We start from the raw sequence: 47,529 nt of genomic DNA on the forward strand, positions 1-47,529 counted from the left end.
CCGACTCCCTGATCAGCGTCCTCGCGCACCGCTCGCAGGACATCCTCACCGACCTCATGGCGCGCCGCGCCGTCACCGAGGGGAGCAGCGCATGACGGCCGGGCCGGGCGCGCTGCTGGTCATCGGCAGCGGTCTGAAGGTCTACCGCGAGTACCTCGTGGCGCCGATCCGGCGCCGTGCCCGCGAAGCCGGGCTGGACATGGTGCTGTTGAACAACCTCAAGCCCACGTGGCAGCGCGAGTACTTCGACGAGATCATCGTCGCCAACGTCTTCGACTCCGAGGCGATGGGTGCGGCCGCCCGCGAGGTGGCGGGCCGCCGGCGCATCGTGGGACTGATGTGCTGGGACGAGCCGCTGGTCCTGGACGCCGGCCTGCTCGCCGCCGAGTTCGGTGTGCCGGGGCTGTCGGTGCCCGGCGTACGGGGCTGCCGGGACAAGGAGCTCACCCGGGCCCAGCTGACGGCGGCGGGCCTCTACCAGCCCGGGTTCGAGCTGACCACCACGGCCGCCGGGGCCAGGGCGGCGGCCGAGCGGATCGGCTATCCCGTGGTGATCAAGCCCCGGGCGATGGGGGCCAGCATCGGCGTCGTGTTCGCCGCCGACGAGGCCGAAGTGGACGCGGCATTCCGGATCGCCCTGGCGGCGAGCGAGGTCGACCCGGGGCCCTACCGTGCGAGCGCGCTCGTCGAGGGGTACGCCCCGGGGCCGGAGATCAGCGTCGACGGCGCCGTGCACAAGGGCGAGTACCTGCCGATGTTCGTGGCCCGCAAGCACAGCAGCGACCAGCCGTACTTCGAGGAGGTCGGGCACCTCGTCGACGCGGCCGACCCGCTGCTGGAGGACCGCGAACTGATGCGCACCCTGGCCCGCGCCCACCAGGCGCTCGGCATCGAGGACGGCATCACCCACAGCGAGGTCAGGCTGACCGACCGCGGGCCGCTGATCATCGAGATCAACGGCCGGCTCGGCGGGGACCTGATCCCCTTCCTCGGCCGGACCGCCACCGGAATCGAGCCCGGTGAGGTGCTCTTCGACGTGGCCACCGGCCGGTGGCCGGACACCGGCCACACCCGCAGGGCGGTCGCCGGCATCCGCTTCGGCTATCCCGCGCAGGACTGCGTCCTGCGCTCGGTGACGGTGCCGACCCGGGCACCGGGACTCGTCGCCGCGGCCCCGATGGCCGAGCCCGGCACCACGCTGCGGCTGCCGCCCGGCGGCTACCTGGCACGCCACTCCTTCGTGGTGTGCGAGGCCGACGACACCCGGACCTGCCTCGACCGCCTGGCCACGGCGGCGGCGCTGGTGCAGCTCGACACCGAGCCGGCCGGCCCGCCGGAACCGAACGCACCGTTCGCGATGCCGGCCGGTCTGCTCGACGTCGACGAATGACCGCGAAGACCGCAAGGACCACACCGGCCCGTCACTTGAGGGGGACCACCACATGACCACGACGACCCGGAACCCGGGCACCGGGGCGCCCGGAACCGCGGCGGAGATCCTGGCCCGCGCGAAGGCGCTGGCCCCGCTGCTGCGGGCGCGGTCGCAGGAGATCGAGGAGGCACGGCAACTGCCGCCGGACGTCGTACGGCAGCTGCGCGAGACGGGTGTGTTCCGGATGTGCTTCGGCAGGGAGTGGGGCGGCCCCGAGCTGACCTCCATGGAACAGGTCGAGGTCGTCGAGACGCTCGCCTACGGGGACGCCTCCGCGGGCTGGTGCGCCGCCATCGGCGCGATGACCGGGGCGATCAGCAACTTCCTGGAACCGGCCACCGTCAAGGAGATGTTCCCCGGCCTGGACGTGATCACCGCCGGGCTGATCGCGCCGGCCGGCCGGGCCGAGCGGGTGCCCGGTGGTTTCCGGCTCAGTGGCCGCTGGTCGTTCGGCAGCGGGATCACCCACGCGGACTGGGTGACCTCGGGGGCGTTCATCTACGAGGACGGCAAGCCGTACGCCAGCCCGGACGGCAGCAACGCGCACGCCTCCCGCCAGTTCCTGGTACCCGGCCACCAGGTCGAGGTCGTGGGCAACTGGGACACCACCGGCCTGTGCGGCAGCGGCAGCAGCGACTACACGATCACCGACGTGTTCGTACCGGAGGAGCACACCTACACCTTCTACAAGCCCAAGGGGCGCCCCAGCCCGCTCGCCCAGCCCGATTCCTTCATGCGCAGCCTGTGCGCCGTACCGCTCGGGGTGGCCCGCGCCGCGCTGGACCACACCCGGGAGACGGTGCTGGGCCGCACGGACCGGATGACCGACACCGCCTGGGCGGACATGTTCCGGGTGCAGGTCGCCCTCGCGGAGTGCGAGGCGGACTTCAACGCCACCCGCAGCGGCGTCTACGCCAGCTCGCAGCGGCACTGGGAGGTCCTGGCCTCCGGCGGCACCCTGGACGACCTCACTCCCGTCGAGCGGGCCGCCTCCTCCCTGGCGTGGGTCCACGCCTTCCGGACCTCGCGCGCCATCGTCAACCGGCTCTACGACCTGCTCCAGACCTGGTCGATCAACCGGTCCTCGCCGATGGACCGCTGGATGCGCGACACCACGGTCATGTGCCAGCACGTCGCCGCCTCGGACCTGATCCTCGAATCGGCCGGCGCCTACCTGCTGGGCCGGCCGCCCAAATTCCGCATGAGCCTCGGCCTCGTCAGGTAGCAGCACACCACCCGTACCCGAACGACCCGTGAGACCAATCAGCTGGGGGGAAGCACACATGAACACGGTCCGGACTCCGGTCGCCCAGGTACCGGAAACCGCCGCGGAGCTCCTCGCACGCGCGAGGGAACTGGCGCCGCTGCTGCGGGAGCGGTCCGACGAGATCGAACGGGCACGGCGACTGCCCGCGGACGTCGTGGACCTGCTGCGCGGGGCCGGGGTGTTCCGGATGGCCTTCGGACGGGAGTGGGGCGGCCTGGAGCTGACCTCCGTGGAGCAGACCGAGGTCGTGGAGGCGCTCGCCCACGGGGACGCCTCCGCCGCCTGGTGCGCGGTGATGGGGGCGAGCACCGGTGTCTACAGCGCGTTCCTGGAGCCGGCGGTCGCCAAGGAGATGTTCCCCGGCCCGGACCTGGTCACCGCCGGACTGCTCCAGCCCACCGGCCGTGCCGAGCGGGTGCCCGGCGGTTTCCGGCTCAGCGGCCGCTGGTCGTTCGGCAGCGGGATCACCCACGCGGACTGGGTGACCTCGGGGGCGTTCATCTACGAGGACGGCAAGCCGTACGCCAGCCCGGACGGCAGCAACGCGCACGCCTCCCGCCAGTTCCTCGTGCCCCGCGAGCAGGTCGAGATCATCGACAACTGGTACACCACCGGCATGTGCGGCACGGGCAGCTGCGACTACACGATCAGCGACGTCTTCGTGCCGGAAGAGCACACCTTCACCTTCGGCAAGGTCAAGGGCCGCCCGAGCCCGCTCGCCCAGCCCGATTCCTTCACCCGCAGCATGTGCGGGGTGGCACTCGGGGTGGCCCGCGCGGCGCTGGACCACACCCGGGAGACGGCGCTGGGCCGCACCGACCGGATGACCGACACCGCCTGGGCGGACACGTTCCGGGTGCAGGTCGCCCTCGCGGAGTGCGAGGCGGACTTCAACGCCACGCGCAGCGGGGTCTACTCCAGCATGGGGCGGCAATGGGAGGTCCTGGCCGCGGGCGGCACCCCCGACGACCTCACCCCCGTGGAGCGGGCGGCATCACCGCTGGCCTGGGTGCACGCCTTCCGCACCTCGCGCGCGATCGTGAACCGGCTCTACGACCTGCTCCAGACCTGGTCGATCAACCGGTCCTCGCCGATGGACCGCTGGATGCGCGACACCACGGTCATGTGCCAGCACGCCACGGCCCAGGACCGCATCCTCCAGTCGGCCGGCGCCTACCTGCTGGACTCCAAGCCCGAGTTCGGGATCTGCCTCGGCATCGTCAAGTAAGGCACGAGCAACAGGACAAGTACCGGCCACGGGGGAGGAGATCCGATGGGCAGAGGACTCGTACTACTGGTCAATCCCAACAAGGTGCACCCGCCGATCGCGCCCTATGCGCTCGACGTGCTCACCACCTCGTTGGAGGCTGCCGATTTCGAGGTCGAGGTCGTCGACCTCACCTTTCACCGGGAGGACTGGAAGTCGTACCTCTGCGAGTACTTCGCGGGACGCAGCCCCCTGCTCGTCGGGGTCACCATCCGCAACACCGACACCGTCTACGCCTTCGAGCAGCGCCCCTTCGTCGGGGAGCACAAGGAGATCATCACCGAGATCAGGCGGCTCACGGACGCGCCCGTCGTCGGCGGCGGCATCGGCTTCTCCTCGATGCCCTTCGCCCTGGTCGACTACTTCGGCATCGACTACGGCGTCAAGGGCCCCGGTGAGCAGATCCTCTGCGACCTCGCCGACGCCCTGGCCACGGGCCGCGACCCGGGCACGGTCTCCGGCCTCCTGCGCAACACCCCCGAAGGCGTCGTCCGGGTGCCGCCCCCGGCGCTGACCGCCTCCGCGCGGCGTACCCCGTCGGCGCTTCCGGCCGGACAGTTCGAGGACCGGGTCTGGCAGGTGGACCGCTCCGGCACCTATGTGCGCCGCTCCGGCACCCCCCACAAGGTGGACAACCTCCTCTACTACCAGCGCGGCGGGCTCGCCGGCATCCTGACCAAGAACGGCTGCACCTACCGCTGTTCCCACTGCGTGGAGCCCGACGCCAAGGGGACGCGTTTCGGCCGTCGCGACGTCCGCGCCGTGGTCGACGAGATGCAGTCCCTCGCGGCCCAGGGAATCCTCGACCAGCACACCACCGACAGCGAGTTCAACCTGTCCATATCGCACGCGAAGGAGCTGCTGCGCGAGATCGTCCGGCGCAGGCACACCGACCCGGGCAACCCGCTGAACTCCCTGCGCCTGTGGGTCTACTGCCAGCCCTCCCCGTTCGACGAGGAGTTCGCCGAGCTGCTCGCCGCGGCGGGCTGCCGCGGGGTGAACGTCGGATCGGACCACGTGCGCGCCGACATGCTGCGCGACTGGAAGATCACGGAGAGGGGCACCCCGTACTACACCTTCGCCGACACCGAGAAGCTGGTCCGGCTCTGCCACGCCCACGGCATGCTGACCATGGTCGAGGCCCTGTTCGGGATGCCCGGCGAGACACCGCAGACCATGCGGGAGTGCGTCGAGGCGTTCATGGCGCTGGACGCCACCGTGACCGGGTTCTCGCTGGGGCTGAGGCTCTTCCCGTACACCCCGCTCGGCATGTCGCTCGCCCGGCAGTGCGACGGGGTGCGCACCGTGCCGGGGCTGCAGTCCAACACCGCGACCGGGCCGATCGTGCTGAAGCCGCCGGCCAAGTGCTCCGGCCCGGTCGAGTACGAACGGCAGTTCATGTTCGACGAGGCGGGCAACTTCCGCCTGGTCTGCTACTTCTCCCCGGACCTGCTGGAGGACGCGGGCACGCTCGCCGATCCGTCCGGGCGCTGGAGCCGGTCGGTGGAGCTGCTCTGGGACCTGGTCGACCCGGCAGACCACCACCGGGTGATGCTGCCGACGCTGGCAGGCTCCAGCGAGCACGACAACAACTATGCGGACAATCCCTTCCTCACCAGCCTGAGCGGACTGGGGTATACCGGAGCTTTCTGGGCGCATTGGCGTGAGCGGGAAGCCATCCTGCGCCAGGCGAAGGACCTCGGCGCGGTCGGAACGGTCGGAGCGTGATCTGACCTGAATTCAATTCTTGACACGCCCCCGCGGCCTGTCGAAAATGCCTCGAATGCCGATGCCTCCGCGGACGTGATAATCGGAGCGCACGGTGCCTTCCTGCCCGTTGCGGTTCCCCTGATCCCTGCACCATTCTGTTACAGGTCGGTCTGACCACGGTGAATGGCCGAGTTGGGGGGAAGGTATGAATCAGAAAACGGACATCAAGGGGTTACTCTGGCCACTCTCGTCACATTTCGATGTGCGAAGAGACAACACGAGCCGCTGGATCGACGCCGAACTGCCGGGACTGCGCAGACCCCGCACCACGGTAACCGTCGTACTCGCCGACGCCCAGCCCGCGATTCGGCACGGTGTCCGTTCCGTCCTGGAACGGACGGGGGGCATATCGGTCGTCGGCGAAGCCGGCACGGCGGACGAGGTGATCGCGCAGACGTCCCGCTGCGGACCGCACGTGCTGGTCGTCGACCCGCTGATGGACGAATGCTCCGGAACGCGGGTCATCAGCCAGGTCCTGCGGCTCAGACCCGAGACCGGTGTCCTCGTCTTCAGCGCGGCCGACGACGACGAAGCCGTCACCTCCGCCCTCCAGGCCGGCGCACGCGGCTATCTGTTCAAACGGGCCGACGCGGAACAGATCCTGCGCGGCATCCAGGCCGTCGCGGCCGGAGAGGCCATCGTCGACAAGTCGATCGCCAGCCGGCTCGGCACGCTCATGTCCCGGACGGCCGGACGGTACGGCTACCCGTTCCCGCAGCTCACCGACCGGGAACGGGAAGTCCTGGAACGCATCGCCGCCGGAAAGTCGAATGCGGCCATCGCCCGGGAGCTCGTCCTCGCGTCCAAGACCATCAGCAACCGGGTGTCCGTGATATTCGGGAAACTCGGCGTGGCGGACCGGGCGCAGGCCATCGTCATGGCCCGCGACGCGGGTCTCGGGCACGGCTGACCGCCGATTCGTCCCGCACACGGATCGGCGGCAGATTCCCTTTCGGCAGGGAATAGTTCCCCTGTCGAAAGGGAGCCGTCTGCTCCTAGCCTGATCGTCGTCGTCCGTACGGGAATTGCATGACGCCGATCGGAGGGGAACGTTGACGGACCTGGAACAGCCCGACGTGGACATTCGCAAGGCGGAGCCGGAGAATGCGGTCCGGGAACACGGCCTGGATCTCGCGCTCCTCCAGCCGTGGCCGGGCCTGAACGCCCCTTTTCGAGGTGCCTGGTGCATTCTGCGTCCCGGTGACGTGTCCGACACGCACTCCCACCACGAACGCGAGATGTTCATCGCCCTGTCCGGCCGGGGTGAGGTCGTCTGCAACGGACGCCGGCACGCCCTCGCGGCCGGGGACATCGCGCTCATGAAGGCCGGAACGGAGCACCACGTCGTCAACGAGCACGGCGAGGACTTCTCCTACTACGCCATCTGGTGGGGCCGGAGCATGTCGGCCGACTTCCTCGCCGAGGAACTGCGCCGTGACGGCGGGGAACCGACCGGAGCGGAACCGGCCGCGTGATCAACTACGACGGGCGCACCTTCCGCAAGCCCCAGGGCGACGTCCGCACCGTCGCCGTCTACCACCAGCAGGACGACCTCGTCTGGGGCGAGGTCGCCGGCGGCGACGTGCGCCGCGGGTGGACCGTCGGCACCTGCGAGCCGGACGGCACCCTGCGGATGGGCTACACCCTCGTGTTCTCGACCGGTGAGGTGGTCTGCGGACGCACGGTCAACACGCCCGAGCTCGCCGAGGACGGCCGCCTGCGGCTGCGCGAGGTCTGGGAGCGCTACGGCCCGCACGCCGCGACCGGGATCTCCTACATAGAAGAGGTGCAGTGAACCGCGCATCCGAGTCCGACTGGCAGCGCCTGGAGAAGACCGTGACGGGCCGGCTGCTGCGGCCCGGCGCCCCGGATTTCCACGCCTCCAGCGCCCCGTTCAACAAGCGCTTCACCACCACCCCGAGCGGCGTGCTCCGGGCGGCGGACACCTCCGACGTACGCCACGCCCTCGCCTGGGCCCACGACACCGGCACCGGCCTCGTCGTACGCAGCGGCGGGCACAGCTACGCGGGCTACTCCGCCGGCACCGGGCTGGTCCTCGACCTGAGCGCGCTGAACTCCGTGACCGCAGACGGCTCCACCGGCCTCGTCACCGCCGCGGGCGGCGCCCGGATGGCCGACCTCTACGCCGCCCTCCAGCCCCACGAGATGGCCTTCGCCCTGGGGAACGGAGCCTCGGTCGGCATCGCCGGCCTCACCCTCGGCGGAGGCTCCTCCTCCACCTCCCGCAAGCTCGGTCTGACCGCCGACGCCCTCGTCCGCACCACCCTCATGACGGCCGACGGGCAGCTGCTGACCTGCGACGCCGAGGAGAACCCGGACCTGTACTGGGCCTGCCGCGGCGGCGGCGGCGGGAACTTCGGCATCAACCTGTCCTTCACCTTCCAGGCGACCCCGGTGGCGGACGTGTCCACCTGCCTGCTGCTGTGGGACGGCGCGGACGCCCCCGAGGTGTTCTCCCTGATGCAGGAGATCACCCGGGACGCCCCGGACGAGCTGTCAGTCCGGCTCGGAGTCAGCGCCGCCGGGACCGATCCGGTGGTCTCGGCCGTCGGACTGCACCTCGGCCCCGCGAGCGAACTGCGCGAACTCCTCGCCCCGCTCCTCGCGGCGACCCGCCCGGTCCGCCAGGACATCGCCGACCGCACGTTCTGGGAGGCCAAGGACTACCTCCTGCACGAGACCTCGGCCGGCGCGTTCGCCGTGCGCACCGGCTTCGCCGGCCGGCCCCTGCCCGCCGAGGCGGTCGCCACCGTCCTTGCCTGGCTGGAGCGCCGGCCGGGCAGCGGCAACCCGGACGGCTGCGGCCTGGCCCTGTACACCTGGGGCGGCGCCATCAACCGCGTCGCCCCCGAGGCCACCGCCTTCGTCCACCGGGACGCCCTCGGCCTGGTCAGCCTGGACACCTCCTGGGCCGAGGACGACAGCCCCGCCACCGTGGAGGCCAACCTCGGCTGGCTGGCGGGCCTGCGCGAGGCGATGGCCCCGTACACGGGCGACGGGGCGTACCAGAACTTCATCGACCCGGACCTGCCCGACTGGCGCACCGCGTACTACGGCACCAACTACCCGAGGCTGGTCGAGATCAAGAAACGGTTCGACCCCGACGGCTTCTTCAGCTTCGGTCAGTCCATCGGGTCGTGACGCACCGCCTGCCGGAGAAGCAGCGCGTGCGGAGAACACCGCCTGCGGAGAAACAGCGGATCGGGGGGATTGCACCCCTTCGGGGTGGGCAGACGGCGCTGTGGAGGTTGATAGCCATGGTTCCCCTGCTACTTGTTCTCCTTCTGGTACTGATCCTTTTCGGTGCAGGCTTCGCGGTCAAGATCCTGTGGTGGATCGCTCTCGCCGTCCTGGTCTTGTGGCTCATCGGCTTCATTGCCCGCCCGTCGGGCGGCGGCGGCCGCTGGTACCGCTGGTAGTCCGCCCTCAGGGCCTGCGTGCGACCGGCCCCCGTCCCATCCGGGTGCGGGGGCCCGTTGCATGCCGCCGGCACGCCCCGGCCGGTGAATTGCCGCCCCCTGACGGGGTAGGCGACGTGTGGATGCCGGGGCAGGCAGGAGACGCGACGATGACGACGGTGCAACGTCTCCCGGTTCGGGCGGGCGGTGAGCCATGAGCCAGGAGATCCGCAGACTGCTCCTCGACGCCGGGAGCCCGGGCGTCGTCACCCGCTGTCGCGACTTCACCCGCCAGGCCCTCGCGGACTGGCACTGGCTCCCCGCGAGCGCCGGTGAGTCCCGGGCCGCAGCGCCCGGCGCCGGAAGCCCCGAGGCCGGGGGCGAGGGCGCCGGGAGCGAGGACGCCGGGAGCGACGACGCGGGGCGCGAAGAAGGCGCCGAGGCCGCCGAGGACGTCCTGCTCATGGTCTCCGAGCTCGTCAGCAACGCCTGTCTGCACGCGGGCGGCCCCCGCGAACTGGTCCTGGACCACGACTCCGGCCGCCTGCGCATGGAGGTCGGGGACGCCAGCCCCGTCGGCCCCCGGCTCAAGTCGGCCGCCGACCCGGCCCTGCCGGGAGGGCACGGCCTGGTGGTCCTGGCGCGGCTCTCCCGCACCTGGGGGTGGGAGCCCTACACCGACGGCCGGGCGGGCAAGAAGGTGTGGGCCGAAGTACCCGCACCGCCAACCCGCCGGCCGCGCCCCCCGCAGCCGCCTCCGGTCAGCGGTCTTCGAGAAGGCTCGTCCGCAGGCCGGCGAGCGTCCGGCTGAGCAGCCGCGAGACGTGCATCTGGGACAGCCCCAGCCGGTCGCCGATCTCGGACTGGGTCAGCTCCTGGCCGAAGCGCAGGGACAGCAGGGTCCGCTCGCGCTCGGGCAGCCCCGCCAGGATCGGCTTGAGGGACTCCAGGCACTCGATCCGGTCGTAGGCGGTCTCCTCCTCGCCGAGCGAGGGCCGGTCGGCGTACGCGCCGCGGTCGCCCTCCTCCTGCGCCGGGGCGTCCAGGGAGCGCGCCGAGTACGCGTGCGCGGCCTTCTGCCCCTCAGCGAGCTCCTCGGCCGTGACCTGGAGGTGCCCGGCGAGCTCGGCGTCCGTGGGCTCGCGGCCCAGGTCCTGCTCCAGGGCGTCGTGGGCCTTCGCCGCGTCGATCCGGAGCTCCTGGAGCCTGCGCGGCACCTTCACGGCCCAGCTGGTGTCACGGAAGAACCGCTTGATCTCGCCCACGATCGTGGGCATGGCGAAGGTCGTGAACTCGACCCCGCGCCCCGGGTCGAACCGGTTGATGGCCTTGATCAGGCCGATCGTCCCGACCTGGACGATGTCCTCCATGGGCTCGCTGCGGCCGCGGAAGCGGCGGGCGGCATACTTCACCAGGCTGAGATTGAGCTCGACGAGGGTGTTGCGGACGTACGAGTACTCGGCGCTGCCCTCGTCCAGGGCCCGCAGCCGGCGGAACAGCGCCCCCGACAGCGACCGGGCCTCGTCCGTGCTCACGCTGAGCGTGTCCTGCGGAATGCCCTCGGTGACCTCTGTGTGCAGCATGTCGGCTCCTCCGACGGATGGTCGCGCCGCAGGTGTGCGGGCACGGCCGTCTCGTGAGCTGTCCTGAGGGATATACCCGCCCGGACCGGATACGAAGCGGACCGGTGTGCGCCGAGCGCAGCGCGGCAGGTCAGAGCGGCAGCTCAGGGCGGCGGCGAAGAGCGCAGCGCCTGCCGGACCGACCAGAGCACCGACACCAGCGGCACCGCCACCACCGCGCCCAGCACGCCCGCGGAGATCGCCCCCGCCACCACCGACAGCGCGACCACCACCGGATGCAGCCGCACCGCCCAGCTCATCAGCAGAGGGTGCAGCAGATGGCCCTCGATCTGGCCGATCACCACGATCAGCACCACCACGAGCCCGGCGATCAGCGGCCCCTTGGCCGCCAGGGCGACCAGCACGGCCACGGCGAGGGCCACCGGGGAGCCGATGAGCGGCACGAACGCGGCGAAGAACTCCAGCAGCGCGAGCGGCACCGCCAGCGGCACGCCCAGGGCGAAGAGGGCGATCCCCACGAGGATCGCGTTGGTCCCCGCGACGAGCACGATGCCGTGCGTGTACCCCGTGAAGGTCCGCCAGGCCGCCCGCCCGGCGACCGAAAGGCGGCCCTGCAGGCTCCGGGGGAACTGGGAGCAGACCCAGCCCCACTGCCGCTCACCCGAATGGATGAAGAAGACGGAGCAGAACAGGGCCAGTACCGCGACCGTGAGCGCCTGCACCAGCCGCCCGGCTCCGCTGACCGCGGTGCTGAGCAGCGCCGCGCGGTGGCTGGAGAGGTAGTCCCCGATCCGGGCCTGCAGGTCGTGGAGCGCGTTCGGGCTCAGCCGCAGGGGCGGCCGCTCCAGCAGTGGCTCCAGGCGCTCCAGCCCCGCCCGGAACTCCGCGACCAGCGAATTCCACTCCGCGGCCACCGTCTCGCCGACGAAGGCCAGCGCGCCCAGCAGCACCACGATGCTGCCGAGCAGCGAGCAGGCCACGGCGAGCCCCCGCGGGATCCACCGCGCCAGCAGACCGGTCAGCGGCCGCAGCAGGGCCGTGAAGACGAGACCGAGGAAGACCGCCACCCCGACCTCGTGGAACCGGCCGAGGACCATGAACACCGTGTAGACGACGGCGCCGACCACCAGCAGCCGCCACGCGTAGTCCGAGACCGTGCGCAGCAGCGGCGACACGGACGGCAGGTACGGCCGCAGCACCGGCCGTCCGGGGGTGCGGCGCACCCCGCGGGCAGGGCGGGTCCCCGCCCGGCGCGCCGGGCGCCCCGCGGATCGCCTGGTCATGTGGTGCCGCCTCTGCCGATGGCCACCTGCCCGGTGGACGGGAGTCCCGATGGAGGGAGGGAGTACTTCCCTACGAGGTCCCACGCGGGGCCGCCCGCACCACGCCTCCGGCGCCGGATTCGCCCGAAGGTGTCCTGTTCCGCGGCCCGTGCCAGAGTGGTGCCAGAGTGGACACGGAGGCTCCATGGACGAAGCGCGACAGGGCCCCGGACTCAGCGAGGAGGGGCTGAGGCGGCTCCTGGACGGTCTGACGGCGGTCCGCGACGGCGACTTCACCACCCGCCTGCCGGAGGGCCCCGAAGGCCTGCTCGGCGAGATCGCCGCGGTCTACAACGGCATGGTCGACCAGCTGTCACTGGTGACCTCCGAGGTCACCCGGGTCGCCCGCGAGGTCGGCGGCCAGGGCCTGCTCGGCGGACACGCCCGCGTGCACCGGGTGAGCGGCATCTGGCAGGAGCTCGCCACCGGCGTCAACACCATGGCCGACAACCTCACCTCGCAGGTCCGCTCGATCGCCCAGGTCGCCACGGCCGTCGCCAACGGCGACCTCACCCGCAAGATCCGGGTCGACGCCCGCGGCGAAATCCTCGAACTGAGCGAGACGATCAACACCATGGTCGACCGCCTGTCCTCCTTCGCCGAGGAGGTGACCCGGGTCGCGCGCGAGGTCGGCACGGAAGGGAAGCTCGGCGGCCAGGCCACCGTCCAGGGCGTCTCCGGCACCTGGAAGGACCTCACCGACAACGTCAACTCCATGGCCGACAACCTGACCAACCAGGTGCGCAACATCGCGCAGGTCACCACGGCCGTGGCCGGCGGCGACCTGACCCGCAAGATCGACGTCTCGGCCCGCGGGGAGATCCTGGAGCTGAAGACCACCATCAACACGATGGTCGACCAGCTCTCCTCCTTCGCCGCCGAGGTAACCCGGGTAGCGCGCGAAGTCGGCAGCGAGGGCCGGCTCGGCGGCCAGGCCGAGGTCGAGGGCGTGTCCGGCACCTGGAAGCGGCTCACCGAGAACGTCAACGAGCTCGCCGGAAACCTGACCCGCCAGGTACGGGCCATCGCAGAGGTCACGAGCGCGGTCGCCGAGGGCGACCTCACCCGCTCCATCACCGTGGAGGCGCCGGGTGAGGTCGGCGACCTCAAGGACAACATCAACGCGATGGTGGAGTCCCTGCGCGTGACCACCCGCGCCAACCAGGAGCAGGACTGGCTCAAGACCAACCTCGCCCGGGTCTCGGGCCTGCTGCAGAGCACCCGCGACCTGACCACCCTCACCCGGCTGGTCATGACCGAGGTGCCGCCGCTGGTGGCCGCCCAGTACGGCGCGTTCTTCCTCGCCGAGCACGACGAGGCGGGCGGCCACCTGGTGATGACGGCCTCGTACGGAACGCCCGACGATCCGTCCTCACCGCCCCGCCGGTTCCGCTTCGGCCAGTCCCTGGTCGGCCAGGCGGCCGGCAGCCGGCGCGCCCTGCAGGTCGACCGGCTGCCGCCCGGATACGCCACGATCGCCTCCGGCGCCGGAGCCGCCGAGCCGGCCGTGCTCCTCGTGCTGCCGATCGTGGTCGAGGACCAGGTGCTGGGCGCCGTCGAACTGGCCGCGCTCACCCCCTTCACGGCGATCCACCGCGACTTCCTCGACCAGTTCACCGAGGCCGTCGGCGTCAGCGTGAGCGCCCTGATCGCCAACGCCCGTACCGACGAGCTGCTGGAGCGCTCGCAGAGCCTGACCGCCGAGCTGCGCACCCGCTCCCAAGAACTCCAGGCCCGTCAGGAGGCAGCGCTCCAACGCAGAACTGGAGGAGAAGGCCGCCCAGCTGGCCGACCGCAACCAGGACATCGAGCGCAAGAACCTGGAGATCGAGCAGGCCCGGCAGGAGCTGGAGGTCAGGGCCCAGCAGCTGTCCCGTACGTCCATGTACAAGTCCGAGTTCCTGGCGAACATGAGCCACGAGCTGCGCACCCCCCTCAACAGCCTGCTGATCCTGGCCCAGTTGCTCGCCCGCAACCCCGACGGGAACCTCACCGACAAGCAGGTGGACTACGCCGAGGTGATCCACTCCGCCGGCTCCGACCTGCTCCAGCTGATCAACGACATCCTCGACCTGTCCAAGGTCGAGGCGGGCAAGATGGACCTGCACCCCGAGTCCTTCACGCTGCGCCGGCTGCTGGAGTCCCTCGAATCGACCTTCCAGCCGGTCGCGGCCGCCCGGGGGCTGGAGTTCCGGGTCCTGACCGGGAGCGGCCTGCCGGAGGCGCTCTTCACCGACCAGGCGCGGCTGCGCCAGGTGCTGCGCAACCTGATCGCCAACGCCCTGAAGTTCACCGAAGAAGGCCACGTCGAGCTGCGCGTGGACGCGGCGGCGGAGCAGGAGATCCCGGCCGCCGTGCGGTCCGGCGGGGAGGGTGTCCTCGCCTTCCGGGTGGCCGACACCGGCATCGGGATCCCCGAGGACCGCCTGGAGATCGTCTTCGGCGCCTTCCAGCAGGGCGACGGCACCACCAGCCGCCGCTACGGGGGCACCGGGCTGGGCCTGTCGATCAGCCGCGAGGTGGCCCTGCTCCTGGGCGGCGCGATCGACGTCCGCTCGACTCCGGGCGAAGGCAGCGTGTTCACCCTCTTCCTGCCGCTGGGGGCCGCCGAGCGGACGGCGGCGGCCACCGGGCCGGAGCCGTCCGCACCGTCGCCGTCCGAAGCCGCGGACCTGCCCGCCCCGGCTGCCGGGACCCCGGCGCAGTCGCCGCCGACCGGGCCCACCGTGCTCATCGTGGACGACGACGCCCGCAACGTCTTCGCCCTCACCGAGATCCTGGAGCGGGAGGGGATGCACGTCCTGCGGGCCGAGGACGGCCGGTCCGGCCTGGAACTGCTGTCCGAACACGACGAGGTGGACCTGGTCCTGATGGACGTGATGATGGCGGGCATGGACGGCTACGCCGCCACCGCGGCCATCCGCGCCCTGCCCGGCTACACGCGTGTCCCCATCGTCGCCGTCACCGCCCAGGCCATGCCGGGCGACCGGGAGAAGGCCCTCGCGGCCGGAGCGGACGACTACGTCACCAAGCCGGTCGACGCCGACGACCTCGCCGCCCGCATCCACACCTGGCTGGGGTGAGCCCGCCGCGCGGACGGGGCCCCTCGCCGGGCGTCACTCCACCACCCGTACCAGCACGAGGCTCGTGTCGTCGTCGGTGTTCTGCCGGGTCCCGGTGAGCAGCCGGTCGGCCTGCTCCTCGATCCCGGCGTCCGCGAGCTGCTCCACCGCCGCCATCAGCAGCGCCACGCCCTCGTCCAGCGGGCTGTGCCGGCGCTCGACGAGCCCGTCCGTGTACAGCACCAGCAGGTCCCCGGGGCGCAGCGCGGTCGCCGTCTCCGTGTACGAAACCGAAGGCACCGCCCCGAGCAGGACGTCGTGCGGCGGTTCCAGCCGGGACGCCCGGCCCTCCCGCAGCAGGACCAGCGGCGGGTGTCCGGCGCTGGCCCAGCGCAGCACCCGTTCGCGCGGCTCGTACAGGGCACAGACGGCGGTCGCCGTCGGATGGCCGGGCGCGGCCAGTGCGACGTCGTTGAGCCAGCTCATCAGCTGCGCCGCCCCGGCGCCGGTGAACGCCAGCCCGCGCAGCGCGTTGCGCAGCGCCACCATGGCCGTCGCCGACTCGATGCCGTGTCCCGCGATGTCGCCGACCGCCAGCAGCACCCGGCCGCCGCCCAGGTGCAGTACGTCGTACCAGTCGCCCCCCACCATGTAGTCCTGTGCCGCGGGCCGGTAGCGGGCGCCGGCCAGCAGCCCGGGCAGGCTGAGCGAGTCCGGCACCTCGGGCACGATGGCCTGCTGGAGCTGGCGGACGAACTGCCGGCGCGCCGCCGCCTGCGCCTCCATGGCCGTCAGCTGGTCGAAGCTGGCCCCGAGGGCCAGCTCGGTGCGGTACCGGTCGGAGACGTCCTGGAAGACGCCGGTCACCGCGACCGTGACGGCCCCCTTGAGCAGCGGCTCGGCGCTGATCCGCACATGGCGCAGCCCGCCGTCCCCGCGTACGACCCGGACCAGGGCCTGCGCCCCCTCCTGATGCACGGTCAGCCGCTCCAGGAGCCGGGACATGCCGTCCTTGTCGTCGGGGTGGATACGGGGCATCAGGTCCCACAGCGGGACGGGCGGTGCGTCCCGCTCCACGCCGAAGACCTCGTACGCCCGCTCGGTCCACCGCGAGACCCCGGAGACGAGGTCCTCCTCGAACAGCGCCAGCAGGTCGAGCCGGTCGAGGGCGCGGGGCAGCAGCCGGGAGGGGTCGTCGGAGGGATGCCACAGGACCACGCACCGCCCCGGCCCCAGCGGCAGCGCCCGTACGTCGACCAGCGCGGCCCCGTCCCGGCCGGACAGCCGGTCCGCCCGGCGCGGAGCGGCGGCCGCCCGGGCCTGCTCCACGAGCCGGGCCAGCTCCGCGCAGTGCGCGGGCAGCACCTCGGCCAGCACCCGTCCGACGGGCCGCGGCACCTCGGCGAGCTGCCGCGCGGCCACCGGATTGGCATGGCCGACGGACCAGTCGGGTGCCCCCTCGGGGCGCAGCAGGACGAGCGCCGCTTCGCCCAGGCAGTCCAGCAGGGCGCCCAGCGCGCTCGCGCCGCCGGGGCCCTCCGGATCCGGGTCCGCGTCCAGCACCACGGCCGCCGTGTCGGCGACGGCCTCCACCGTGCGCACCACCGGCGGATCGAACACCGCCGGTCCGGGCCAGCACACCAGCAGCACCCCGGCGACCGATCCCTTGCGGCGCAGCGGCAGGACGGCCCGCCCGGCGTCGGGGGCAGGGCCGGGCAGGGGGTGGTCGGGCGGCGGCCCGTCGGGCAGCCAGCGGGCCTCCCCGTGGTCGAGGGCGGCCCGCAGGGGCCCGCCCAGCTGCGGCAGCAGCCACTGCCAGTGCGTGGACGCGAGGACGCTGCCGCCGGCCTGGGCGGCGAGCTGGAGGCAGTCGGTGGCGGTCCGCCGCCACAGCCACACCTCCCGTACGCCGAGGTGGCCGAGCCCGGCGTCCAGCAGGGCCGCGGCGGCCTGCCCGGCGGTCGTGGCCGCGGCCACGGCGGCGTCGGTCCGCCGCAAGCGGCGCGGTGCGGCCGGATCCGCCCCGGCGACGGAGGGGGTTCCGGCGGCGGCGTTCACGACGTCCGCGGCCACGTCGGGAGTTCCCAGCCCCGTCTGCGCGACGAGGCGGCGCAGGTGGTCGGCGGCGTCGGCCGGCGGCACGGAGAGCTGGGCGACCAGGACCCCCGTCGCGAGATCCAGCAGATGGCGGTCGGCGCAGTCGGCCTGGAGTTCCGCGAGCTCCGCGGTCAGGGCGCGCACCGCACGCAGGAGGGCTCCGGGATCGGTGCCGGACGCAGGGTCCGGCTCGCCGACGGGCTCGTCCATGTCGCCTCCGGGAGGGAGGCCGGGAGCCCTGAACGGCCCCGACTCAAGGCATAAAGAGATTATAAAAACGGTCAAAGGCTTTGAAAGTGATTCTACTCGGGCATTTCTCCCTCGTGCAGTACGTGCGCTGCCCCCGGCCTGCTTGAGGCGAACCCCTCCGGGCAGGCGCAGGGCCTACGGAAACCCGTACGTGACACGTCCCCATCCGGAAGGAAGTGACCCTGGTGCGCATCGCGTTCCTGACGGCGCCGGAAGGCGTCGAGGAGATCGAACTCACCGAACCCTGGAAGGCCGCCACGGAAGCCGGGTGGAACCCGCAGCTGGTCTCGACCCGCGCGGGTCAGGTGCAGGCCTTCCACCACCTCGACAAGGCGGGGCGCTTCACCGTCGACCACGTCCTGGGCGGGGACACGGCCGACGCCTTCGACGCCCTCGTTTTGCCCGGCGGCGTCGCGAACCCGGACGCCCTGCGGATGGACGAACAGGCCGTGGGTTTCGTCCGCTCCTTCTTCGAGGCGGGCAAACCCGTCGCGGCGATCTGCCACGCCCCGTGGACGCTGGTCGAGGCCGACGTCGTACGCGGCCGGACGCTGACCTCGTGGCCCAGCCTGCGGACCGACATCCGCAACGCGGGCGGCACCTGGGTGGACGAACAGGTCCACGTGAGCCACGAAGGACCCTCCACCCTGGTCACCAGCCGCAAGCCGGACGACCTGGACGCTTTCTGCACGGCGTTCGTCAAGGAGTTCGGCGGCTGACCGGGCTGCGGCACGGTACACGCCCAGCGGCATAAGGAGCCGTCGGACATGATCACTGTCGGGGTTGAGGAAGAGTACGTGCTGGTGGATCCCACCACTTTCCTGCCCCTCCCGCGGGCGGAGGAGGTGCGTGCCGCGGCCGGCCTCGGCTCGTGGGCGGACGAGGGGGAGGTGCAGAACGAACTCCTGCAGGCCCAGGTCGAGGTCGCGACCCCCATCTGCACCGACCTGGAGGAGGTCGGCGGCCACCTGCTGCGGCTGCGGCACGCGGTCGGAGCAGCCGCCGAGGACAGCGGATGCCGGATCGCGGCCTCCGCCACGGCCCCGCTGAAAGACGTGGAGCCGGTCCCGGTCACGCAGAAGCTGCGCTACCTGAAGATGCGCGAGGAGGCCCGCCGGCTGGTCGACGAACAACTGATCAACGGCATGCACGTGCACGTGGCCGTGCCCGACCGGGAGATGGGCGTGGCGGTCCTGAACCGGCTGCGTGTCTGGCTCCCGACGCTGCTGGCCATGTCGGCGAACTCGCCGCTGTGGGACGGGCACGACACCGGATTCGCGAGCTGGCGCACCATCGTCTTCGGACGCTGGCCGGTCAGCGGTCCGCCGCCGTGCTTCACCGGCCTCGCCGACTACGAGCAGCGCGCCGACGCGCTGCTGGAGTCCGGCGTGATCGCCGACCGGGGCCAGCTGTACTGGCAGGCACGGCTGTCCGAGCGGTATCCCACGGTGGAGGTGCGCTGCCTCGACGTGCAGCTGGAGGCGACCGACGCGGTCCTGCTCGCCGGGATCGCCCGCGCCCTGGTCAGCACGGCGATCGCCGAGGAGAAGGCCGGGGCCCCGCCGGTCGTGTGCAGCCCCGAACTGCTGCAGGCGGCGAACTGGCACGCGGCCCGGCACGGCCTGAACAGCACCCTCGTCGACCCCGACGGGCGCAGCCGCAGCGCCGGAGACGTGCTGTGCATGCTGATGCGGCACATCGGCCCCGCCCTGGAGGAGGCGGGGGACCAGCGCGAGGTGGGCGCCCTGCTCCACCGGCTCCTCCAGCAGGGCACCCCGGCGGACCGCCAGCGCCGCGCCCTCGCGGACGGGGGCATGCCGGGGCTGTGCAGTCTGATCACGGCGGAGGCGGCCACGCGCTGAGGCCTGCTCCCCGCGCTCTTGGCACACGTCAACCCCGGGACGACAATCGAAACGTCGCCTCGGGGGTGACCCGGAGCCGGAGGACCTCATGCCACAGGACCAGGCGAAGAACCAGGACCAGGACCAGGACCCGCCGGCAGGCGCCCGCCGGGCGCCCCGCGCCCCGGCCTTCCCGCCCGCGGAGGCCTTCCCGCCCGCTGAGTCCTTCCCGCCCGCGGAGGCCGCCTCCGCGCCTCCCGGCCCCGCCTCCCCGCTCGCCGCCGCGGCCGCCCTCGCCGTCATCGAACAGGCGGTCCGGACGGCGCAGGGTCCCGTCCCGACCGCGCCCGGCGGCTCGGCCGCAGCATCCGCGGCGGCCCGGCCGGCGGCCGGTGCCGGGGGCGCTCCCGCCGGCGGTACGACCGGCTCCGGCCCGGAGCAGGCCCTCGCCTCGCTCCTGCTGCTGCGGCAGCTCCGCGAGCAGCTCGCCGGCTGGGAGAGCGGCCTGATCGAGGCGGCCCGCGAGGAGGGGGCCAGCTGGGCCCAGCTCGCGGCGCCGCTCGGCGTCGCCAGCCGGCAGGCCGCCGAACGGCGCTATCTGCGGCTGCGCCCCGGCGCGGCCGACACCACCGGCGAGCAGCGCATCCAGGCCGTCCGCGACCGGCGCGCAGCCGACCGCTCGGTCACCGCATGGGCCCGCGCCAACGCCGCCGGGCTGCGCCGGCTGGCCGGTCAGATCACCGCGCTCACCGACCTCCCCGCCACCGCCGAACGGCAGCTGAGCGACCTCAACCGGGCGCTGGCGGAGGACGACGCCGCACGCCTCGTCGAACCGCTCGCCGACACCCGCCCCCATCTGCGGGCCGAGCACGCGGAACTCGCCGACCGCATCGACGCCATGAGCCGCCATACCCGCCGGCTCCGTCACGACAGCGACGAGCGGCGCCGCGACGTCTGAACCGCCCGGGCCCGACCGCCGTCGCACCCTCTTCCGGCAGGTCCCGGGTTCCGGCGTACGGGCCGGGCCGCAGCCCTCAGCGGCGCGCCGCCCGGTGGCGAGCCGCCCCAGCCTGTAGGGCAGGGGGTACAGGCGAGGTTCTGGAGGACGGATGACGTCAGTGGACCGCTCACCGCAGCAGGCGCCGGCCGCCGATCACGCCGAACGGCGCAGCGAGCGGCGGGTCGGCCAGGGCGCTACGGTACTGCGCTGGCTCTCGACCACCGACCACAAGGTGATCGGCAACCTCTACCTCGTGACGGCGTTCGCCTTCTTCCTCTTCGGCGGGCTGCTGGCCCTGCTCATGCGGGCCGAACTGGCCCGCCCGGGAACGCAGCTGGTGTCCCACCAGCAGTACAACGAGCTGTTCACCCTCCACGGGACGATCATGATGCTGCTGTTCGCCACCCCGACCTTCACGGGCTTCGCCAACGCGATCATGCCCTTGCAGATCGGCTCGCCCGACGTGGCCTTCCCCCGGCTCAACGCCTTCACCTACTGGGTCTACCTCTTCGGCGGACTCCTGGTGGTCTCGGGGTTCCTCACCCCCGACGGGGCTGCGCCCTTCGGCTGGTTCGCGTACGCCCCGCTGAACGACGCCGTGCACTCCCCGAATCCGGGATCCGACCTGTGGGTCATGGGACTGGCGGTGTCAGGCCTGAGCACCATCCTCGGCGCGGTCAACTTCATCACGACCATCGTCTGCTTGCGCGCACCGGGCATGACCCTCTTCCGCATGCCCATCTTCACCTGGAACGTCCTCTTCACGTCCATCCTGGCGCTCCTGGCCTTCCCCGTGCTCACGGCCGCCCTGCTCGCCCTGGAGGCGGACCGCAAGCTCGGCGCCCACGTCTTCGACCCCGCCAACGGAGGCGCCCTGCTGTGGCAGCACCTGTTCTGGTTCTTCGGGCATCCGGAGGTCTACATCGTGGCGCTGCCGTTCTTCGGGATCGTCAGCGAGATCCTCCCCGTCTTCAGCCGCAAGCCCCTGTTCGGCTACGCCGCCCTGATCGGCGCCACGATCGCCATCACCGGCCTGTCCGCGACGGTGTGGGCCCACCACATGTTCGCGACGGGAGCCGTGCTGCTGCCGTTCTTCTCGCTCCTCTCCTTTCTGATCGCCGTCCCGACGGGCGTGAAGTTCTTCAACTGGATCGGCACGATGTGGAACGGGTCGATCTCCTTCGAGACGCCGATGCTGTGGTCCATCGGCTTCCTCGTCACCTTCCTCCTCGGCGGTCTGACGGGCGTCGTCGTGGCCTCCCCGCCGATGGACTTCCATCTGACGGACAGCTATTTCGTCGTCGCCCACCTGCACTACGTCCTCTTCGGCACGATCGTCTTCGCCACCTTCGCCGGCTTCTACTTCTGGTGGCCCAAGCTCACCGGCCGGATGCTGGACGAACGCCTGGGGAAGATCCACTTCTGGACGCTGTTCACCGGATTCCAGACCACCTTCCTCGTCCAGCACTGGCTCGGCGAGGCGGGCATGCCCCGCCGGTACGCCGACTACCTGGCCGCGGACGGCTTCACCACCCTCAACACCGTCTCCAGCATCGGGGCGTTCCTGCTGGGCCTGTCGACGCTGCCCTTCCTCTACAACGTCTGGAAGACCGCGCGGTACGGCGAGCGCGCCACCGCCGACGACCCGTGGGGCTGGGGCCGCTCGCTGGAATGGGCGACCGGCTGCCCGCCGCCCCGGCACAACTTCCACGCCCTGCCCCGCATCCGCTCCGAGTCCCCGGCCTTCGACCTGCACCACCCGGAGGTGACCCGTGAAGGGTGAAGCCTGGCTCTTCACCGGTACGGCCCTGTTCTTCGCGGCCACCACGCTCGTCTACGCCGCGTTCTCCCTGGAGCCCGCCGGGACCGCGGCCCTGGGCGTCTCCTTCCTCATGTCGAGCCTGGTCGCCGCCTTCTTCTGGCGGCAGTACGGACGCGGCGGGCAGCGGCCGGAGGACCGCAAGGCCGCGGAGGTGCGGGACGCGGGCGGGCGGCGGGGCTTCTTCCCCGCCCGCAGCTACTTCCCGGTGATGGCGGCCGCGGGGAGCGCGCTCATCGGCCTGGGCGTGGTGCAGGGGTTGTGGATCTGCCTCATCGGAGCCGGTGTCCTGCTGCCCGCCGTCCTCGGCTTCTCCTTCCAGAACCTCGACCACCCGGAGTAGTCGTGGGCAGCCGCCCGGCATCCGCCCCGCTCAGTCGTCCTGACCGGGCGGCCCGGGCTGCGCGGGCGGCGCGGGCCGGTCCGGGCCTGCGAGGAGGGCCGCGATCCGCTGCTGCTGCTCGGCGGTCGCGGGAGAAGGGACCCGGTCGCGGTAGTACCAGGAGCTGATCGCCGCCCGCACCCGGCCGGCCGGCCCCCGCAGCCGCCCCCCACCCGCCGCGGCGGGCGGCTCCAGGGGCCGCGGCCGCTCCCGTACGAGCAGGGCGTAGGCCTCCTCGGCGGGCAACGCCAGGTGCTCCGGGTGGAAACCGCCCTCGACGCCCTGGCGCACCAGCCCCGACTCGTCCCCCTCGGCCAGCCGCTCCCGCTCCTGCGCCTGCAGTGCCAGGCACAGCCGCCTCGTCAGCCAGAACACCAGCACCGGCACGGCGAAGAACGCCACGCGCAGCACCCAGGTCACCGCGCCCACCGGCACGTCGAAGACGAACGCGACGATGTCCTGCCCGCCGGCGACGAGCAGCACGCCGTACGCGGAGAGCGCCGCGACCCCCAGGCCCGTGCGCACCGGCCGGTCGCGCGGCCGGTCGCACACGTGCCGCTCGCCCGCGCCGCGCGTGATCCACCGCTCGAAGAAGGGATAGGCGTACAACGCCGTGAACAGCAGGCCGGGCAGCAGCACACCCGTCACCAGCGGGTTCCAGCTCACCGTGTGGCCCGCCGCGCGGGTCTCCACGCCGGGCATGAGCCGCAGCGCCCCCTCCAGGAAGCCGATGTACCAGTCCGGCTGGGACCCGGTGGAGACCAGGTCGGGCCGGTAGGGGCCGTACACCCAGATGGGATTGACCTGCGCCACGCCCCCCAGCACGGCCAGCACGGCGAAGACGCTGAAGAACAGCCCGCCCGACTTGGCCACGTACTGGGGGAAGAACGGCAGCCCCACGACATTGCGGCCGGTCCTGCCGCGCCCCGGCCACTGGGTGTGCTTCAGCACGAACACCAGCAGGACGTGCACGGTGATCAGCGCCAGCAGCAGGCCCGGGACGAGCAGGATGTGCACCGGATACAGCCGGGACACGATGTCCTGCCCGGGGAACTCGCCGCCGAAGGCGAACATGCTCACGTACGTCCCGGCCACCGGCACCGAGAGCATGATCCCCTGGGCGATCCGCAGGCCCGTCCCGGACAGCAGGTCGTCGGGGAGCGAGTAGCCGGCGAACCCCTCCAGCAGGGCCAGCATGAACAGCGTGACCCCGATCGTCCAGTTGGCCTCACGCGGGCGCCGGAAGGCACCGGTGAAGAACACGCGCAGCATGTGCGCCCCGATGGCCGCGACGAACAGGATCGCCGCCCAGTGGTGGATCTGCCGGACCAGCAGCCCGCCGCGCACGTCGAAGCTGATCCTCAGCGTGGAGAGGTACGCCTGGGACATCCGTACCCCGCGCAGCTCCCCGTACGAGCCGCGGTACACCGACTCCGCCATCGAGGGCTCGAAGAAGAAGGTCAGGAACACGCCGGTCAGCAGCAGAACGACGAAGCTGTAGAGCGCCAGCTCGCCGAGCAGGAAGGACCAGTGGTCCGGGAACACCTTGCGCAGCACGCCCCGGGTCGTCTCCACGAGCGGCAGGCGGTCGTCGAGCCACGCCCCGCTCCGCAGGGCCGCATGCCGCGCCCCGGCCTTCGGCTCCCTCTTCCGTTCCGGCCCCAGCACCCGCGTGCACCTCCTGTCTGCGCCCTCGCCACAGGTGGCGGGAGGTCGAGCGAGTCGCCCGGAGTGTGGGTCACGCTACCTAAAGTGATAATTGCGGATCAATGCAGACACGGTGCACATCGCCTGAGGGGCATGATGGAACTGCACCCCCCGCGGGAACCGGGGCACGGGCTGGTCGATGGACGGAGCGTGAGTGGTGGAGATTTCTACGAGGGAGGTCTTCGGCGCCCCGTGCTGGGTCAGCCTGATGGCGCGCGACCTCCTGGGAGCGCAGCAGTTCTACGGAGCGGTCCTCGGCTGGAAGTTCCGGCCGGCCCGCCTGGGGGAGAACTTCACGGTCGCCGTGGTCGAGGGGGTGCCCGTCGCCGGCATCGGGGAACTGGCCGAGGACCTGGCGGTGGCGGCCGCCTGGACCCCGTACTTCGCCGTCGACGACGCCGACGTCGCGGTGGACCGGATCCGCGAGCGCAGCGGCACCATCGCCGTCGGCCCGGTCTCCTTCCCCACCGGCGGCCGGGGCGCGCTGGTGGCCGACCGGGACGGCGCGGCCTTCGGGATCTGGGAGGGCGGGGTATCGGCGGACTGGAGGGTGGGGGTCGGGCCCTCGCCGGCCTGGCTGGAACTGCGGACAAGGGACGCCTTCGAGGCCGCGATCTTCTACGGCGAGGTGCTCGAATGGGCCACCGGCCGCCCCGGCTGCTGCGAGGTCTCCTACGAGGACGCCCAGGTCGTCCTGCGGCAGGCGGGCGAACCCGTCGCCCGCCTGAACGGCGCGGGCGACGACAGCCCGGTCTGCGGCCAGGAGACCACCCGCCCCCGCTGGCACGTGCACTTCCGCGTCGCCGACCTCGACGAGGCGATCGCCGCGGCCGTCGCAGCGGGCGGAACCACCCTCTCCACCATCATCCCGAGCCCCACCGAGCGCTGCGTCACCCTGCGCGACCCCGAAGGGGCCATGTTCATCATCACGGCCGCCCGCACGGACTGAAACCCTGGCCCGGGTGGACCACCGCGCTCGCGGGCCGGGCCGGGGCGGTGTCCGCTCGAAGGGTGACCCCCGCGACCCCGCGCCCCGCCCGCTGCCGGTGGACAGGACTTCCGCCGGCAGCGGGCGCCGCGGTCATGGCCGCGGGCATCCTCTCCGTCGGACTGCACCTGACCGGCCGCGAGGTGCTGTCGCTGACCGCCCTGGTCATCTCCGCCCTGCTGTGGCTCCTCCTCGCCGGCGCCCTCGCCGCCCGCCTCGTGGGCGACCGGGGCCGCTTCCGCGCCGAGGCCGACACCCCGGCCGCCCTCACCGCCGTCGCCGCCACCACGGTGCTCGGAGTCCGGATCTCCCTGCTGGGCTCGCAGACGGCAGCCGCCGTACTGCTGGCGCTGGCCGCGGCCCTGTGGCCCGGGCTGCTGCTCAACGTCGTACGCCGGTGGAAGCGGCGGATGCCCGGAGCGGTGTTCCTCGTCTGCGTGGCCACCCAGGGCCTCGCCGTCCTGGCGGCGGTCCTGGCCGCCGCCCTCCACCAGGACTGGCTCGCCCGGGCCGCCCTGGCCGCCTTCTGCCTCGGCCTGGTGCTCTACGCCGCGGCCCTCGCCCGCTTCGACGTCCGCGAGGTGGTCCGCGGCGCGGGCGACCAGTGGGTGGCGGGCGGGGCGCTGGCCATCTGCGCCCTGGCGGCATCCAAGCTCATCGCGTCCCCGGTGTGGACCGGTGCGGTCCACACGGCCCTGCGCACCGCCACGCTGGTGACGCTGGCCCTGTCCCTCGCCTGGTACGTGCTCCTCCTCGCCGCCGAACTGCGCCTGTGGCGCCCGCACTACGACATCCGGCGGTGGGCGACCGTCTTCCCCCTCGGCATGACGGCCACGGCCTGCCTCTCGGCAGCCGGACCGACCGGCGTGGCCTGGCTCGGCCGACTGGGCGAGGTGCTGCTCTGGATCGCGGTGGCAGCCTGGCTGCTGACCTGCACGGCTTTCCTCGGCACCCGCCGGCCGGCACACCGGCACGGCTAGCCCGTGCCTTCCGGATCAGGCCGCACCGCCTCGCGGCCGGCGGTGCCGGTGCGCCGCGGCGGCCACGCCGAGCAGCAGGACCACCGCCACCGAGAGCGTCCACCGGGGGCCGTGATGCAGGGTCAGCAGGCCACCCGTCAGGGCACCGAGGAAGAGGGCGGCCACCGAGACGAGCCGCCGGAGCGAGGCCCGCCCCCACGGGGCCACCGCCAGGCCCGTGAGGGTCCGGGTGACGACCGTGGTGGTCAGGTCCGGCACCGCGTTGCGGTACGCGACCGCGTTCTGCAGCCCCATGCCGAGCGCGAGCAGCAGCACCACCGCGAGCCGCCCCGCCCCGCCCGTCGTCACGGCGAGGGCCGCGGCCACCAGCCCCGCCTGGGCCGCCACCAGCGGGCCGAACATCCGGGGCGCCGCACGGCCGCCCCGCAGTCGCCGCGCCGCGGCCGCCCCGGCCAGGAAGGCGAGGAACGCCAGCAGCGAGGCGCCCACCGACAGTTCACGGTCCCCGGCGAGCGCGAAGCCCAGGAACGCCACGTTTCCGGTCATATTGGCGACGAACACGTGGTCCATGGCCAGATAGCTCACGGCGTCGACCAGCCCGCTCACGAAGGTGAGCACGACCAGCAGGGGCGGCAGCACCCCGTGCGGCCCGTCCGCGCCCTCCGGCTCCGGCGGGAACAACAGCGCGGCCAGCGGCCGCAGGACCCCGCGCCGGGTGGATCGCATCTCAACGCCTCCTCGGAGCGCGCACGCGCCGGACCCGGAGCAGGGTCCCGCCGCGGCCCCACGTTCCAGGTGACCACCGACTGCGCCGGCCCGCACCCCCTCGCGGTCTGATCGCCGCAGGCACACGCCGACCCCGTCCCGCCATCTGCCGTCCGCCCCTCCGTATCCGCCCGGACCAGGCGTAATTCGGTACCGTGCCGGTCCTCCCACACGTGAGAATGGGGCATCTCGAACCGGGAGGAACCCATGGGCCACCAGGCCTACCTGACGCTGCACGACCTCATACCGCCGCAGGACCTGGCGGCCGCCATCGAGGCCGGGCACGTGGTCCGCAAGCCGCACCCCGAACTGCCGCTGTCCCTCTACTCGTACACGCGGACGGCCCAGTACGAGCACGCCTGGAACCCGGCGACCATGCGCTGCCGCGGACTGGTCGCCGAGGACACCACCGGCGCCGTCGTCGCCCTGCCGCTGCCGAAGTTCTTCAACGTCGGCGAGCACGAGTCCGGCCGGCCCTACGCCCCCGCCCTGCCCGACGAGCCCTTCGAGGTGTACGACAAGGTCGACGGCAGCCTCGCGGTGGTCTTCCACTACGCGGGCCGCTGGCGGGCCGCCACCCGGGGGTCCTTCACCAGCACGCAGGCGGTCTGGGCGCAGCGCCGGCTCGACGGCCGGGACACCTCGGCCCTCCTCCCCGGAGTGACCTACCTCGCGGAGATCCTGTACCCGCAGAACCGCATCGTCGTCGACTACGGCGACCGCCGCGACCTGGTGCTCCTCGCCGCCTTCGGGCCGGACGGCACCGAGGTGGCGCTCACCGCGGCCGCCTCCCACTGGAAGGGCATCGGATCCGTCGTCACCGTCTGGCCGGCCATGCCGCTCGACGAGCTGCTCGCACTGACCGAGTCCAACACCCTGCCCGGCGGCCGCGCCGCCACCGGCACCGACGCCGAGGGCTTCGTCCTGCGGTTCGCCTCCGGAGTGCGCGCCAAGGCCAAGCTGTCCGAGTACGTACGCCTGCACAAGGTGCTCACCGGCGTGACCGAGCGGGACATCTGGCGCACCCACGGCATCCAGCGCTTCACCGGCCTGCCCGCCAAGTCACTGCGGCAGGCCCTCGGCTGCTCGCCCGAGGAGGTCGAAGCGGGCGGAGGCAAGCCGCTCGACGCCCTGCTGGAGCAGGTCCCGGACGAGTTCGACACCTGGGTGCGCGAGGTCATCGCCCGACTGGAGGACGCGGCGGCCCGCCGAGAGCGCGCCATCGACACGGCCTTCGGGGAACTGGCGCACCTGGCCGGCGACCGCGCCGCGTTCGCGCGCGCCGTGCAGGCCGTGCCCGACCGGAACATCCGCGCCGCGATGTTCCTGCGCCTGGACGACCGGCCGACCGGGCTCCTCGTATGGAGGCAGCTGCGGCCGGAGGCGTCCGACCCGTTCACGATCGACGAGGAGAACTGACCCGTGTCCGAAGAGCCCGCCCGCCCCGTCGTCCACGTGATGACGGGGCTGCCCGCCTCCGGCAAGACGACCGCGGCGCGCGCCCTGCAGGCCGAGGCCGGCGGCCGGATGCGCCGCGTCAACCTCGACGACCTCAGGGCCATGCTCGACGCCCCCGACCCGGAGCGGGGCCGTTCCTACCGGCACGAGCAGACCGTGCTGACCGTCCAGGACGCGGCGGTGCGCGCGGCCGTCGAGGACGGCTTCGACGTGGTCGTGGACAACACCCACCTGACCTCGCGGATCCCCAAGCGGCTCAAGGCCGCGGTCGGCGGACTGGCCACCTTCGTCGTGCACGACTTCACGGACGTTCCGGTGGAGGAGTGCCTGCGCCGGGACGCCGCCCGCGAGCGGCCGGTCGGTGAGGAGGTCATCCGCGCCCTGGCCCTGAAGCACGCCAGCGCCAAGAAGGGCGGCTGGCGGCTCACCGCGGAGTGGTTCAACGACCAGCCGGCCGTCGAACCGTACGTGTCCGACCCGGCACTGCCGCCGGCGGTGATGTGCGACATCGACGGCACGCTGGCGCTCACCGGCGACCGCAGCCCGTACGACTTCTCGCGCTGCGAGATCGACGCGCTGAACGAACCGGTGCGCTACGCGCTGGAGGCCTTCCGGCGCGCCGACGGCGACACGATCGTGCTGCTGTCCGGGCGCGGGGAGGAGCACCGTCCGCAGACGGAGGCGTGGCTGCGGCGGCACGCGGTGCCGTACGACGAGCTGTGGATGCGTCCGCTCGGTGACACGCGGCGCGACGACGTGGTCAAGGCCGAACTGTTCGACGCGCACGTGCGCCACCGGTACGCGGTGCGGGTGTCGCTGGACGACCGTGACCGGGTGGTCGCGGTGTGGCGCCGCATGGGACTGCCCACCTGGCAGGTCAACTACGGGGCCTTCTAGCCGAGGGGCCGCCGGGAGCGCAGCCGCGGCCGCCGCCGGGCGTGCCGCCCATACTGGGGGCATGAAGGTGTTGATCGTGGACGGCGCCAATGTCGTCGGATCCGTGCCGGACGGCTGGTGGCGGGACCGGCGCGGTGCGGCCGAGCGGCTGCGCGACCGGCTGGCGCAGCGGGCGGCGTCCCGGGGCTCCCGCCCCGGCGAGGGCGGGAGCGAGGAGATCGTGCTCGTCGTCGAGGGCGCAGCCCGGGGCGTCGAGTCCGTCCCCGGCGTACGGGTGGACCCGGCGCCCGGCAGCGGCGACGACCGGATCGTGGAACTGGCCGCGTCCTTCGCGGACCGCGGCTGCGTGGTGGTCACGGCCGACCGGGAACTGCGCGAGCGCGTTCGGGCGTACGGTGTGGAATGCGTGGGTCCGCGTACCGTACGCCCGGTGGACTGAAGGCTTCAGGCGGTCAGTCGCACCATTCCACGCTCTCCAGGTTCTTGACGTAACGCGCGGAGACCCAGGCCTTCTTGTGCTCGCTGAGGGCGCGGTCCTCCCGGCCCTCCTGCTCGGAGCCGTCCGCGTTCTCGTCCTCGCGGCCGCCCTCCTGCGCCCCGTCCTCCTCGGCCTCGTCCTCCCTGGACTCGTCCTGCTTGCCGCCCTCGTGCTTGCCCCCGTTGGGCTTGCCGCCCTCGTGCTTGCCCTCGTTGTGCTTGCCCCCGCCCTCGTCGTGCTTGCCGCCGTTGTGCTTGCCCTCGTCCTGCTTGGACCCGTCCTCCTCCGACCCGTCTTCCTCTGAGGGGTCTTCCTCGGACGAGTCTTCCTTGGACCCCTTGTCCTTGGAGCCCTTGTCCTTGGACCCCTTGTCCTTGGACTGGTCCTCCTTCGACTCGTCGTCCCGGCCCTCGTCCTCCCGGCCCTCGTCGTCACCGGGCCTGCCTTCGTCGTCGTGCTGCAGGTAGAGGCGGTACCACAGGGTGTTGCCGTCGACCTCTTCGCCGTGCTGCTTGCACACGATGCCGACCTTGTCCTGCGGCTTCAGGTGGCCGACGGCGGACGAGCGGGTGGTCGGCTTGCTGCGGACCGTCAGCGGGCTGCGCGAGACGACCCTGCCGACGGCGTACTCCCGGCCGGAATGGTTGCCGGATGTGTCGTCCGGCTTGAAGAGAACGATCTCCTGGGAATCCGAGCCGCCCCTCGTGTCGTGGTCGTCAGCGACAGCGGCGCCCGCGCCGATCAAGCCGAGCACCAGGCTTCCGGCGGTGAGAGCGAGGATGTTCCTGGTGGGCTTCTGCATGTGCAGGCTCCTCTACGAAGACATCCGCCCGGCCGCGGTCCGTCCGCGGCGCGGGGCGGCAGCCGGCGGCTGCCAGGGACGACTATGGCGAGGACGGGGGCGTGCCGGCCGGGTGACGCACCGCCGTTTAGCCCGAAATGCCTAATATATACATCACGGTGATTCGGGATCGGATCATATGAAGAACGGGCGGTCGGTGCACCCCATCGGGGGACTCCCGCATCCCCCGAGGCTGGCTAGCATTTCTATGAGCGCTTTTTCAGGCAATCCCACATGGGATTTCCTGATCATGCACGTCCGGCGAGGAGGGGTCGAATCATGCAGGTGGGCAACGGCGTGGTGGCGAGCGGCATTCCCGGCGCGGTCTGGGTGAAGAGCAGCGCCAGTGTGGGCAACGGCAACTGCGTGGAACTCGCCGCGCTGGGCGGGGGCGCCGTGGCGGTGCGGAATTCGCGTTTCCCCGACGGTCCGGCGCTGGTCTTCACGGCCGCCGAGATCGAGGCCTTCATCGAGGGCGCAAAGCGCTCGGAATTCGACCGGCTGACCTGAACGAGCCGAAGGCTTGGGCCAAGGCTTGGAGCGGCAGGCGGGCGCGCCTCATTCTGGGACGGACACCCACCCCGGTCATATGGGAGTACTGATGCCTGCCCTCCCCGATCCGCTGCCCGACCCGGTCGCCCCCGTCGTGCCGCTGGGCCAGGATCCGGGACGGGCGGCGGCCGACCGCCTGCTCGGGCAGGAGCTCAGAAGGTGCCGTGAGGCCCGGGGCCTCACCCTGCGCCAGGTCGCCCCGGTCATCCGGGGGTCGGTCTCGAAGATCAGCCGCCTGGAGCGGGGCGAGAGCCCGCCCCGGCCGCGCGACGTGCGCGCCCTCGCCGCGTTCTACGAGGTCGACGCGCAGCAGATGCGGGTGATCGAGCGGCTCCTGGAACACGCGCAGGACGCGGAATGGTACGAGCAGTTCAGCGATGTCACCCCCGGCTTCCTCAAGCGCCTCATCCAGCTGGAGGGCGACGCCGAGGAGATCTGCGTCTACGAGAACCTGGTCGTCCCCGGCATCCTCCAGACCCGCGCCTACGCCCGCCACATGGTCCGCGCCGTCATGCCCAGCGCCGAGCCGGAGGAGGTCGACCGGGTGGTCGAGCTGCGGGCCGAGCGGCAACTGCGCCTGATGGACGGCCCCCTGCCACGGGTGGTCGCCCTCCTGGAGGAGAGCATCCTGCACCGCCGCTGCGGTGACGCGCAGGTGATGCACGAGCAGCTGAAGCACCTGCTGCACGCCGGCGACACCGACAAGGTGAGCATCCGCATCCTGAAGATGAGCCGGGAGTGGGGCGTCACACCCCCGTATCCGATCACGCATCTCAAGTTCAGCAACGGCGAGCAGTCGGAGCTCGCCTACGTGGAGCACATCAACGGGGCGAACTACGTCACGAAGCCCCGGGCCCTCGACGACTACCGCAACGCCCTGAGCAACCTCCGCAACGCGGCGGCGTCCAAGGACGAGAGCATCGACCTGATCCTCAAGGCCCAGCACCGGTTCGGCGACCGGACCGCATCCTAGACGGCCCGGAGCCGGCCGACCCCGCCCCACTCGACCCAGTCCCGGGGACGGTGTGACGCGGGCGGGGGAGTGCTGTCGGGGCGCCAGTCGACCACGTCCACCAGGCCCGGAGCGAGGACGTCCAGTCCGTCGAAGTAGCGGCGGACCTCGTGCGGTTCGCGGACGCGGCCCCAGGTGCCGTGCGTGGTGACGTCCATCAGGCGGGTCACCTCGTCGCGGACGACGGCGTCCTCGCTGACGAGCTGGCAGATCACCATGAAGCTGCCCGGCGGCAGCAGGGCCGCCGTGTTGCGGACCACCGCGGCCGGGTCGTTCTCGTCGTCCGTGTCCTTCAGGCAGTGCAGCACGGAGACGAACAGGGCGGCGATCGGCCGGTCCCAGTCGAGGAACCCGTCCGTCTCCCGCCGGATCTCCGCGGTCCGCCGCATGTCCTTCGACAGGACCAGGGTGCGGCCGTCCTCGTGCAGCGTGGTCTGGGCGTGCGCGAGGACCATGGGATCGTTGTCGATGTACGCCACCCGGCACCGGGGGTCGGCCCGCTGGGCCACCTCGTGCACGTTGTCCTGCGTGGGCAGACCGGAACCGTGGTCGAGGAACTGCCGGATCCCGTACTCCTCGACGAGGATGCGGACGACGCGCTGCAGGAACGCCCGGTTGTTGCGGGCCAGCAGCTGGGTGCTGGGGGCGATCTCCAGGAGCCGGGCACAGGCCTCGCGGTCGCTGGCGTAGTTCTCCACCCCGCCCAGCAGCCAGTCGTACATCCGAGCGACACTCGGGGTGTGCATGTCGATGAGCGGCGACGGTGTCCCGGGGGTCTGCCCTGACTCCATGTGCCCTCCTGGTGGCCCTCGTCAAAGGCCCTGCGGCCGGGGTGGCGGCCCATCGTAGGGAGTGTGGCGGGGGCGTGCCAATCACTCGTACAGGAGTTTCGGCCAAGGCCGGCGCGGGCCGCACCACCCGGGCCACGAAGCCGTGCCCGCCCCCGAACGGGCACGGCCTCGCAGGGGCCCGGCGGGGGCAGGACCGTCGCCGACTCCCGGTCGGCTGAGGAAAATCCAAGCAGGCGGGCGCCGGGGAAGTCGCCCGTCCACGGAGTGAAATCGGCCTCCCCACCGAGGAGGTGTCCCTGTACAACCAGGGTTGTACGCAAGGGCGTTGACGTGCAGCGGTCCGCACCTGCGGCCGTGATGAGGATCCGCGCCGTGCTTCCGGCCGTCGCCCAGACCGTGTACGCCCTCGACTTCCTCTGGATCTCGGCCACCGTGCTGCGAACTGGCCTGATCGGCACGGTTACTGACGGGTCACCGACGGGCTCGCCCACCTCCTGCCGGCCGCCGTGTACCTTCCGCTCGTCCTGCGCCGGCGCTTCCCCGTCGCCGTCCTGATCAGCACGGAGCTCCCTGCGCTCCCGGCGCGTGTCGGCCAGGTGCGATGCCGTCACCTTGGCCGTGCTGCTGTGGGGCACCCGGCTCGCCGAACCGGGCATCGGCCCGCCCGGCGTCGGCTTCGTGACCGTCACCACCGTCGTCTGCCGGGTGACCGCGCTGTCCAGCCGCGCCCAGGCCGTGGTCCTAGCCCACGAGTCCGGTCTCGCCGCCCGCCGGGCCTGACGTCCCCGCCGGCCTGGTGCCCGATCGGCCCTGACAGCGCCTCCACCGGATGCGCGGGTCCTCGTACGCGGCCACAGTGGCCCCATGGGTATCGAAGACTTCGGCGGCGGCCCCGGGGCCCAGCAGACCGGCGTACTGGTCGTCACGACCAACGACGCACCCGGCTACCGGGTCGAACAGGTCATCGGAGAGGTGTTCGGCCTCACCGTGCGCTCCCGCCACCTGGGCAGCCAGATCGGCGCCGGCCTCAAGTCCATGATCGGCGGCGAGCTCAAGGGGCTGACCAAGACCCTGGTGGAGACCCGCAACCAGGCCATGGAACGGCTCATCGAGCACGCCAAGGCCCGCGGCGCCAACGCCGTGCTGATGATGCGCTTCGACGTGACCGACGCCGCCGACGTCGGCACCGAGGTGTGCGCCTACGGGACGGCCGTCGTCCTGGCGCCCGCCTCGGCCTGACACCCGCCTCCCGTAAGTCCAGGACGGCGCTCCGCTTTGTCCATGGGCCTGCCGTGCCGCGGTCCGCAAGCTGACAGGTCGGTGAGCGGACCGCCCGGGCCCCACCAGGAGCCGTGCGGTCTTCCGCCCAGGAAGCGCCGACTCCCGGAGGCCCGATGCGCACCCCCCTCTGGTCCCTGGGGCGCGGCCGCCACCACCGGCACCTTCGCTGACACCACGGCGCAGCAGGACGCCCCGTTCTCGCCCAGGGCGGCCCGGTACGTCAGACTCAGGGCCACGAGCGAGGTGAACGGCAACCCCTGGACCTCGGCAGCCGAGCTCAACATCGGCTGCCTGCCCGGAACATGAGAGGGAGCGAGGCATCGCGATGAGTGGTGGGAAGTCGGCAGCAGAGGTGTTCGACGCACTGGCGGAACGCTACGAGGAGGCGTTCGGGCGGATCCCCGCGCAGCAGGAGGCCCTCGACTGGCTCGCCGCCCGGCTGCCCCGCGGCGCCCGGGTGCTGGACGTGGGCAGCGGCACCGGCCGCCCCACCGCCGAGACGCTGGCGGCGGCCGGCTGCTCGGTCACCGGGATCGACGTCTCGGCCGCGATGGTCGCCCTCGCACGCGAGCGGGTCCCGCAGGCCCGCTTCGAACAGGCGGACGTCCGCACGTACACCCCCGGGGAGGCCTTCGACGCCGTGTGCGCCTTCTTCCCGCTGCTGATCATGGAACAGGCGGAGGTGGCCGCCTCGTTGGAGCGGATGGCCTCCTGGGTCGCACCGGGCGGCCATCTCGTCGTGGCCACGGTGCCGGGCGACATCCGCGACCTCCCCATCGAGTGGATGGGCCACCGGGTCACCGTCAGCAGCCTGTCCGCGCAGGAGTACGGGCAGCGGATCGAGGCGGCCGGCCTGGAACTGCTGCACCGGCACACGAGCCTGTTCCGGCCGGAAGGCGGCCTCGCCGACCCCGAGGAGCACCTCTTCTGCTACGCGCGAAGGCCCTGAGGACAGGGGCCTACCGGCCCGGGCCGCTCACCGACTGCCGGGCACGGAACCGTACGGGCGCCATGCCCACGCGCCGGCTGAACAGCCTGCTGAAGTACGCCGGATCCTCGTACCCGACCCGCCGGGCCACTCCGGCGACCGGCAGGTCGGTACGGGCCGGCAGCTCCTTCGCCCGGCTGAGCCGGATGCCGAGCAGGTACTCCTTGACCCCCTCGCCGGTACTGCGCCGCACCGCCCCGCGCAGCTCCGGCAGCGGGATCCCGAGCCGGGCCGCCCGGACGATCCCGTCCACCACGTGCTCCACCCCGGCCGTCCCGCTCAGCGGCACCAGCGGGCGGTCCGGGGTGACGTAGCCGAGATCGGTGTACGCGTCCACGCCGGTCCCCGTGAAATCCACGAAGCACTCGTCCCCACCAGTCTGCGGATCCGGGCCGTAGTGGTGCTCGACGCCGGGGACCAGCCACAGCGGGGGTTGCCGTACGGGGAACCGCCGTACGGGGACTGCTGGACGAGGGCGTCGCCATCTGCGGATGGTGATCCAGCCGGCCGCGCCCCTCAAGGGGACGTGGGGGCCCGGTCCTGCGCGCCCGGCTCCGGGCGCAGCCGCAGGGCGGCGGCCCGCTGCGGGCGCAGTCCCGTGGCCAGCCCGGCGACCACCACGACCAGTCCCAGCCAGACCGGCATCCCGGGCACCCCGCCGCCCGCCAGAGCGCCGACGGCCGCCGCCGACAGGGGTGCGACGCCGGTCAGCAGCCCGGCGCGTCCCGCGCCGACGGCGGCCACCGTGCGGTACCAGAGCAGGAAGGCCACCGCCGTCACCATGACCGCCAGGTACCCGGCGGCCGCCCACTGGCCCGGGCCGAGGTCGAGCAGATCGGCCGGCCTCTCGGCGAACAGGGCCAGCGTCGCCAGCATCACCGCCCCGAGCCAGACCGCGTGCACCGACACCCCCCACGGGCCGTGGCGGCGCAGCACCGGCACCGCGAGCAGGGTGAACCCCGCCTCGCACGCCAGCGCCAGCCCGGCCCAGGCCACCCCGGCCGCATCGGTGCGCCCCGTGCCCTCGACCAGCACGGCCCCGGCCACCACCAGCACCGCGGCCACCAGGATCCGGCGGCTCGGCCCCCGCCCCTCCAGCAGCGGCCCGACCACCCCGAGGAGGACGGGTACGGAGGCCACCGCCACGGCGATGACTGCCGGTTCGGCGTGCGCCACCCCGCGGACGACGGCCACGTTGAACAGGACCAGGCCGGTGGCCGCGATCCCCGCCAGCCACAGCCACTCGCGGCCGCGCGGCCGCAGGACCGGGACCCGGGCGACCCGGGCGAACGCGAGCAGGAGCAGGGTGGCCGCCAGGTACCGGACGGCCTGGGTGGCGAACAGCGGGGCATGCACCAGGGAGCGGGAGACGGTGACGCTGCCGCCCACCAGCACCATGCCGAGGGTCCCGGGGGCGAGGTCGCGGAGCGCGCGGCGCGGCGAGGACGGGGAGGTGTTCACACCGCTCAGCCTCTGCCAGCATTGGACCCGTGGACAGTGCCGAACGAAGCCGCTCTCAGGGGTCCAAAGCGGAGGATGCCCGGCCCGGTGGTGGTGCCCGCACCGACGGTCCCCGGCGCGGTGGGTCCCCGACCGGTGGATCCGGGTCCGGTCACGCCCGGTCCGGTGGCGCCGGATCAGCATCCGGTGCAGGGTCCGACTTCCTTCAGCTCGACATCGGCCGGGCGCCGGCGGGCGGCCGCACCGACTGGCTGACGGACCGCATCCGTGCGGCCATCGCCGACGGCACCCTCCCGGTCGGCAGCACGCTCCCGGCGGGCCGGGTGCTCGCCGCGGAGCTCCGGGTCTCCCGGGGCCTGGTGACCGAGGTCTACCGGCGGCTCGCCGACTCCGGGCAGGTGGTGGGCCGCGGCCGTGCAGGGACGGTCGTCGTCGCCGCGCCCGTCGTCGCCGCGCCCGTCGTCACCGGGCCCGTGGCGGCCGCCACGCCGCCCGCACCCGCGAGCGCCGGCCGGCCCCCGGCCGACCCGTTCGCACCGCGGGCAGCGGAGGCGCTCGTGGACGCGCTGCGCGCCGTGCCCTGCCGCATCGACCTGTCGCCCGGCGTCCCCGACCTCACCGCCTTCCCGCGTACCGCCTGGCTCCAGGCCGAGCGCCGGGTCCTGGCCGGGCTGACCCCCGCCGACTTCGGCTACGGCAACCCGCAGGGCGCCCCCGCCCTGCGGGCGGCGGTCGCCGGCTGGCTGGCCCGCAACCGGGGCATCCGGGCCGATCCCGACGAGGTGGTCGTCGTCTCCGGGGTCGCCCAGGCGCTCGGCCTGCTCGCGCACGTGCTGCGGGAGGACGGAGTACGCCGGGTGGCCGTGGAGGACCCCGGCTCGCTCGGGGCGCGGCAGCAACTGGAGTACGGGCGGCTGGAGACGGTGCCCGTCCCGGTGGACGCGGCCGGGCTGGACGCCGCCGCACTCCGGGCGAGCGGCGCCGGGGCGGTGCTGCTGACCCCGGCGCACCAGTTCCCCACCGGCGTCGTACTCGACGGGGAGCGCCGCCGTGATGTGCTCGGCTGGGCGGCGGCCGGGGGAGTGGTGATCGAGGACGACTACGACGCCGAGCACCGCTACGACCGCGCGCCCGTCCCGGCGCTGCGCTCCCTGCTGCCCGAGGGCGTCTGTTACGCGGGCAGCGTGTCCAAGCTCCTCGCGCCCGCCCTGCGGCTGGGCTGGCTGCTGGTCCCGCCGAGGCTGCGGGACGCCGTGGTCGCCGCGAAACGCTACGCGGACCTCGGCAGTCCCGTCCTCGCCCAGCTCGTGCTGGCCCGGCTCATGGACTCCGGCGAGCTGGAGCGCCACCTGCGCTTCGTCCGGCGCCGCCACCGCCACCGCCGGGACGCCACCCTGCGCGCGGTGGCCGCGCACCTGCCCGGAGCCCGGGTCCACGGCGCGGCCGCGGGTCTGCACCTGATGGTCACCTTCGACGGGGCCGCCTTCGAGGACACCGTCCTCGCGGCGAAGGCCCTGTCCCTGGGGGTCAAGGCACACCCGCTGTCCTGGCACCGCATCCGCCCCGGCGCCCCCGGCCTGGTCCTGGGCTACGCGGCGGGCCCGCCGAGCGAACTGGAGGAGGGCATCGGACTGCTCGGCGAGGCGCTGCGCCGGACCGTCCCCCGGGGCGCCGGATGACGAACCTTATGCTCAGGGCATGCACCACCAGCCCACCCCCGACGTATCCGTGATCATCGCCGTCTACGACGCGCTGCCGTACCTGGGCGACTGCCTCGAATCCGTCGTGCAGCAGAGCATCGGGATGGAGCGCCTGGAGGTCATCGCGGTCGACGACGGCTCCACCGACGGCAGCGGCGCCGAACTGGAGCGCTACGCCGCCCGCCACCCGCAGCTGCGGGTACTGCACCAGCCGAACTCCGGAGGGCCGGGCGGCCCGCGCAACCGGGCCCTCGACCTGGCCCGCGGCCGGTACGTCTTCGTCCTCGACGCGGACGACCACCTCGGACCCGAGGCGCTGGAACGGCTGGTGGCGATGGCCGATGCCCAGGGCAGCGACGTGGTGCTCGCCCGGCAGGTGGGCCTCGGGCGGACCGTCTCGGAGAAGGCGTACCGGCACGCCGAGGAGGCCGACCTCTACACCTCGGAGGTCTACCGTTCGCTGCACTCGGCCAAGCTGATGCGCCGCCAGGTCCTTGAGGACGGACACCTGCGCTACCCGGAGGACCTCTGGTACGGCGAGGACCAGATCTTCATGACCTCCGTGTACCTGGCCGCGGGCAGGATATCGGTGGTCGGCGACTACGACTGCTACTTCCTGCGCCGCCGCGACGACGGGCGCAACATCACCTCCCGGCCCCGGAACGCCGAGGAGACGGTGGCGCACATCGAGCGCGTCATGGCGCTGGTGGCCGAGCGCGTTCAGGACCCGGTGGGCCGGCGCCGCATGCTCGGCCGGCACTTCCGCAGCCTGCTGAGCACGGCGCTGCGCCCGGCGGTCCTGGCCCGTCACACCGACCCCGGCTACACCGCCGAGGTGTACGGGCGGGCGCGGGCGCTCGTCGAGACGTACTGGACGCCCGACATGGGCGGGGAGCTGGCCCGGATCGACTGGATACGGCTGTACGCCTTCGCCTGCGGGCCGCTCACGGCCTTCGAGCAGCTGGTCGAGTACGACCCGGCGCAGGAGCCCGAGCCGGCGGAGATCGTGGACAACGGACGGGTGTACCGCTGCTACCCGTTCTTCCGGGATCCGGCTGCGGCCCTGCCGGACGTCCTCTTCGACGTGACCGACCGGCTCAAGGCCCGGCACCACCTGGCGTCGATGTCCTGGCAGGGCGGCCGGTTGCGGCTGACGGGGCACGCGTACATCCAGAGCCTGGGGACCGGCCGGATGGAGAGCGAACTCGTGCTGCGGGCACGGGAGACGGGCCAGGAGCACACGGTCCCCGTCAAGGCCCGACCGACGCCGGAACTGGCCGGGAAGGACCCGGAGCTGGCCATGGCGGGCTTCTCGGCGGACGTGGACCTCGCGACGCTCGCCGCGGGCGAACCGCTCGCGCCGGGCACCTGGGACTGCTTCCTGAACGTACGGGCGGACGGCATCACCAGGACCGTCCGGCTGGGCCGCCGGCACGCCCCGGAGCTGGACCGGACGGCGCGCAGGGCGCGCGTCCTCGCCCGCGACGCGGGCGGAGTCACCGAAGTGGCGGCGGCCCCCTTCTTCACCAGCTACGGGAACCTGAGCTTCGAGGTGGTCCGCAGGCTTCCCCTGCCGAAGGGGTGAACCGCCCGGTGGCCGGCCGACGCACCTGCTCGACCAGGAGCGAGGCGGCGGGGTGGGGTGGGGTGGGGGCCTGCGGTCGCGGTGGGGTGCGGCGCGGGGCGGTGGGGTGCGGCGCGGGGCGGTGCGAAAAGTTTTCCGGTGGAGGCGGCAACCTCCCCCCGGGTCGCGCGTCGTGGGGGGTGAAGGGCGCAGTTCCGTGCCCCCCAGCCGATCGTGGAGATCCCCTGTGAGCAACCTGAAGCGCGTTCCCCTGCCCCTCCGCCGGGCGGCCGTCACCGCTGCCGCCGCCGCAGCGGCCGTCGCCCTCGCCGGTCCGGCCTTCGCGGCGCAGGGCGCTTCGGCCACGCCGTCGCCCGTCCCCAGCACGGCACCGAGCGCCGTTCCGAGCAGCGCGCCGTCGCCTTCGCGCAGCATCCCGCCCACCGCCACCCTGAGCGCGGCCCCGAGCGCCGCTCCGACGCCGTCGCGCAGTGTGCCGCCCACGACCGCCCCCACCGCACAGCCGAGCGCGGTGCCCTCCGCCCCCGCCACCGCCCCCGCCGACCAGGCCGGGAACGAGCTCGCGCATACTGGCTCCTCCGCGACCACCACCGCCCTGGGAGCCGGAGCCGCCGTGCTCCTGGCCGCCGGGGCGGGGACCCTGTACGCCGTGCGGCGCCGCGCCAACGGCTGAGGACCTCCGTGCTCCACCTCGCCCCCACGGCATCACCGGCATGCCCCGCAGGCCCCCTCGCGCCCGGCTTCGGCCGGGCGTGGCGGGGCCTTCGGGCGCGGCTGCTGCGCCGCGAGCGCCTCACACAGCCGAAGCACGCGCAGCCGTACGGGCCGGGCTCCGCGCCCGGGCACCCGTACGAGGACACACCGCGCGGGGACCCGTCGCGGCCCACCGTGACCGAGCTCTACCACGCGCACCGGCTGGGCATGGTCCGGCTGGCGGTGCTGCTCGTCGACGACCTGGCCACCGCCGAGGACGTGGTCCAGGACGCCTTCACCGCCCTGTACCGGCGACACGGCGAGCACATAGGCGAGGTCGACAACGCCCTCGGCTACCTGCGCACCGCCGTGGTCAACACCTCCCGCTCCGTCCTGCGCCGCAGGCGCACCGCCCGGGCGTGGACCCCGCCCGCCCCGGCCGACCTGCCGTCCGCGGAGGAGTGCGTGGTGCTCGGCGAGGCGCACCGCGAAGTGCTGGCCGCCCTCGGCCGGCTGACCCCCCGCCGCCGTGAGGTCCTCGTCCTGCGGTACTGGGCGGACCTCAGCGAGGCGGAGATCGCGACGACCCTCGGGATCAGCCGGGGCGCGGTCAAATCGAACGCCAGCCGGGCCCTGGACGCGCTGGAGCGGATTCTGGAGGGACGGATATGACGCAGGCCGAACGCACCGTCGAGCGCAGGCTGCGCCAGGCCCTCGACGCCCGCGCGGACGAGATCACCCTCCGCGACCTGCGCCCTGCGGATCCGCCGGGAGCGCACGCCCGGCACCGGTCGGCGGGCCGGGTGTGGCTGCGGCGTTTCGCCCTGCCGCTCGCGGGACTCGCGGCGGCCGCGGCCGCCGTCGCGGGCCATGTCCTGCTGGGGCCGGAGCAGGCACCGCCGCGGCCCGTGCCGCCGGCCTCGCCGCCCGAGATCCCCGCGTCCCCCGGCCCCTCGGAGCCCGGCACCCCGCACCCCTCCCCGGAGCCGTCCACGCCCCGCCCGCCGACGCCCCGGCCCTCGTCCGCCCCGTCGCGCAGCCCCGCCCCGACCCCCTCGTCCCCGAGGCCCCAGTCGCACTCCCCGACCCCGTCGGCGCCGCACTCGTCCCCGCCGCCCTCAGCCTCGACCCCCCCGAGCGCCGCCCCCTCCCGGGGGTAGGGGCGAGGGGCACCTCGTTTCGCGGGATCCCACATTGACCAGGTGGAGACGGCTGCGAAGTGGGCCCGTCGAGGCCACTCGCCGCCGCCTTGGCCAGTGCCCTGCAGTGGCGGCAGCGCATCGGAAGCATGCTCTTCCATCCGGCCGTACGGCGTGATCGTTTCTCCGGTGAAGAGGCTCCCCCACCAAGGTGAGGCCTTCGTGGTTCGGGTGGGGGTGACCGCAACCTCCGCTACCCATGGTCGTGATGGAAAGCCGGCGTGGTCGGCTGCTTGCGCGCCGGTGGTAGGGGCGGCGCTCGTTCCCCGCAGCGCCGACCGGGATCGCCGTGGGTTGGCCAACTGGAATGGATGATCCGTGATCACCAAGCAAATGAACCCTTTCCGCTACTGGTTCCTCTCTGCGCTACTCGCGGTCATCCTCCTGACCGAAGTCGGACTATTCATGTGGAGCGGCATCTACGACGTCCGGGACTACGGAAAGGAGCAGGTCCTCTCCGCGCTCCTCAGGTTCCTCATTGTGGCCCTCAACATCATTGCGCTCCTCCAGATGTACGCCAGGAGTTCTGTCGCAGGGTTCGTTCGAAGTCTCCGTCGACACCTGCCGGGCAGGGCCGCCGGGCCGCGGCGGCCGAGTTCGATCGCCGCCGCTGTTCGGGCAGCGCGGAACCAACGGTATGGTCGGCCGAGCAAAAGCGCTGCCACCGGCTCCGGGGTGAGGAATCCATGGCAGCACCCCATCGTGCTGGTCTCGCAGGCCGCGGCTCTCCCCATGCTGTTCATTCCGATCTGGATCGACCTGCACAGCCCCACCCTCGACATGGGATGGCTCATGCTGGCGTTCGGCCTGGTCGTCTGCATCGTCGTGCTTCTGGTCAGTGCTGCGGTATATGGTCATGTCAACTTCGGCTGGGTGGCGCTGGGTGCCCTGCTTCCCCTTCTCGGATTTGCCCAGTGGGCTTACCTGACCTTCTACAAGCCCACTCATGAGCGCCCCAAGGTCGACGTTGCCACCACACTGGAGAAGGTGAGTGCCTCGCACGGTGTCACGCGAGTCCGCGGTACCGTGACGCTTAAAAACAACGGTGCGGCGCCCGCGGAAGCATTGGGAGCCATTTATGTGGTGACTGGGCACCTGGTGGAGTCGGCGGAAGGCATGTCCGCTGAAGATGCGAGCGCAACGTTGGACCTTTCGAAGCCGAACCGGCGGCATTTCGGGAAATTTGCATCCCTGCTCAGCTTCGACGACCTGCTTGCGACCGGCGAATCTTTGGCCCCTGGAGAAACGCGCACGCACTCGTTCGTTTTCGATGCGCGGGACGGCAAACAAGGTGTGGTCCGGCTGACTGCATACATCTCGATGTCCACACCAACGGGAGATCCGGATCCCAGAGCGTGCGTGCCTGCCCCACTGGCGCCAAATGTCTGTACGCGCACAGATTTTGCGCCCAGTAGCTTGGCCAGGAAGAAGCTGAGTGACGAGCCCTTCGCCGAGACGGTTGTGCACTTCGATGTGATGGAGGTCGACCCTCCGGCCGCTCCTTACCTTTCCACGGTGTTCAAAGGCGGAAAGCAGAAGGAAGGTGAGAAAGTGCAGAACATTGACCCGCTCGTTCGGGATCAGTTCACGCAGTCCATCACGGAGCTTCGCTTGGATCCCTGAAGGAGCCGGCGGCTGATGGCGACGACTGCTCCGTCGCGCCGGAAGGGCGCTGCCCGTTCATCAGCCTCAAGAGGGCGGCTCACGTGGCACGTTTCGCGAGCTTTCTGTAGCAGGTCAGGGCAGCGGCCAAGCCGAGGAAGGCGAGGAAGTGCGAGCCCTTTTGTTCGTAGTCCGCTCTCGGGTCGGTCATGATCCGCAGGGCACCTGCTACGCCGTGCGGGGGCGGGTGTTTTCGATCGCCGTGACCAGGGGGGCGAGTTCCGGGTTGTGGGCGGCCTCGTCCAGTGCCTCGCGCAGGGCGGTGTCGTTCGTCGGCCGGGCGGCGGCCAGGAGGGCCAGGCCCGCCTCGCTCACGTCGGTGTAGATGCCCCGGCGGTCGGTGTCGCAGATGTAGCGGTTCAGCAGGCCGCGGTCCTCCAGCCGACTGACGAGGCGGGTGGTCGCGCTCTGGCTGAGCACCACCGAGTCGGCGACCTGGTGCATCCGCAGGTGGCCGCCGGGACCGTTGTGCTGGCGGCTGAGGACGTCCAGGAGGGAGTACTCCCGCACGCTCAGCCCGTGGCCGGCCTGCAGGGCCCGCTCGATGTGCGCCTCGATCCGCCCGTGGAGCAGCGAGAGGGCGCACCAGCCCTGGGAGAGGGCGGTGAGCGCGCTGTCCGTCGCCGTCATGGACTCCTCCTCGGGAGCGTCTTCAGGGGCCTCTTCGCAGCCCAGGGCCCCAGGATAGGACACCTCTGCAATAGCCCGCGCTTGCAACCATCCCGCGTCTGCAATTAATGTGGACGCACGTAAGCGGCGTACGCAATCTCTGCGTCCTGCGGCACTCCCTCCCCTGAAGGACACCTCCCCTCATGCCTCTCGCACTGCTCGCCCTCGCCATCGGGGCCTTCGGGATCGGCACCACCGAATTCGTGATCATGGGCCTGCTCCCCGAGGTCGCCGGCGACTACGGCGTCTCCATCCCCACCGCCGGCCTGCTGGTGACCGGCTACGCCCTCGGCGTCGTGCTCGGCGCCCCGCTGATGACCGTCCTCGGCACCCGCATCCCCCGCAAGCGCATGCTGATGCTGCTCATGGGCCTCTTCATCGTCGGCAACGTGCTCTCCGCGCTCGCCCCCGCCTTCGGCCTGATGCTCGCCGGCCGCGTCGTCGCCTCCCTCGCCCACGGCGCCTTCTTCGGCATCGGCTCGGTCGTCGCCGCGGAACTCGTCGCCCCCGAGAGGAAGGCGGGCGCGATCGCCATGATGTTCACCGGCCTGACCGTGGCCAACGTGGTCGGCGTCCCCCTCGGCACCCTGGTCGGCCAGACCCTCGGCTGGCGCGTCACCTTCCTGATCGTCGCCGCGCTGGGCGTCCTCGGCCTCCTCGGCATCGCCCGGCTGGTCCCCGAGCTGCCCCGCCCCGAGGGCGTCCGGATCCGCCACGAGCTGGCCGCCTTCCGCAACGTGCAGGTGCTGCTCGCCATGGCGATGACCGTGCTCGGCTTCGGCGGGGTCTTCGCCGCCATCACCTACATCACGCCGATGATGACGAACGTCGCCGGTTTCGCCGACACCTCCGTCACCTGGCTCCTCGTCCTCTTCGGCCTGGGCATGGTGGGCGGCAACCTCGTCGGCGGCCGGTTCGCCGACCGCGCGCTGATGCCGATGCTGTACGTGTCCCTCGGCGCCCTCGCCGTGGTCCTGGCCCTCTTCACGGTCACCGCCCACACCAAGGCCGGCGCCGCGATCACCGTCGTCCTCATCGGCGCGCTCGGCTTCGCGACCGTACCGCCGCTGCAGAAGCGGGTCCTCGACCAGGCCGCCGGCGCCCCCACCCTCGCCTCCGCCGTCAACATCGGCGCCTTCAACCTCGGCAACGCGCTCGCCGCCTGGCTCGGCGGACTGGTCATCGCCGCCGGGCTCGGCTGGACCGCCCCGAACTGGGTCGGCGCCGCGCTGGCCGCCTCCGCGCTGGTCCTCGCCCTCGTCTCCGGCGCACTGGAGCGGCGCACGGCCTCCTCCCGCCCCGGCCGCGTCGCCGCCTCCGGCGGGTCCGCCCCGACGGCCCCCGCCGTCTCCGTCCGCCACTGATCCACGACCGTACGTACGCACACCCTGGAGCACCCCGCAGGTCCCGCACCGCCATCCCGGCGACCACCACCCCCCGGACGACCACCCCTCGTACCCCCGTCGCCCCGCTCGGCACCGAGGGCGCCGAACTGCTCGTCGCCGCCGCCCTGGCCGCGCCGGCCTGACCTCCCCGGTCGCGCGCCCGTGTCCTGCGTGCCACGTTGGTACGGGGGAGACGAGTGCATGATGCGGAATTCCAGGCGGTACAGGAGGGTCCACGTCAGCGCGACGGCCACGGCAGCCGCGCTGGTCTCCCTCGCCGTCCCCGGCTGCGCCACCGCCCACGAGGACCGCGCGCCGGGCCCGGCCTCCACGGCCCCCGCCGCCCCGGCGCTCACCCCCGCGCCGAGCGCTTCGCCCAACCCGGAGCCGACCCCCTCGTACCCCCTGTCCGCCGCCCCGCGTACGATCCCGGCCGTACGGGAGCACACGCCGGCCCGCGGCCCCGGCTGGAAGCCCGCAGCGGGCGCCCGCGTGGTCGTGGCACCGGCCGACGGCAAGGCCCTGGCCGACGAGGGCAGGCTGCTCGCGGGCGAACTGCACCTGGGGTACGCCGAATCCGCGACCGCGAACCGCGGCGATGTCGAACTGGCCCTCGGCGCGAAGGGTTCCGGGACCCCCGAGTCGTACACCCTCACCGTGCGCGACGGCCGGGTACGCGTCACCGGGCCCGACGAGGCCGGCGTCTTCTACGGCACCCGCACCCTCAAACAGGAGGTGAAGTCCGGGGGTTCGGCCCCCGAGGGCACCGTGCGCGACGCACCGGCCAAGCCGCAGCGCGGCCTCAACCTCGACATCGCCCGCAAGTACTTCACGCCCGGGTGGATCGAGGACCGGCTGCACGAGCTCGCCGACCTCAAGCTCAACCAGCTCGGCCTGCACTTCTCCGACGACCAGGCGTTCCGGATCGAGTCCGACACCCACCCCGAGATCGTCTCCACCCCGCACCTCACCAAGGCCGAGGTCCGCAGGATCACCGCGCTCGCCGCCCGCCTGCACATCACCGTCGTCCCCGAGATCGACTCGCCCGGCCACCTCGGCGCGGTGCTGCGTGCCCACCCCGGGCTGCAGTTGCGCGACGTGCAGGGCAGGGCGGTGAAGGGCGCCGTGGACATATCGAACCCGGCGTCCGCGAAGCTCGTCGACGAACTGCTGCGCGAGTACCTGCCGCTGTTCCCCGGCGGGTACTGGCACCTGGGCGCCGACGAGTACCAGGCGCTGGTCTACCGCGACCCGCAGGCCTCCTTCCCGCAGCTCGCGCGGGCCGCGCAGCGGCGCTACGGGCCCTCCGCCCGGGTGAAGGACCTGGCGACGGGCTGGCTGAACGACCGGGCGGCCGTGGTGCGTCCGGCGGGCAGGACGCCCAAGGCGTGGAACGACGGGTTCTTCGCCGGGGGCGTGGTGCAGGCCGCCAAGGACATCCAGGTGGAGTACTGGACGGGCAAGGAGAACGGGGCCCGGCCTCCGCTGGAGTACCTGAAGCAGGGGCGCAGGCTGGTCAACCTGAACGACGAGTTCCTGTACTACGTGCTCGGCGAGCCGAACCAGTTCACCTATCCGACCGGACGGCGGATCTACGAGCAGTGGACGCCGCTGGTGCTGCGCGGCACCACCGCGGTGCCGTCGGGCTACGCGGGCCAGGTGCTGGGCGCGCGCCTCGCCGTCTGGTGCGACCTGTCCGGCGCGCAGACGCCGGCCCAGGTGGCCGAGGGGATCCGGCTGCCGCTGGCGGCGCTGGCCCAGAAGGTGTGGGACGCGCGGACGCCGAAGCCCTCATGGGCCGAGTTCAAGGCCCTCGCGGACCGGCTGCGGGGACCGGCCGGCGGTGCCCGCCCCTCGCCGGACGGCGGGTGACCCAGGGGGACGCGGCGGACCCCGGCCCGACGGCGCCCGGCCCGGCCCCCGGCCC

Annotated in this window: 42 protein-coding genes and 2 pseudogenes; 34 read left to right on the forward strand and 10 right to left on the reverse strand. The window is 72.5% G+C overall.

What is annotated here, in order from left to right; translation table 11 throughout:
• Positions 1 to 91: 91 nt before the first annotated feature.
• The 10 genes from ABZ128_RS30280 (at position 92) to ABZ128_RS30325 (ending at position 9,966) form a co-directional block, all read left to right on the forward strand.
• Positions 92 to 1,390 (forward strand): ATP-grasp domain-containing protein, encoded by a 1,299-nt coding sequence (locus ABZ128_RS30280; RefSeq protein WP_356852426.1) that lies wholly within the window; start codon positions 92 to 94, stop codon positions 1,388 to 1,390.
• 52 nt (positions 1,391 to 1,442) lie between these two features.
• Positions 1,443 to 2,657 carry an acyl-CoA dehydrogenase family protein gene (locus ABZ128_RS30285; RefSeq protein ID WP_356852428.1) on the forward strand — a complete coding sequence of 405 codons (1,215 nt, stop codon included), beginning with the start codon at positions 1,443 to 1,445 and terminating at the stop codon, positions 2,655 to 2,657.
• A gap of 58 nt (positions 2,658 to 2,715) precedes the next feature.
• On the forward strand, positions 2,716 to 3,927 hold the full coding sequence (locus ABZ128_RS30290) for an acyl-CoA dehydrogenase family protein (RefSeq protein ID WP_356852430.1): 1,212 nt from the start codon (positions 2,716 to 2,718) through the stop codon (positions 3,925 to 3,927).
• A gap of 45 nt (positions 3,928 to 3,972) precedes the next feature.
• Complete coding sequence (gene tsrT, locus ABZ128_RS30295; RefSeq protein ID WP_356852432.1) at positions 3,973 to 5,694, forward strand: tryptophan 2-C-methyltransferase; 1,722 nt, start codon at positions 3,973 to 3,975, stop codon at positions 5,692 to 5,694.
• A 244-nt stretch (positions 5,695 to 5,938) separates the two neighbouring features.
• Positions 5,939 to 6,646: a response regulator transcription factor gene (locus ABZ128_RS30300; protein ID WP_356852433.1), complete on the forward strand. Its 708-nt coding sequence runs from the start codon at positions 5,939 to 5,941 to the stop codon at positions 6,644 to 6,646.
• A 166-nt stretch (positions 6,647 to 6,812) separates the two neighbouring features.
• Entirely contained in the window at positions 6,813 to 7,211 is a 399-nt protein-coding gene (locus ABZ128_RS30305) for a cupin domain-containing protein (RefSeq protein ID WP_356852435.1), read from the forward strand.
• Entirely contained in the window at positions 7,208 to 7,531 is a 324-nt protein-coding gene (locus tag ABZ128_RS30310) for a hypothetical protein (protein WP_356852437.1), read from the forward strand. The genes ABZ128_RS30305 and ABZ128_RS30310 overlap by 4 nt, the downstream gene beginning before the upstream one ends.
• The gene (locus ABZ128_RS30315; protein WP_356852439.1) at positions 7,528 to 8,898 is read left to right on the forward strand and encodes an FAD-binding oxidoreductase; all 1,371 of its coding nucleotides are present in this window, start codon (positions 7,528 to 7,530) and stop codon (positions 8,896 to 8,898) included. Before ABZ128_RS30310 ends, ABZ128_RS30315 begins: the two co-directional genes overlap by 4 nt.
• 116 nt (positions 8,899 to 9,014) lie before the next feature.
• Positions 9,015 to 9,176, forward strand: coding sequence for a hydrophobic protein (locus ABZ128_RS30320; RefSeq protein WP_356852486.1), 162 nt, complete (start codon positions 9,015 to 9,017; stop codon positions 9,174 to 9,176).
• Positions 9,177 to 9,369: 193 nt separating this feature from the next.
• Positions 9,370 to 9,966 (forward strand): ATP-binding protein, encoded by a 597-nt coding sequence (locus ABZ128_RS30325; protein WP_356852441.1) that lies wholly within the window; start codon positions 9,370 to 9,372, stop codon positions 9,964 to 9,966.
• On the opposite strand, the gene ABZ128_RS30330 is transcribed toward ABZ128_RS30325, so the two are convergent.
• On the reverse strand, positions 9,917 to 10,738 hold the full coding sequence (locus ABZ128_RS30330) for a SigB/SigF/SigG family RNA polymerase sigma factor (protein WP_356852442.1): 822 nt from the start codon (positions 10,736 to 10,738) through the stop codon (positions 9,917 to 9,919). The genes ABZ128_RS30325 and ABZ128_RS30330 overlap by 50 nt on opposite strands.
• Before the next feature lie 143 nt (positions 10,739 to 10,881).
• Positions 10,882 to 12,021, reverse strand: coding sequence for an AI-2E family transporter (locus ABZ128_RS30335; protein WP_356852444.1), 1,140 nt, complete (start codon positions 12,019 to 12,021; stop codon positions 10,882 to 10,884).
• A gap of 184 nt (positions 12,022 to 12,205) precedes the next feature.
• On the opposite strand from ABZ128_RS30335, the pseudogene ABZ128_RS30340 reads away from it, so the two are divergent.
• A pseudogene (locus tag ABZ128_RS30340) lies at positions 12,206 to 15,143 on the forward strand (HAMP domain-containing protein).
• A gap of 33 nt (positions 15,144 to 15,176) precedes the next feature.
• Here the strand turns inward: ABZ128_RS30340 and ABZ128_RS30345 are convergent.
• A complete protein-coding gene (locus ABZ128_RS30345) occupies positions 15,177 to 17,429 on the reverse strand; it encodes a SpoIIE family protein phosphatase (RefSeq protein WP_356852445.1) in 2,253 nt (750 codons plus the stop codon).
• 224 nt (positions 17,430 to 17,653) lie between these two features.
• On the opposite strand from ABZ128_RS30345, the gene ABZ128_RS30350 reads away from it, so the two are divergent.
• The 5 genes from ABZ128_RS30350 to ABZ128_RS30370 all read left to right on the forward strand — a co-directional run bounded on the left by ABZ128_RS30350 (position 17,654) and on the right by ABZ128_RS30370 (position 22,471).
• Positions 17,654 to 18,187 carry a type 1 glutamine amidotransferase domain-containing protein gene (locus ABZ128_RS30350; protein WP_356852446.1) on the forward strand — a complete coding sequence of 178 codons (534 nt, stop codon included), beginning with the start codon at positions 17,654 to 17,656 and terminating at the stop codon, positions 18,185 to 18,187.
• A 48-nt stretch (positions 18,188 to 18,235) separates the two neighbouring features.
• A complete protein-coding gene (locus ABZ128_RS30355) occupies positions 18,236 to 19,330 on the forward strand; it encodes a glutamate--cysteine ligase (protein WP_356852448.1) in 1,095 nt (364 codons plus the stop codon).
• 88 nt (positions 19,331 to 19,418) lie between these two features.
• The gene (locus ABZ128_RS30360) at positions 19,419 to 20,267 is read left to right on the forward strand and encodes a hypothetical protein (RefSeq protein ID WP_356852450.1); all 849 of its coding nucleotides are present in this window, start codon (positions 19,419 to 19,421) and stop codon (positions 20,265 to 20,267) included.
• Positions 20,268 to 20,418: 151 nt separating this feature from the next.
• A complete protein-coding gene (gene ctaD, locus ABZ128_RS30365; RefSeq protein WP_356852451.1) occupies positions 20,419 to 22,092 on the forward strand; it encodes a cytochrome c oxidase subunit I in 1,674 nt (557 codons plus the stop codon).
• Complete coding sequence (locus tag ABZ128_RS30370; RefSeq protein ID WP_356852452.1) at positions 22,082 to 22,471, forward strand: cytochrome c oxidase subunit 4; 390 nt, start codon at positions 22,082 to 22,084, stop codon at positions 22,469 to 22,471. Before ctaD ends, ABZ128_RS30370 begins: the two co-directional genes overlap by 11 nt.
• A 30-nt stretch (positions 22,472 to 22,501) precedes the next feature.
• Here the strand turns inward: ABZ128_RS30370 and ABZ128_RS30375 are convergent, their stop codons facing one another.
• The gene (locus tag ABZ128_RS30375; protein WP_356852453.1) at positions 22,502 to 24,178 is read right to left on the reverse strand and encodes a ubiquinol-cytochrome c reductase cytochrome b subunit; all 1,677 of its coding nucleotides are present in this window, start codon (positions 24,176 to 24,178) and stop codon (positions 22,502 to 22,504) included.
• A gap of 247 nt (positions 24,179 to 24,425) precedes the next feature.
• Between ABZ128_RS30375 and ABZ128_RS30380 the strand changes: the two genes are divergently transcribed.
• Together ABZ128_RS30380 and ABZ128_RS30385 are read left to right on the forward strand one after the other, a co-directional pair.
• Complete coding sequence (locus ABZ128_RS30380) at positions 24,426 to 25,166, forward strand: VOC family protein (protein WP_356852488.1); 741 nt, start codon at positions 24,426 to 24,428, stop codon at positions 25,164 to 25,166.
• A gap of 62 nt (positions 25,167 to 25,228) precedes the next feature.
• Positions 25,229 to 26,185, forward strand: coding sequence for a hypothetical protein (locus tag ABZ128_RS30385; protein ID WP_356852454.1), 957 nt, complete (start codon positions 25,229 to 25,231; stop codon positions 26,183 to 26,185).
• A gap of 15 nt (positions 26,186 to 26,200) precedes the next feature.
• Here the strand turns inward: ABZ128_RS30385 and ABZ128_RS30390 are convergent, their stop codons facing one another.
• Entirely contained in the window at positions 26,201 to 26,911 is a 711-nt protein-coding gene (locus tag ABZ128_RS30390; RefSeq protein WP_356852455.1) for a YoaK family protein, read from the reverse strand.
• Between the two features lie 246 nt (positions 26,912 to 27,157).
• Between ABZ128_RS30390 and ABZ128_RS30395 the strand changes: the two genes are divergently transcribed.
• The 3 genes from ABZ128_RS30395 to ABZ128_RS30405 all read left to right on the forward strand — a co-directional run bounded on the left by ABZ128_RS30395 (position 27,158) and on the right by ABZ128_RS30405 (position 29,744).
• The gene (locus ABZ128_RS30395) at positions 27,158 to 28,369 is read left to right on the forward strand and encodes an RNA ligase (RefSeq protein ID WP_356852457.1); all 1,212 of its coding nucleotides are present in this window, start codon (positions 27,158 to 27,160) and stop codon (positions 28,367 to 28,369) included.
• 3 nt (positions 28,370 to 28,372) lie between these two features.
• The gene (locus ABZ128_RS30400; RefSeq protein ID WP_356852459.1) at positions 28,373 to 29,305 is read left to right on the forward strand and encodes an AAA family ATPase; all 933 of its coding nucleotides are present in this window, start codon (positions 28,373 to 28,375) and stop codon (positions 29,303 to 29,305) included.
• 61 nt (positions 29,306 to 29,366) lie between these two features.
• Positions 29,367 to 29,744 carry an NTP pyrophosphohydrolase gene (locus tag ABZ128_RS30405; protein ID WP_356852461.1) on the forward strand — a complete coding sequence of 126 codons (378 nt, stop codon included), beginning with the start codon at positions 29,367 to 29,369 and terminating at the stop codon, positions 29,742 to 29,744.
• A gap of 13 nt (positions 29,745 to 29,757) precedes the next feature.
• Here the strand turns inward: ABZ128_RS30405 and ABZ128_RS30410 are convergent, their stop codons facing one another.
• On the reverse strand, positions 29,758 to 30,585 hold the full coding sequence (locus ABZ128_RS30410; RefSeq protein WP_356852462.1) for a hypothetical protein: 828 nt from the start codon (positions 30,583 to 30,585) through the stop codon (positions 29,758 to 29,760).
• A 318-nt stretch (positions 30,586 to 30,903) separates the two neighbouring features.
• Here ABZ128_RS30410 and ABZ128_RS30415 point away from each other — a divergent pair, with 318 nt between their 5' ends.
• Together ABZ128_RS30415 and ABZ128_RS30420 are read left to right on the forward strand one after the other, a co-directional pair.
• Positions 30,904 to 31,134, forward strand: coding sequence for a DUF397 domain-containing protein (locus ABZ128_RS30415; protein ID WP_356852464.1), 231 nt, complete (start codon positions 30,904 to 30,906; stop codon positions 31,132 to 31,134).
• 91 nt (positions 31,135 to 31,225) lie between these two features.
• Positions 31,226 to 32,149: a helix-turn-helix transcriptional regulator gene (locus tag ABZ128_RS30420; protein WP_356852466.1), complete on the forward strand. Its 924-nt coding sequence runs from the start codon at positions 31,226 to 31,228 to the stop codon at positions 32,147 to 32,149.
• Here ABZ128_RS30420 and ABZ128_RS30425 read toward each other — a convergent pair.
• On the reverse strand, positions 32,146 to 32,979 hold the full coding sequence (locus ABZ128_RS30425) for an SAM-dependent methyltransferase (RefSeq protein ID WP_356852467.1): 834 nt from the start codon (positions 32,977 to 32,979) through the stop codon (positions 32,146 to 32,148). The genes ABZ128_RS30420 and ABZ128_RS30425 overlap by 4 nt on opposite strands.
• Positions 32,980 to 33,564: 585 nt before the next feature.
• Here ABZ128_RS30425 and ABZ128_RS30430 point away from each other — a divergent pair.
• The 3 genes from ABZ128_RS30430 to ABZ128_RS30440 all read left to right on the forward strand — a co-directional run bounded on the left by ABZ128_RS30430 (position 33,565) and on the right by ABZ128_RS30440 (position 35,209).
• Positions 33,565 to 33,759, forward strand: coding sequence for a hypothetical protein (locus ABZ128_RS30430; protein WP_356852469.1), 195 nt, complete (start codon positions 33,565 to 33,567; stop codon positions 33,757 to 33,759).
• Positions 33,760 to 33,843: 84 nt separating this feature from the next.
• Positions 33,844 to 34,218 carry a YbjQ family protein gene (locus ABZ128_RS30435; protein WP_356852470.1) on the forward strand — a complete coding sequence of 125 codons (375 nt, stop codon included), beginning with the start codon at positions 33,844 to 33,846 and terminating at the stop codon, positions 34,216 to 34,218.
• 367 nt (positions 34,219 to 34,585) lie between these two features.
• The gene (locus ABZ128_RS30440; protein WP_356852472.1) at positions 34,586 to 35,209 is read left to right on the forward strand and encodes a class I SAM-dependent methyltransferase; all 624 of its coding nucleotides are present in this window, start codon (positions 34,586 to 34,588) and stop codon (positions 35,207 to 35,209) included.
• 10 nt (positions 35,210 to 35,219) lie between these two features.
• Here the strand turns inward: ABZ128_RS30440 and ABZ128_RS30445 are convergent.
• Together ABZ128_RS30445 and ABZ128_RS30450 are read right to left on the reverse strand one after the other, a co-directional pair.
• Positions 35,220 to 35,675, reverse strand: a pseudogene (locus ABZ128_RS30445) (AraC family transcriptional regulator); the annotation flags it as partial.
• Positions 35,676 to 35,764: 89 nt separating this feature from the next.
• On the reverse strand, positions 35,765 to 36,709 hold the full coding sequence (locus ABZ128_RS30450) for a DMT family transporter (RefSeq protein ID WP_356852473.1): 945 nt from the start codon (positions 36,707 to 36,709) through the stop codon (positions 35,765 to 35,767).
• A gap of 29 nt (positions 36,710 to 36,738) precedes the next feature.
• Between ABZ128_RS30450 and ABZ128_RS30455 the strand changes: the two genes are divergently transcribed.
• The 6 genes from ABZ128_RS30455 (at position 36,739) to ABZ128_RS30480 (ending at position 43,509) form a co-directional block, all read left to right on the forward strand.
• Positions 36,739 to 38,388, forward strand: a complete 1,650-nt coding sequence (locus ABZ128_RS30455) for a PLP-dependent aminotransferase family protein (protein ID WP_356852474.1) — start codon at positions 36,739 to 36,741, stop codon at positions 38,386 to 38,388.
• Between the two features lie 19 nt (positions 38,389 to 38,407).
• Entirely contained in the window at positions 38,408 to 39,994 is a 1,587-nt protein-coding gene (locus ABZ128_RS30460) for a glycosyltransferase (protein ID WP_356852475.1), read from the forward strand.
• 226 nt (positions 39,995 to 40,220) lie between these two features.
• Positions 40,221 to 40,667, forward strand: a complete 447-nt coding sequence (locus ABZ128_RS30465) for an LAETG motif-containing sortase-dependent surface protein (protein ID WP_356852477.1) — start codon at positions 40,221 to 40,223, stop codon at positions 40,665 to 40,667.
• 8 nt (positions 40,668 to 40,675) lie between these two features.
• Entirely contained in the window at positions 40,676 to 41,359 is a 684-nt protein-coding gene (locus ABZ128_RS30470; RefSeq protein ID WP_356852479.1) for a SigE family RNA polymerase sigma factor, read from the forward strand.
• Complete coding sequence (locus ABZ128_RS30475; RefSeq protein WP_356852481.1) at positions 41,356 to 41,847, forward strand: hypothetical protein; 492 nt, start codon at positions 41,356 to 41,358, stop codon at positions 41,845 to 41,847. Before ABZ128_RS30470 ends, ABZ128_RS30475 begins: the two co-directional genes overlap by 4 nt.
• Before the next feature lie 357 nt (positions 41,848 to 42,204).
• Positions 42,205 to 43,509 (forward strand): hypothetical protein, encoded by a 1,305-nt coding sequence (locus tag ABZ128_RS30480; protein WP_356852482.1) that lies wholly within the window; start codon positions 42,205 to 42,207, stop codon positions 43,507 to 43,509.
• 207 nt (positions 43,510 to 43,716) lie between these two features.
• Here ABZ128_RS30480 and ABZ128_RS30485 read toward each other — a convergent pair whose 3' ends face one another.
• Positions 43,717 to 44,178 carry a MarR family transcriptional regulator gene (locus tag ABZ128_RS30485; RefSeq protein WP_356852484.1) on the reverse strand — a complete coding sequence of 154 codons (462 nt, stop codon included), beginning with the start codon at positions 44,176 to 44,178 and terminating at the stop codon, positions 43,717 to 43,719.
• 182 nt (positions 44,179 to 44,360) lie between these two features.
• Here ABZ128_RS30485 and ABZ128_RS30490 point away from each other — a divergent pair, with 182 nt between their 5' ends.
• Positions 44,361 to 45,581 (forward strand): MFS transporter, encoded by a 1,221-nt coding sequence (locus ABZ128_RS30490; protein ID WP_356852485.1) that lies wholly within the window; start codon positions 44,361 to 44,363, stop codon positions 45,579 to 45,581.
• A gap of 225 nt (positions 45,582 to 45,806) precedes the next feature.
• Positions 45,807 to 47,474 (forward strand): glycoside hydrolase family 20 protein, encoded by a 1,668-nt coding sequence (locus ABZ128_RS30495; RefSeq protein ID WP_356852489.1) that lies wholly within the window; start codon positions 45,807 to 45,809, stop codon positions 47,472 to 47,474.
• Positions 47,475 to 47,529: the final 55 nt, after the last annotated feature.

Source organism: Streptomyces sp. NPDC006326 (genome assembly GCF_040612915.1).
In the GTDB taxonomy this organism is placed as follows: Bacteria; Actinomycetota; Actinomycetes; order Streptomycetales; family Streptomycetaceae; genus Streptomyces.

Bases quoted from the DNA above. Each gene is read 5' to 3' on its own strand.
- ABZ128_RS30460 (WP_356852475.1), top strand. From the start codon at position 38,408: ATGCACCACCAGCCCACCCCCGACGTATCCGTGATCATCGCCGTCTAC.
- ABZ128_RS30415 (WP_356852464.1), top strand. From the start codon at position 30,904: ATGCAGGTGGGCAACGGCGTGGTGGCGAGCGGCATTCCCGGCGCGGTC.
- ABZ128_RS30280 (WP_356852426.1), top strand. From the start codon at position 92: ATGACGGCCGGGCCGGGCGCGCTGCTGGTCATCGGCAGCGGTCTGAAG.
- ABZ128_RS30380 (WP_356852488.1), top strand. From the start codon at position 24,426: ATGGCGCGCGACCTCCTGGGAGCGCAGCAGTTCTACGGAGCGGTCCTC.
- ABZ128_RS30440 (WP_356852472.1), top strand. From the start codon at position 34,586: ATGAGTGGTGGGAAGTCGGCAGCAGAGGTGTTCGACGCACTGGCGGAA.
- ABZ128_RS30320 (WP_356852486.1), top strand. From the start codon at position 9,015: ATGGTTCCCCTGCTACTTGTTCTCCTTCTGGTACTGATCCTTTTCGGT.
- ABZ128_RS30285 (WP_356852428.1), top strand. From the start codon at position 1,443: ATGACCACGACGACCCGGAACCCGGGCACCGGGGCGCCCGGAACCGCG.
- ABZ128_RS30495 (WP_356852489.1), top strand. From the start codon at position 45,807: ATGCGGAATTCCAGGCGGTACAGGAGGGTCCACGTCAGCGCGACGGCC.
- ABZ128_RS30390 (WP_356852455.1), bottom strand. From the start codon at position 26,911: ATGCGATCCACCCGGCGCGGGGTCCTGCGGCCGCTGGCCGCGCTGTTG.
- ABZ128_RS30335 (WP_356852444.1), bottom strand. From the start codon at position 12,021: ATGACCAGGCGATCCGCGGGGCGCCCGGCGCGCCGGGCGGGGACCCGC.
- ABZ128_RS30425 (WP_356852467.1), bottom strand. From the start codon at position 32,979: ATGGAGTCAGGGCAGACCCCCGGGACACCGTCGCCGCTCATCGACATG.
- tsrT (WP_356852432.1), top strand. From the start codon at position 3,973: ATGGGCAGAGGACTCGTACTACTGGTCAATCCCAACAAGGTGCACCCG.
- ABZ128_RS30345 (WP_356852445.1), bottom strand. From the start codon at position 17,429: ATGGACGAGCCCGTCGGCGAGCCGGACCCTGCGTCCGGCACCGATCCC.
- ctaD (WP_356852451.1), top strand. From the start codon at position 20,419: ATGACGTCAGTGGACCGCTCACCGCAGCAGGCGCCGGCCGCCGATCAC.
- ABZ128_RS30330 (WP_356852442.1), bottom strand. From the start codon at position 10,738: ATGCTGCACACAGAGGTCACCGAGGGCATTCCGCAGGACACGCTCAGC.
- ABZ128_RS30420 (WP_356852466.1), top strand. From the start codon at position 31,226: ATGCCTGCCCTCCCCGATCCGCTGCCCGACCCGGTCGCCCCCGTCGTG.
- ABZ128_RS30290 (WP_356852430.1), top strand. From the start codon at position 2,716: ATGAACACGGTCCGGACTCCGGTCGCCCAGGTACCGGAAACCGCCGCG.
- ABZ128_RS30405 (WP_356852461.1), top strand. From the start codon at position 29,367: ATGAAGGTGTTGATCGTGGACGGCGCCAATGTCGTCGGATCCGTGCCG.
- ABZ128_RS30475 (WP_356852481.1), top strand. From the start codon at position 41,356: ATGACGCAGGCCGAACGCACCGTCGAGCGCAGGCTGCGCCAGGCCCTC.
- ABZ128_RS30435 (WP_356852470.1), top strand. From the start codon at position 33,844: ATGGGTATCGAAGACTTCGGCGGCGGCCCCGGGGCCCAGCAGACCGGC.
- ABZ128_RS30360 (WP_356852450.1), top strand. From the start codon at position 19,419: ATGCCACAGGACCAGGCGAAGAACCAGGACCAGGACCAGGACCCGCCG.
- ABZ128_RS30490 (WP_356852485.1), top strand. From the start codon at position 44,361: ATGCCTCTCGCACTGCTCGCCCTCGCCATCGGGGCCTTCGGGATCGGC.
- ABZ128_RS30395 (WP_356852457.1), top strand. From the start codon at position 27,158: ATGGGCCACCAGGCCTACCTGACGCTGCACGACCTCATACCGCCGCAG.
- ABZ128_RS30325 (WP_356852441.1), top strand. From the start codon at position 9,370: ATGAGCCAGGAGATCCGCAGACTGCTCCTCGACGCCGGGAGCCCGGGC.
- ABZ128_RS30355 (WP_356852448.1), top strand. From the start codon at position 18,236: ATGATCACTGTCGGGGTTGAGGAAGAGTACGTGCTGGTGGATCCCACC.
- ABZ128_RS30410 (WP_356852462.1), bottom strand. From the start codon at position 30,585: ATGCAGAAGCCCACCAGGAACATCCTCGCTCTCACCGCCGGAAGCCTG.
- ABZ128_RS30485 (WP_356852484.1), bottom strand. From the start codon at position 44,178: ATGACGGCGACGGACAGCGCGCTCACCGCCCTCTCCCAGGGCTGGTGC.